The organism is Rhodovastum atsumiense, from assembly GCF_937425535.1.
Lineage (GTDB): Bacteria > Pseudomonadota > Alphaproteobacteria > Acetobacterales > Acetobacteraceae > Rhodovastum > Rhodovastum atsumiense.
In genome coordinates this window covers 1,452,501-1,508,685 of record NZ_OW485601.1, presented here as the reverse complement: position 1 = coordinate 1,508,685, position 56,185 = coordinate 1,452,501, and the positions used below count along the sequence as shown (strand labels likewise).

52 protein-coding genes (2 of these 52 only partly in view) are annotated in these 56,185 nt (G+C 68.9%); 37 read left to right on the top strand and 15 right to left on the bottom strand.

Annotated elements, in window-relative coordinates; translation table 11 throughout:
* Window positions 1-686 carry the 3' portion of a methyltransferase domain-containing protein gene (locus NBY65_RS06695; RefSeq protein ID WP_150040006.1) on the top strand. The gene continues 88 nt to the left of window position 1, outside the view, so 686 of the gene's 774 nt are visible here — the last part of the coding sequence; its start codon lies off the left edge, out of view; the stop codon is at window positions 684-686.
* Between the two features lie 26 nt (window positions 687-712).
* Here NBY65_RS06695 and NBY65_RS06690 read toward each other — a convergent pair whose 3' ends face one another.
* Window positions 713-1,165: an Rrf2 family transcriptional regulator gene (locus tag NBY65_RS06690; protein WP_150040007.1), complete on the bottom strand. Its 453-nt coding sequence runs from the start codon at window positions 1,163-1,165 to the stop codon at window positions 713-715.
* 132 nt (window positions 1,166-1,297) lie between these two features.
* On the opposite strand from NBY65_RS06690, the gene NBY65_RS06685 reads away from it, so the two are divergent.
* The 12 genes from NBY65_RS06685 (at window position 1,298) to NBY65_RS06630 (ending at window position 11,643) form a co-directional block, all read left to right on the top strand.
* Entirely contained in the window at window positions 1,298-1,969 is a 672-nt protein-coding gene (locus tag NBY65_RS06685) for a DUF542 domain-containing protein (protein ID WP_150040008.1), read from the top strand.
* A 508-nt stretch (window positions 1,970-2,477) separates the two neighbouring features.
* Entirely contained in the window at window positions 2,478-3,134 is a 657-nt protein-coding gene (locus NBY65_RS06680; protein ID WP_162530473.1) for a phasin family protein, read from the top strand.
* A 591-nt stretch (window positions 3,135-3,725) separates the two neighbouring features.
* Entirely contained in the window at window positions 3,726-4,202 is a 477-nt protein-coding gene (locus NBY65_RS06675; RefSeq protein WP_150040010.1) for an SUF system Fe-S cluster assembly regulator, read from the top strand.
* Window positions 4,203-4,217: 15 nt separating this feature from the next.
* Window positions 4,218-5,705, top strand: a complete 1,488-nt coding sequence (sufB, locus tag NBY65_RS06670) for a Fe-S cluster assembly protein SufB (RefSeq protein ID WP_150040011.1) — start codon at window positions 4,218-4,220, stop codon at window positions 5,703-5,705.
* Window positions 5,706-5,719: 14 nt separating this feature from the next.
* Window positions 5,720-6,469 (top strand): Fe-S cluster assembly ATPase SufC, encoded by a 750-nt coding sequence (sufC, locus tag NBY65_RS06665; RefSeq protein WP_150040012.1) that lies wholly within the window; start codon window positions 5,720-5,722, stop codon window positions 6,467-6,469.
* Entirely contained in the window at window positions 6,466-7,704 is a 1,239-nt protein-coding gene (gene sufD / locus NBY65_RS06660) for a Fe-S cluster assembly protein SufD (protein WP_150040013.1), read from the top strand. The genes sufC and sufD overlap by 4 nt, the downstream gene beginning before the upstream one ends.
* Window positions 7,701-8,942: an aminotransferase class V-fold PLP-dependent enzyme gene (locus NBY65_RS06655; RefSeq protein ID WP_150040014.1), complete on the top strand. Its 1,242-nt coding sequence runs from the start codon at window positions 7,701-7,703 to the stop codon at window positions 8,940-8,942. Before sufD ends, NBY65_RS06655 begins: the two co-directional genes overlap by 4 nt.
* 10 nt (window positions 8,943-8,952) lie before the next feature.
* Window positions 8,953-9,414 carry a Fe-S cluster assembly sulfur transfer protein SufU gene (sufU, locus tag NBY65_RS06650; RefSeq protein WP_150040015.1) on the top strand — a complete coding sequence of 154 codons (462 nt, stop codon included), beginning with the start codon at window positions 8,953-8,955 and terminating at the stop codon, window positions 9,412-9,414.
* Window positions 9,415-9,427: 13 nt separating this feature from the next.
* Entirely contained in the window at window positions 9,428-9,784 is a 357-nt protein-coding gene (locus NBY65_RS06645) for a DUF59 domain-containing protein (protein ID WP_239002724.1), read from the top strand.
* Window positions 9,785-9,803: 19 nt separating this feature from the next.
* Entirely contained in the window at window positions 9,804-10,172 is a 369-nt protein-coding gene (locus NBY65_RS06640; protein ID WP_150040017.1) for a HesB/IscA family protein, read from the top strand.
* A 1-nt stretch (window position 10,173) separates the two neighbouring features.
* Window positions 10,174-10,983: an SDR family NAD(P)-dependent oxidoreductase gene (locus tag NBY65_RS06635; RefSeq protein WP_150040018.1), complete on the top strand. Its 810-nt coding sequence runs from the start codon at window positions 10,174-10,176 to the stop codon at window positions 10,981-10,983.
* 426 nt (window positions 10,984-11,409) lie between these two features.
* Window positions 11,410-11,643, top strand: a complete 234-nt coding sequence (locus NBY65_RS06630) for a hypothetical protein (RefSeq protein WP_150040019.1) — start codon at window positions 11,410-11,412, stop codon at window positions 11,641-11,643.
* Between the two features lie 59 nt (window positions 11,644-11,702).
* Here NBY65_RS06630 and NBY65_RS06625 read toward each other — a convergent pair whose 3' ends face one another.
* The 3 genes from NBY65_RS06625 to NBY65_RS06615 all read right to left on the bottom strand — a co-directional run bounded on the left by NBY65_RS06625 (window position 11,703) and on the right by NBY65_RS06615 (window position 15,920).
* Complete coding sequence (locus tag NBY65_RS06625) at window positions 11,703-12,941, bottom strand: class I SAM-dependent RNA methyltransferase (protein ID WP_150040020.1); 1,239 nt, start codon at window positions 12,939-12,941, stop codon at window positions 11,703-11,705.
* 73 nt (window positions 12,942-13,014) lie between these two features.
* Entirely contained in the window at window positions 13,015-14,229 is a 1,215-nt protein-coding gene (locus NBY65_RS06620) for an acyl-CoA dehydrogenase (RefSeq protein WP_150040021.1), read from the bottom strand.
* A gap of 2 nt (window positions 14,230-14,231) precedes the next feature.
* Window positions 14,232-15,920, bottom strand: a complete 1,689-nt coding sequence (locus NBY65_RS06615; RefSeq protein WP_150040046.1) for a DEAD/DEAH box helicase — start codon at window positions 15,918-15,920, stop codon at window positions 14,232-14,234.
* 341 nt (window positions 15,921-16,261) lie between these two features.
* Here NBY65_RS06615 and NBY65_RS06610 point away from each other — a divergent pair, with 341 nt between their 5' ends.
* The 3 genes from NBY65_RS06610 to NBY65_RS06600 all read left to right on the top strand — a co-directional run bounded on the left by NBY65_RS06610 (window position 16,262) and on the right by NBY65_RS06600 (window position 19,342).
* Window positions 16,262-16,951: an alpha/beta fold hydrolase gene (locus NBY65_RS06610; protein ID WP_338110401.1), complete on the top strand. Its 690-nt coding sequence runs from the start codon at window positions 16,262-16,264 to the stop codon at window positions 16,949-16,951.
* 169 nt (window positions 16,952-17,120) lie between these two features.
* Window positions 17,121-17,480 (top strand): hypothetical protein, encoded by a 360-nt coding sequence (locus tag NBY65_RS06605; RefSeq protein WP_203330418.1) that lies wholly within the window; start codon window positions 17,121-17,123, stop codon window positions 17,478-17,480.
* Between the two features lie 14 nt (window positions 17,481-17,494).
* Window positions 17,495-19,342, top strand: coding sequence for a glycoside hydrolase family 15 protein (locus tag NBY65_RS06600; protein WP_239002721.1), 1,848 nt, complete (start codon window positions 17,495-17,497; stop codon window positions 19,340-19,342).
* 175 nt (window positions 19,343-19,517) lie between these two features.
* Here NBY65_RS06600 and NBY65_RS06595 read toward each other — a convergent pair whose 3' ends face one another.
* The 4 genes from NBY65_RS06595 to NBY65_RS06580 are packed head-to-tail and all read right to left on the bottom strand — an operon-like array spanning window position 19,518 to window position 28,538.
* Window positions 19,518-22,622, bottom strand: a complete 3,105-nt coding sequence (locus tag NBY65_RS06595) for an efflux RND transporter permease subunit (protein ID WP_250265641.1) — start codon at window positions 22,620-22,622, stop codon at window positions 19,518-19,520.
* A 16-nt stretch (window positions 22,623-22,638) separates the two neighbouring features.
* Window positions 22,639-25,758 (bottom strand): multidrug efflux RND transporter permease subunit, encoded by a 3,120-nt coding sequence (locus tag NBY65_RS06590; protein WP_150040025.1) that lies wholly within the window; start codon window positions 25,756-25,758, stop codon window positions 22,639-22,641.
* A 31-nt stretch (window positions 25,759-25,789) separates the two neighbouring features.
* A complete protein-coding gene (locus NBY65_RS06585) occupies window positions 25,790-27,028 on the bottom strand; it encodes an efflux RND transporter periplasmic adaptor subunit (RefSeq protein ID WP_150040026.1) in 1,239 nt (412 codons plus the stop codon).
* Window positions 27,029-27,056: 28 nt separating this feature from the next.
* A complete protein-coding gene (locus NBY65_RS06580) occupies window positions 27,057-28,538 on the bottom strand; it encodes an efflux transporter outer membrane subunit (protein ID WP_150040027.1) in 1,482 nt (493 codons plus the stop codon).
* A gap of 689 nt (window positions 28,539-29,227) precedes the next feature.
* On the opposite strand from NBY65_RS06580, the gene NBY65_RS06575 reads away from it, so the two are divergent.
* From NBY65_RS06575 to NBY65_RS06550, 6 genes are all read left to right on the top strand, one after another.
* Window positions 29,228-29,980 (top strand): ABC transporter ATP-binding protein, encoded by a 753-nt coding sequence (locus NBY65_RS06575; RefSeq protein ID WP_150040028.1) that lies wholly within the window; start codon window positions 29,228-29,230, stop codon window positions 29,978-29,980.
* Window positions 29,973-30,665, top strand: coding sequence for an ABC transporter ATP-binding protein (locus tag NBY65_RS06570; RefSeq protein WP_150040029.1), 693 nt, complete (start codon window positions 29,973-29,975; stop codon window positions 30,663-30,665). The genes NBY65_RS06575 and NBY65_RS06570 overlap by 8 nt, the downstream gene beginning before the upstream one ends.
* A gap of 67 nt (window positions 30,666-30,732) precedes the next feature.
* Window positions 30,733-31,959, top strand: a complete 1,227-nt coding sequence (locus tag NBY65_RS06565) for an ABC transporter substrate-binding protein (RefSeq protein WP_150040030.1) — start codon at window positions 30,733-30,735, stop codon at window positions 31,957-31,959.
* A gap of 42 nt (window positions 31,960-32,001) precedes the next feature.
* The gene (locus NBY65_RS06560) at window positions 32,002-33,228 is read left to right on the top strand and encodes an ABC transporter substrate-binding protein (protein ID WP_150040031.1); all 1,227 of its coding nucleotides are present in this window, start codon (window positions 32,002-32,004) and stop codon (window positions 33,226-33,228) included.
* A 39-nt stretch (window positions 33,229-33,267) separates the two neighbouring features.
* The gene (locus tag NBY65_RS06555; RefSeq protein WP_150040032.1) at window positions 33,268-34,152 is read left to right on the top strand and encodes a branched-chain amino acid ABC transporter permease; all 885 of its coding nucleotides are present in this window, start codon (window positions 33,268-33,270) and stop codon (window positions 34,150-34,152) included.
* 1 nt (window position 34,153) lies between these two features.
* The gene (locus NBY65_RS06550) at window positions 34,154-35,086 is read left to right on the top strand and encodes a branched-chain amino acid ABC transporter permease (RefSeq protein WP_150040033.1); all 933 of its coding nucleotides are present in this window, start codon (window positions 34,154-34,156) and stop codon (window positions 35,084-35,086) included.
* A gap of 237 nt (window positions 35,087-35,323) precedes the next feature.
* On the opposite strand, the gene NBY65_RS06545 is transcribed toward NBY65_RS06550, so the two are convergent.
* Window positions 35,324-36,025: an SDR family NAD(P)-dependent oxidoreductase gene (locus NBY65_RS06545; RefSeq protein WP_150045274.1), complete on the bottom strand. Its 702-nt coding sequence runs from the start codon at window positions 36,023-36,025 to the stop codon at window positions 35,324-35,326.
* The gene (locus NBY65_RS06540) at window positions 36,022-36,795 is read right to left on the bottom strand and encodes a cyclase family protein (protein ID WP_150045275.1); all 774 of its coding nucleotides are present in this window, start codon (window positions 36,793-36,795) and stop codon (window positions 36,022-36,024) included. The genes NBY65_RS06545 and NBY65_RS06540 overlap by 4 nt, the downstream gene beginning before the upstream one ends.
* A 226-nt stretch (window positions 36,796-37,021) precedes the next feature.
* On the opposite strand from NBY65_RS06540, the gene NBY65_RS06535 reads away from it, so the two are divergent.
* A complete protein-coding gene (locus NBY65_RS06535; protein ID WP_150045276.1) occupies window positions 37,022-38,083 on the top strand; it encodes a D-TA family PLP-dependent enzyme in 1,062 nt (353 codons plus the stop codon).
* Between the two features lie 99 nt (window positions 38,084-38,182).
* Entirely contained in the window at window positions 38,183-38,467 is a 285-nt protein-coding gene (locus NBY65_RS06530) for a hypothetical protein (protein ID WP_150045277.1), read from the top strand.
* Between the two features lie 54 nt (window positions 38,468-38,521).
* On the opposite strand, the gene cysK is transcribed toward NBY65_RS06530, so the two are convergent.
* Window positions 38,522-39,514 (bottom strand): cysteine synthase A, encoded by a 993-nt coding sequence (cysK, locus tag NBY65_RS06525; RefSeq protein WP_150045278.1) that lies wholly within the window; start codon window positions 39,512-39,514, stop codon window positions 38,522-38,524.
* An 81-nt stretch (window positions 39,515-39,595) separates the two neighbouring features.
* On the opposite strand from cysK, the gene NBY65_RS06520 reads away from it, so the two are divergent.
* The 12 genes from NBY65_RS06520 (at window position 39,596) to NBY65_RS06465 (ending at window position 50,969) form a co-directional block, all read left to right on the top strand.
* Window positions 39,596-40,048, top strand: a complete 453-nt coding sequence (locus NBY65_RS06520) for an RrF2 family transcriptional regulator (protein ID WP_150045279.1) — start codon at window positions 39,596-39,598, stop codon at window positions 40,046-40,048.
* 133 nt (window positions 40,049-40,181) lie between these two features.
* Entirely contained in the window at window positions 40,182-41,195 is a 1,014-nt protein-coding gene (locus NBY65_RS06515; protein WP_150045280.1) for a sulfate ABC transporter substrate-binding protein, read from the top strand.
* A 16-nt stretch (window positions 41,196-41,211) separates the two neighbouring features.
* Window positions 41,212-42,036 carry a sulfate ABC transporter permease subunit CysT gene (gene cysT / locus NBY65_RS06510; protein WP_150045296.1) on the top strand — a complete coding sequence of 275 codons (825 nt, stop codon included), beginning with the start codon at window positions 41,212-41,214 and terminating at the stop codon, window positions 42,034-42,036.
* A gap of 38 nt (window positions 42,037-42,074) precedes the next feature.
* Entirely contained in the window at window positions 42,075-42,908 is an 834-nt protein-coding gene (cysW, locus tag NBY65_RS06505; protein ID WP_150045281.1) for a sulfate ABC transporter permease subunit CysW, read from the top strand.
* Window positions 42,905-43,930, top strand: a complete 1,026-nt coding sequence (locus NBY65_RS06500; RefSeq protein WP_150045282.1) for a sulfate/molybdate ABC transporter ATP-binding protein — start codon at window positions 42,905-42,907, stop codon at window positions 43,928-43,930. Before cysW ends, NBY65_RS06500 begins: the two co-directional genes overlap by 4 nt.
* A 181-nt stretch (window positions 43,931-44,111) precedes the next feature.
* Window positions 44,112-45,146, top strand: a complete 1,035-nt coding sequence (gene pstS, locus NBY65_RS06495) for a phosphate ABC transporter substrate-binding protein PstS (RefSeq protein ID WP_150045283.1) — start codon at window positions 44,112-44,114, stop codon at window positions 45,144-45,146.
* An 86-nt stretch (window positions 45,147-45,232) separates the two neighbouring features.
* A complete protein-coding gene (gene pstC / locus NBY65_RS06490; RefSeq protein ID WP_239003191.1) occupies window positions 45,233-46,195 on the top strand; it encodes a phosphate ABC transporter permease subunit PstC in 963 nt (320 codons plus the stop codon).
* Window positions 46,196-46,211: 16 nt separating this feature from the next.
* Window positions 46,212-47,087, top strand: a complete 876-nt coding sequence (gene pstA, locus NBY65_RS06485) for a phosphate ABC transporter permease PstA (RefSeq protein WP_150045285.1) — start codon at window positions 46,212-46,214, stop codon at window positions 47,085-47,087.
* Window positions 47,088-47,154: 67 nt separating this feature from the next.
* Window positions 47,155-47,937, top strand: coding sequence for a phosphate ABC transporter ATP-binding protein PstB (gene pstB, locus NBY65_RS06480; protein WP_150045297.1), 783 nt, complete (start codon window positions 47,155-47,157; stop codon window positions 47,935-47,937).
* A gap of 14 nt (window positions 47,938-47,951) precedes the next feature.
* Window positions 47,952-48,674: a phosphate signaling complex protein PhoU gene (gene phoU / locus NBY65_RS06475; RefSeq protein ID WP_150045286.1), complete on the top strand. Its 723-nt coding sequence runs from the start codon at window positions 47,952-47,954 to the stop codon at window positions 48,672-48,674.
* A gap of 6 nt (window positions 48,675-48,680) precedes the next feature.
* Complete coding sequence (phoB, locus tag NBY65_RS06470) at window positions 48,681-49,397, top strand: phosphate regulon transcriptional regulator PhoB (RefSeq protein ID WP_150045287.1); 717 nt, start codon at window positions 48,681-48,683, stop codon at window positions 49,395-49,397.
* A 126-nt stretch (window positions 49,398-49,523) separates the two neighbouring features.
* Complete coding sequence (locus NBY65_RS06465; RefSeq protein ID WP_150045288.1) at window positions 49,524-50,969, top strand: NAD-dependent succinate-semialdehyde dehydrogenase; 1,446 nt, start codon at window positions 49,524-49,526, stop codon at window positions 50,967-50,969.
* 167 nt (window positions 50,970-51,136) lie between these two features.
* On the opposite strand, the gene nagA is transcribed toward NBY65_RS06465, so the two are convergent.
* Both nagA and NBY65_RS06455 read right to left on the bottom strand, forming a co-directional pair.
* On the bottom strand, window positions 51,137-52,267 hold the full coding sequence (gene nagA / locus NBY65_RS06460) for an N-acetylglucosamine-6-phosphate deacetylase (RefSeq protein WP_150045289.1): 1,131 nt from the start codon (window positions 52,265-52,267) through the stop codon (window positions 51,137-51,139).
* The gene (locus NBY65_RS06455; RefSeq protein ID WP_239003194.1) at window positions 52,264-53,181 is read right to left on the bottom strand and encodes an N-acetylmuramic acid 6-phosphate etherase; all 918 of its coding nucleotides are present in this window, start codon (window positions 53,179-53,181) and stop codon (window positions 52,264-52,266) included. Before NBY65_RS06455 ends, nagA begins: the two co-directional genes overlap by 4 nt.
* 246 nt (window positions 53,182-53,427) lie before the next feature.
* Between NBY65_RS06455 and NBY65_RS06450 the strand changes: the two genes are divergently transcribed.
* The gene (locus NBY65_RS06450) at window positions 53,428-53,697 is read left to right on the top strand and encodes an HU family DNA-binding protein (protein WP_150045291.1); all 270 of its coding nucleotides are present in this window, start codon (window positions 53,428-53,430) and stop codon (window positions 53,695-53,697) included.
* Between the two features lie 96 nt (window positions 53,698-53,793).
* Here the strand turns inward: NBY65_RS06450 and parE are convergent, their stop codons facing one another.
* Window positions 53,794-55,782 (bottom strand): DNA topoisomerase IV subunit B, encoded by a 1,989-nt coding sequence (parE, locus tag NBY65_RS06445; protein ID WP_150045292.1) that lies wholly within the window; start codon window positions 55,780-55,782, stop codon window positions 53,794-53,796.
* Window positions 55,783-55,848: 66 nt separating this feature from the next.
* Window positions 55,849-56,185: the 3' portion of a DNA starvation/stationary phase protection protein Dps gene (gene dps / locus NBY65_RS06440; RefSeq protein ID WP_150045293.1), read on the bottom strand. The gene runs 149 nt beyond the window's last position; the window shows 337 of its 486 coding nt (coding positions 150-486); the start codon falls outside the window, past its right edge — the gene reads right to left on this strand; its stop codon occupies window positions 55,849-55,851.

The window sequence follows — 56,185 nt, the reverse complement described above, 5'->3', positions numbered from 1 at the left end:
TGGCGGCGCCGGCGCGGGTGGTCGATCTGGGCTGCGGCGCCGGCAATGTCAGCGCGATCCTGCGGCAGCGCTTTCCCACGGCCGACATCACCGGCGTGGACGGCTCGGGGCCGATGCTGGCGCGGGCGCGGGCGGCGGCGCCCGATTGCGCCTTCGTGCAGGCCGATATCGCGGCCTGGGAGCCGGCGGTGCCACCGGACCTGATCTATTCCAACGCCGCCCTGCACTGGCTGGATGGGCATGCGGCGCTGTTCCCGCGCCTGCTGGCGACACTGGCGTCGGGCGGGATGCTGGCGGTGCAGATGCCGCTGATGCACGCCGCGCCGCTGCGCGCGCTGCAGCACGAGGTGGCGGCGAACGGCCCCTGGGCGGCGCTGCTGGCCGGGGTCGGGTCGGCCCCGGCGATCCTGGCCCCATCCGACTACTGGGATCTGCTGCGGCCGTGCTGCGCTGCCCTGGATCTTTGGGAAACCACGTACATGCACGCGCTGCAGGGCGAGGACGCGGTGGTGCAGTGGGCGATGGGCACCAGCCTGCGGCCGTTCCTCGATCCGTTGCCGGCGGAACTGCGCGAGGGTTTCCTGGCGGCCTACCGCGCGGCGTTGCGGCCGCATTACCCGCGCCGCCCGGACGGCACCACTTTGCTGCCGTTCCGGCGGTTGTTCCTGGTGGCGACGGCGGCCTGAGCGGGACGGGCGGCGGACGGCCGGTCTCAGGCGTCCGCCGCGTGGACGAGCGGCAGGACCGGCACGCCGCCCTCGCGCACGAGGCAGTCGGCCAGGGTGTGGCGATCGAGCTCGCGCAGGAAGGCGCTCCAGGCGCCGCCGAGGAAGCCCTTCAGCCGGCAGCACGGGGTCAGCACGCAGGCGCCGCCGTCGCTGCGGAAGCATTCCACCAGCGACTGATCGGTTTCCAGGCTGCGCAGCAACTCGCCGAGCCGGATCTCGCTGGCCGGCCGGGCCAGCGCGACCCCGCCGCGGGCGCCACGCACCGTGCGGACCACGCCCAGGGCGGCGAGTTCCTGCACCACCTTGTGCAGATGGTTGCGTGACAATCCGCCGAGTTCACGGGCGAGCGCCTCCACGCTGAGATGCTGGCCGTCGGGTTCGGCGGAGAGCCGCATGAGAATGCGGAGCGCGAAATCGGTGGAGGCAAGCAGGCGCATGATGGTGGGTCCGGAAATTGGTATTGACGATACCACAAACTGGCGCCAGGGTAATTGGTATTGGCGATACCAGTTTTTATCGCCAATACCCGGATCATCCCCCTCGCTCGCCGCGGGTCCAGGAGAAATCGCATGTCCGCCCCCGAAACTGTCGGCTTCGCCCATCGCACCCTTGCCGAGATCGCCTCCCACCTGCCCGGGGCGACCGCGGTGTTCCGGCGTCACAGGCTCGATTTCTGCTGTGGTGGCCAGGTTCCGCTCGGCGAGGCGGCGGCGGCGAAGGGGCTGGATGTCGCCGGGCTGGAAGCGGAGCTCGACACCATGATCGCCCGTGGATCGCCGGGACAGGGGGCGCTGGACACCGAGGCCCTGATCGCGCTGATCGAGACCCGTTTCCATGCCGGCCACCGGCGGGACCTGCCGGAGCTGCTGCGGCTGGCGAAGCGGGTGGAGGCGGTGCATGGCGCGCATCCGCTGGCGCCGCGCGGCATCGCGGCGCTGCTGCAGCGCCTTGCCGATGAGCTGGAGGCGCACATGCAGAAGGAGGAACAGGTGCTGTTCCCGCTCATGCGCGCAGGGGGACATCCGATGATCGGCTCGCCGATCGGGGTGATGCTGCGCGAGCACGGCGAGGCGGAAGAGAGCCTGCGCCGGCTGGAGGGGCTGACGCATGGCTTCGGGCTGCCCGCCGAGGCCTGCCCGACCTGGCGGGCCCTGTATGTCGGGGCGCGGCGGCTGACCGAGGACCTGAAGGAGCATATCGATCTGGAGAACAACGTTCTCTTCTCGCGCTTCAGCGGCTGAGGGCCGCGCCGGATGCATGTTCCCGGCGTGCCTTGGTTGTTGGGGGCGAATGGCTGCTGAACATCGGGGGGAGACGTTCTATAAATAAAAATCGCAACATTTCTCCATAATAATATTTCTATATAAGCATGCTTGAAGTGAACGGCGTATAATTTGTTAACAAAACGTCAATCAAAACGACATTTTTTCTGAAAATGCTAATCTGCATTTGCTCACGTTGTCAGGAGGCGGGGTAGACCTCTCGGGGGCAGATGTTATGATCTTTCGTGCGCCTGGGGGTAGGCGGACATCTTGATTATCGAGGATGTGGCGGCGCTCCCGCGGCGGGTGCGCTCGTGATGTCCGCTGGTTTCCGGAGCGTTTGCATCGCGGAGGTTGGCAGGAGCGTCTCGACTGGCCGGGTCGACCATCCGGGACCGCAGAATCGATTGCCATCGCGGCCGTCGTGACCGGGAGCAAGGCCCCGCTCACGCGGCATGGCCGCGTGTCACAAGGAGGTAATTCCGTAATGGCTCAAACGCATGCTTCACGGCGTGGGCAGGACGCATCCGATCGTCCGGGCACCGAGGAACAGGCGCCGTGGCTGCGCACCGTTACCACCGATGAGGAGCGCGCAATGCAGGATGCGGCGCAAAAGACGGAAACGCAGGCAGCGCAATCGGCCGATAGCATCGCGCAGGCTTCGCAGGCCGCTGCCGGGCGCGTCCGGCAGGTCGGGGAAGACGGCAGCGAGGCGACGGCGGCCAGTCTGCGCGCGATGGCGGGCCTGCAGGAGCCGTTCGCCCAGGCCGGGCTGGAGCAGGGACGGCGCTTCGCCGAGGCCACGATCCGCATGACCGAGGCCTATCGCGAGGCGAGCGAGCGCTCGGCGGGCGACGTGCAGGCCATGGTCGCCTCCTTCGCCAGTCTCAGCCGCGGCGCCCAGCATTGGCAGAATACCTGGTTCGAGCTGATGCAGAATGCTTTCGGGCGGGCGCAGCGCCGGCATCATGACCTGCTGGGCTGCCGGTCCATGGTGGCGCTGGCCGAGGTGCAGCGGGACATGTATCTCGAGGCCGTCGAGGACATGCTGGGCGCCAACACGCGGCTGCTGCGACTGGCCGGGCAGATCGTGGAGGAAGCGGCACGCCCGCTGCAGGAACGGGGGCACCCGATCCGCGGCTGAGGCGACGATACGGGAACGACCGGGTTCGCGGCGTTCCCGTCCACACGGCACGGGGACATGCCCCGGATGCCGGCATTTCACCTGAAATCCCAGGATAACAACCGCCCGCGCGCCCGGCCTTGTCGTACCGGCAGGCCCGCGGCGCGCGGGCGGAAGGAGTCATCCCCGTGGTGGGGCACACACCCCGGGGCCCCGCTCTTCAGGTAGGGGGCGGCGGCGAAAGTGCAAGCTGGCGCCGTGTGTTGTACCCATCCATTCGGCCGGCGGCAGCCGTCGGATGATCCCCGGTTGCGTCTCCCCGGTCCCGTGACGCCGCCTGCGCGCCGGGCCTGGCCGGTGGTCCCGGAGCTACCGTGTCGCCGCGGAGCTGTGCTGCGGCGTGCGCAGGGGACAGCTTCGCCGCCAGCCCGCATATCCTGGCCGCTTCGTCACCCATGCGGCGCGACACCATGCGCGGCGGGATTGCGCAAGCCATGCCGGCCGGATCTTCCAATCCTGCATTCCCTCAGCTTCGCGCCTTGACGGAACAAGCATGATGGGCCATCTGCGGGCAATCAGGACCCACAAGGTCCGATTAGGGTCGTTGCCGCCATGCTCAGGCTCTCCAAGCTGACCGACTATGCCGTGGTGGTGCTGCTGCGCCTTTCGGAGTCCGACTCCGGGGACGCCGTGCAGACCTCCCCCGGCATTGCCACGGCGACCGGCGTGCCTGAACCGACGGTCGCCAAGGTGCTGAAATGCCTGGCCACTGCCCAGATCGTGGCGTCCCAGCGCGGGGCCCGGGGTGGCTACCGGCTGATGCGACCATTGGAAGAGATCGCCATTGCCGACGTGATCACCGCGGTGGACGGGCCGATCGCGCTGGCCGCCTGCGTGGACGGCTCCGCCTCGGCCTGCGAGGTGGGGAAGCTCTGCGCCGTCAAGGGCCGCTGGGACCTGGTGAACGACGCCATCCGGCATGCGCTCGGCCGGATCACGCTGGCCGACATGCGCGAGGCGTCCATCCCGACGGCCTTTCGCATCGGCACGCCCGCCGGCACGCCGGCCCATCTCCCCATTTCTGATTAACGGAAGGGTGACACCATGCCCGCAGTCGCGGAAACCCTCGATACCGTCCAGGCCGTCACCCAGTCCGGCTACAAATGGGGCTTTTCCACCGACATCGAGATGGAACTGGCCCCCAAGGGGCTGAACGAGGACATCATCCGGCTGATCTCGGCGCGCAAGCAGGAGCCGGAATGGCTGCTGGCCTGGCGGCTGAAGGCCTATGCGGCGTGGCTGACGATGGAGGAGCCGCACTGGGCGAAGCTGCATCACGAGAAGATTGATTACCAGGACATCCACTACTACGCTGCGCCCAAGCAGAAGGCCGGCCCGAAGAGCCTCGACGAGGTCGATCCCGAATTGCTGGCGACCTACGAGAAGCTGGGCATCCCGCTGAAGGAGCGGGCGATCCTGGCCGGCGTGGAGGGGGCGGGGGAAGAGGAACGGCCGCAGGTCGCGGTGGACGCGGTGTTCGACAGCGTCTCGGTCGCCACCACCTTCCGCGAGACCCTGGCCAAGGCCGGGGTGATCTTCTGCCCGATCAGCGAGGCGGTGCGCGAGCACCCGGAACTGGTGCGCCAGTACCTGGGCAGCGTGGTGCCGATCAGCGACAATTACTACGCGGCCCTGAATTCGGCGGTCTTCACCGATGGCAGCTTCGTCTACATCCCCAAGGGGGTGCGCTGCCCGATGGAGCTGTCCACCTATTTCCGCATCAATGCGCGCAACACCGGCCAGTTCGAGCGCACGCTGATCATCGCCGACGAGCGCGCCTCGGTGTCCTACCTGGAAGGCTGCACGGCGCCGCAGCGCGACGAGAACCAGTTGCATGCGGCGGTGGTGGAGCTGATCGCGCTGGACGATGCGCAGATCAAGTACAGCACGGTGCAGAACTGGTACCCCGGCGATGCCGAGGGCCGCGGCGGCATCTACAACTTCGTCACCAAGCGCGGCGCCTGTCGCGGCGCGCGCTCGAAGATTTCCTGGACCCAGGTGGAGACCGGCTCGGCGATCACCTGGAAATACCCGAGCTGCATCCTGCAGGGCGACGACAGCGTCGGCGAGTTCTATTCCGTCGCCGTGACCACCAACCGCCAGCAGGCCGATACCGGGACCAAGATGATCCATATCGGCCGCAACACCCGCAGCACCATCGTCAGCAAGGGCATCAGCGCCGGGCGGTCGGACAACACCTATCGCGGGTTGGTGCGGGTGATGCCGCGGGCGCATGGCGCGCGCAACCACACGCAGTGCGACAGCCTGCTGATCGGCGACCAGTGCGGCGCGCATACCGTGCCCTACATCGAGAACCGCAATCCCTCGGCCAAGGTCGAGCACGAGGCGACCACCTCGAAGATCGCCGACGACCAGTTGTTCTACTGCCGCCAGCGCGGGCTTTCGGAAGAAGACGCCGTCAATCTCATCGTCAACGGCTTCTGCAAGGAAGTCCTGAAGGAGCTGCCGATGGAATTCGCCGTCGAGGCACAGAAGCTGCTCGCCGTGAGCCTCGAAGGCTCGGTCGGCTGACAGGGGAAGCGAAGATGCTCGAGATCAAGGGGCTGACCGCCAGGGTCGAGGAAAAGGAGATCCTGAAGGGGATCGACCTGGTGGTGCCGCCGGGCGAGGTGCACGCCATCATGGGGCCGAACGGCTCCGGCAAGTCCACGCTGTCTTACGTGCTGTCCGGGCGCGAGGGCTACGAGGTGACCGGCGGGACGGCCACCTTCGAGGGCCACGACCTGCTGGCGCTGGAGCCGGAGGCGCGGGCGGCGCTCGGCGTGTTCCTGGCCTTCCAGTACCCGGTGGAGCTGCCGGGCGTGAACAACGCCAATTTCCTGCGCACCGCGCTGAACGCGCAGCGCCGCTTGCGTGGCGAAGCGGAGCTGGACGCGGTGCAGTTCCTCAAGCTGGCGCGGCAGGCGACCAAGAAGCTGTCGATGCCCGACGACATGCTCAAGCGCAACGTCAATGTCGGGTTCTCGGGTGGCGAGAAGAAGCGCAACGAGATCCTGCAGATGGCGATCCTGCAGCCCCGGCTCGCCATCCTCGACGAAACCGACAGCGGGCTCGACATCGATGCGCTGAAGATCGTGTCGGAAGGGGTGAACGCGCAGCGCGGGCCGAATTTCTCGGCGCTGGTCATCACCCACTACCAGCGCCTGCTGGATCATATCGTGCCGGATCGCGTGCACGTGCTCGCCCACGGCCGCATCATCCGTTCGGGCGGGCCGGAGCTGGCACATGAGCTGGAGGCTTCCGGCTACGCCTCGGTGATCGCGGAGGCGGCATGAACGCCCCGGCCCCGCGCACCGCGCTGCAGGCGGCGGCCGATGCGTTCGTCTCGCGCTTCGCGGCGCGGGCGCAGCCCCTGCCGGAGCAGGAGCGGGCGGCGGCGCTGTTCCGTGACGCCGGCCTGCCGGCCCCGCGCGAGGAAGCCTGGCGCTACACGCTGCTGCGCCCGCTCACGGATGCCAGCTTCGACGAACCGGCCGGCGATCCGGCCGGGCTCGCGGCGTTGCTGCCGGCGATCGCCGGGCCACGGATCGTGTTCGCCAATGGCCGGTTCCGGCCGGATCTCTCCACCCTGCCCGACGGCATCGATGTGCGCACCGGCGCCCCGGCCTTCGGCGGCATCGCCCGGCCCGAGCGGGAAAAGCTGGTCGCGCTGAACACCATGCTGGCCGAGGACGGCGCCCGCATCGAGGTGCCCGACGGCGTGGATGCCGGCACGCTGCTGCTGGTGCAACTGGCCAATGGCGGCGCCTTCCACCCGCGCCACGAGATCCGGCTTGGCCGCGGCGCCCGGCTCGAGCTGATCGAGGCGAGCGTGGGCGAGGGGAGCTACCTGCACAACCCCGTCTTCACCGCGGTGGTCGCCGAGGACGCGACGCTTGTGCATCTGCGCATCCAGCGCGAGGCCGAGACCGCCTTCCACCTCTCCACGCTTTATGCCGAGGTGGCGGCACGGGGCACTTATGACAGCTTCCTGCTCACGCTCGGCGGGCGGCTCGCGCGCATGGAGGTGCATGCGCGGCTCGCCGGCGAGCGCGCGACGGCGCATCTGAACGCGGCGCAGTTGCTGCGCGGCACGCAGCATGCCGATTTCACCACCGTGGTCACGCATGACGCGCCCTGCACCACCAGCCGGCAGACGGTGAAGAACGTGCTGACCGGGGCGTCGCGCGGCGTGTTCCAGGGCAAGATCGAGGTCGCCCGCGCCGCCCAGAAGACCGATGGCTACCAGATGAACCAGGCGCTGCTGCTCAGCCCCGAGGCCGAGATCGACAGCAAGCCGCAGCTCGAGATCTACGCCGACGACGTGAAGTGCAGCCATGGCGCCACGGTGGGCGAACTCGATCCCGAGCAGCTGTTCTACCTGCGCAGCCGCGGCATTCCCGAGCCGGCGTCGCGCAGCATCCTGGTGCGGGCCTTCCTGAACGAGGCCCTCGATCCGATCGGACATGAGGAGGCACGCGAGGCGATGGAAGGCATGATCGAGACGTTCTGGGAGGGAGCTTCGGCATGAGCGTGGTGGGGACGGCAGGGGTGGATGTCGCCCGCATCCGCGAGGATTTCCCGATCCTGACCCAGACCGTGCGCGGCAAGCCCCTGGTTTTCCTCGACAGCGCCGCCTCCGCCCAGAAGCCGCGCGCGGTGATCAATGCCATGGTCGAGGCCATGGAGACGCAGTACGCGAACATCCATCGCGGCCTGCACTGGATGAGCGAGCGCACCACCGAAGCCTACGAATCCACCCGCGATGCGGTGGCGCGGCTGGTCAACGCCCCCGACCGGGCCGAGATCGTGTTCACCCGCAACAGCACCGAGGCGATCAACCTGGTCGCCCATACCTATGGGCGGGCGATCCTGCGGCCCGGGCAGGCGGTGCTGATCTCCGGCATGGAGCACCATTCCAACATCGTGCCCTGGTACCAGCTCCGCGAGGAACGGGGCGTGGAATTGCGCGTGGCTCCGGTAACCGATGCCGGCGAGCTCGACATGGAGGGGTTCGAGCGGCTGCTGGCCGACGGCAAGGTCGGGCTGGTGGCGATCACGCACATGTCGAACGTGCTGGGCACCTACACCCCGGCGGAGCGCATCGTGCAGGTGGCGCACGCCTACGGGGCCAAGGTGCTGCTGGACGGCAGCCAGGCGGTGGTGCATCGCCGGGTCGACGTGCAGGCGCTCGGCTGCGATTTCTACGCCTTCACCGGGCACAAGCTGTACGGCCCCACCGGCATCGGCGTGCTCTGGGCAAGGCGCGAGCTGCTGGAGGCGATGCCGCCCTTCCTGGGTGGTGGCGACATGATCTCCTCGGTCTCGTACGAGCGCTGCACCTGGGCGGCGGTGCCGCACAAGTTCGAAGCGGGCACGCCGGCGATCCTGGAAGGCATCGGGCTGCGCGCGGCGATCGAGTATGTCGAGGCGATCGGCTACGATGCCATCGCCGCGCACGAGGCGGCGCTGACCGAGCATGCGCTGGCGCGGCTCTCGGCGATCGAGGGGATCACCATCCTCGGCCGGGCCCAGGACCGCGGCGGGGTCGTCAGCTTCATCCTCGACCGTGCGCATGCGCATGACGTGGCCACCCTGCTCGACCGCAGCGGCATCGCCGTGCGCGCGGGGCATCACTGCGCCGAGCCGCTGATGCACCGCTTCGGCCTGGAAAGCACGGCCCGCGCCAGCTTCGGCGTCTACACCACGATCGAGGAGATCGATTTCCTGGCCGACACGCTGGCGCGCGTGCGGGAATTCTTTGCGTGAGGAGGAGGGCATGAGCGGGGCCTTCGGGGACCTGCGCGACCTCTATCAGGAAGTGATCCTGGAGCACGGCCGCCACCCGCGCCATGCGGGGCGGCCGGAGACGTTCGATGCGACCGCGCGGGGCGACAACCCGATGTGCGGCGACCGCGTGCAGGTGTTCCTCCGCTATGGCCCGGATGGAAGCATCGCCCGGACCAGTTTCGAGGCCCGCGGCTGCGCCATCAGCGTCGCCTCGGCCGACCTGATGGCCGAGACGGTGCAGGGCCGCGCCCCCGCCGAGGCCCGCACGCTGGTCTCGCGGTTCACCGAGATGGCCCGGACGGGGCAGTGCCCCGATTGCGACGCGACGATGGAGCGGCTGCGGCCGCTCGCAGGTGTGCACGAGTACCCCAGCCGGGTGAAGTGCGCGACGCTGCCATGGCATGCGCTGATGGCGGCGCTCGATGGGGGAGGTCAGGCAAGCAGTGAATGACGCCAACGCGAAGATGCCGGAACCGGGCGCGGTCGGCAGTTGGACACCCGCCGGCGAGACCCCGCCGCGACCCAGCGAGGATGCCATCATCGGCGCCTGCGCGACGGTGTACGATCCCGAGATTCCGGTGAACATCTACGAGCTCGGCCTGATCTACGCGATCGAGATCGGCGACGATGCCCGGGTGAAGGTGGAGATGACGCTGACCGCGCCCGGCTGCCCGAGCGCGCAGGAACTGCCGGTACAGGTGCGCGAGGCGGTGCTGGCCCTGCCGGGGGTTGCCGATTGCGACGTCGACGTGGTCTGGGATCCGCCCTGGCACCCCGGCCGCATGAGCGACGACGCGCGTCTGTCCTTGAACATGTTCTGATAAGGGCGATATGAATCGCATGTCCGGCACTGTTTCGACCCCCGCCCCGGCCCGGTCCCTGCCGCCGCTCATGCGCGTGAGCGAGGCCGCCGCCGAACGTCTTCGCAGCCTCTATGCCAAGGGAGGCCAGGGTAAGTTGCTGCGCGTCTCCGTCGCCACCAAGGGCTGTTCCGGGATGTCCTACGTGATGGACTTCGTGGACGCGCCCGGCCCGGGGGACGAGGTGGTGACGGACCAGGACGTGACCGTGCTGGTCGATCGCAAGGCGAGCCTGTTCCTGATCGGCACGGTGATGGACTACCAGGTGCAAGCCCTGTCCGCCGGCTTCACCTTCACCAATCCCAATGAAAAAGGCCGCTGCGGCTGCGGCGAGAGCTTCCACGTGTGACATGACCCATCCCCTCGCAGGCCAGGTCGCGATCGTCACGGGTGCCGGGCGCGGGATCGGCCGGGCGATCGCGCGGGGGCTGGTGGGGGCGGGGGCGTCGGTGGTCGCCATCGCCGCGAGGCAGACCGGGGAACTGGAAAGCCTGGCGGCCGAGCTTGGCGAGGAGCACCTGGTGCCGGTGCTCGCCGACGTGACCAAGGAAGAGGACTGCACCCGGGTCGCCGTCGCCGCGGTCGACCGCTTCGGCGGCATCGATATCCTGGTCAACAATGCCGGCCGCGGCATGCGGGCGGTCAACGAGAGCTTCCCGGTCACGCCGGTGCGGTTCTGGGAGATCGAGCCCGACGACTGGCGGCTGGTGGTGGACACCAACGTGAACGGGCCTTTCCTGATGGCGCGCGCGGTGGTGCCGATCATGCTGGCGGCCCGGCACGGGCGGATCGTGAATGTCTCGGTCAATCACGAAACTATGCATCATGCCGGATTTTCGCCCTACGGACCTTCCAAGGCGGCGTTGGAGGCCGAAAGCGCCATCTGGGCCCATGACCTGGCTGGCACGGGCGTAACCGTCAACGTGCTGACGCCGGGCGGGCCCGTCCGGACCGGCATGATCCCGCCCGGGGTGTCCGAGGCGGTGCGGGCACAGATGCTCGATCCCACGATCATGGTGCCGCCATTGCTCTGGCTGACCGGCCCGTCCGCCGGGGACGTGAGCGGGCGGCGTTTCATCGCCTCCCGGTGGCGCAGCGATCTGCCACCGGAGAAGGCCGCGGCCCTCGCGGCCGATAACGGGGAAACCCCGGGCCTCTGAGGCAGAGGCTTCGGGGCGGAGCGCCCGGGCCGTCGCGCCACCCACAATACCATCGTATCGGATCATTTTTCTTCCGGCGGATCACGCAAGGATGATGCGCGGCGAGGATGAAAGTCCTGCCGTGATGCTGTCCTGCCGGATGTAAGGGTTATGTACTATCGTAGTCATTAGCCGGGCAATTGCGTTAACAGCTTGCTTGCGAAGTGACGGGACGACGCAAGGCTGATCGGGCACGAAATCCAGGGCAACAAATCTCGTGGAATTTATGACCGGAAGTTGTGGACATGCTAAATCGCCATATGGTTGAGTATTCCCCGAAGATCATTCCGACTTACCGTCATCTCACGAAACTGTTAAAAGAGTCTCGCGGGGGCGTTATCGGGTGATGGCTGCTGGCCAAACACTCAAGCAAGGGAGTTTTGCGAGATGTCCAGTGTGGTCACGGAATTGCCGGTTCAAATGAGGCCTCCGGTCCGCAAACACCATCTGCGAAACGAGCGCACGGCCCCGCTTTTCATGGATGAGGTTTCCAATACCGAGGCTGACAGCGATATCGATGCGGACGGATTGGCGCCGGCGCGCGGCCTGGCCCGGGGCATGTTGCTGGGGGCTGCCTGTTGGTTGCTGCTCGGGGCCCTGATCTGGACCTGGCTGTCCTGAGGCGCGTTTGACGGACGGCTCCGTCGCCTGGGCGTGACAGGGGGCACGCCGGCAGGCGGTCAGACCCGGGCGAAAGTCACGACGCTCTCCAGCCGGGTTGACCACAGGAACTGGTCGACCGGCACTGCCGACAGCACCTGATAACCGGCCGCCTGCAAGCTTCTGGCGTCTTGCGCCAGGGCCGCCGGATTGCAACTGACATAAATCACCCGCGCCACCCGCGCTGCCGCGATCCGGGCAATCTGGGCCGCCGCGCCCGCATAAGGCGGATCCAGCACCACCGCGGCGAAGCCGCCGAGTTCCGTTTCCAGCAAGGGCCGGCGCACGAGATCCCGGATATCCACGCTGACCCGTCCGGCCAGGCCGTTCGCGTTCACCGCGTTGTGCAGCGCGCCCGCGGCCGCCGCGTCGCCTTCGTAGGCGGCAACCCGGACCTGGCGGGCCAGGGCGAAGGTCAGCGTGCCGCAGCCGGCGTACAGCTCGGCCACCCGCGCGCGGGCCGGCAGCCGGGGTGGCAGGCCCGCGAGCACCGCCTGGACGATCGCCGCCTCGCCGCTTTCGCTCGCCTGCAGGAAGGCGCCCGGCGGCGGCTGCACCGCGACCCCGGCCAGGGTGATGCGCGCCGGGCGCAGCAGGCAGACCGTTTCCGGCACGCCGTTGCCGGCGGCCCAGGAGATGCGGGGCAGCCCATGGGCCTGGGCGAAGGCGGCCAGCTTCGTGCGGTCGGCGGAAGATGGCGGGGCATCGGTGCGCAGCAGCAGGTCCGGACCGTCATCGAGCAGGTTGACGATCGCCGAGCCCTCCCGGCGCAACACTGTCGTGGCGCGCAGCAGTTCGCGCAGTCGGGGGAGCAGTCCGGCGAGCCCGGGATGCAGGACCGCGCATCCCTCCAGGTCGATGACCTCGGTCGAGCGCGGGGCATGCAGGCCGACCACCACCCCGGCGCCGCGGCGGCGCAAGGCCAGGTCCATCCGGCGGCGTGTCCCCGGCGGCGTGACCGCCACCGGGGCGGGGGGGGCGGTGCCACGCAGCGACGTCGCCAGCAGCCCGGCCTTCCAGGCCAGGTAGGCATCCTGCCGCCAGTGCTGCAGCGTGCAGCCGCCGCAGGTGCCGAAATGCGGGCAGGGAGGGGGAACACGGTCGGGGCTCGGCGCCACCACCGCGTCCACGCCGCAGGCCCAGCCCTCGCCGCGCGCCGCGATCGCGTGGGCGTGCACGTGTTCACCGGGCAGGGTGCCGGGAAGATAAAGCGGGGTTCCGTCCGCCAGGGCGGCGATGCCGTCCCCATCCGCGCCCATGCGCGAAATCGCGACCTCGCCGGGCAGCAGGGGAAGAGGAGGCCGGGCGCGCGCGGCGGCGCCCCGGCCAGTCTTATCCGGCGAAGGCGGCAATGCCGGTCTGGGCCCGTCCCAGGATCAGGGCATGCACGTCATGTGTACCCTCGTACGTGTTCACCGTCTCGAGGTTCATGACGTGGCGGATGACGTGATACTCGTCGACGATGCCGTTGCCGCCGTGCATGTCACGCGCAATGCGGGCGATGTCGAGCGCCTTGCCGCAGGAATTGCGCTTCACCAGGCTGATCATCTCGGGCGCCGCGCGGCCCTCGTCGAGCAGGCGGCCGACCCGCAGCACCGCCTGCAGCCCGAGCGTGATCTCGGTCTGCATGTCGGCGAGCTTCTTCTGCACCAGTTGGGTGGCCGCCAGGGGTCGCCCGAACACCTTGCGGTCCAGCACGTAGTCGCGCGCCGCGCGCCAGCAGAACTCGGCCGCCCCGAGCGCGCCCCAGGCGATGCCGTAGCGGGCATTGTTGAGGCAGGAGAATGGACCGCGCAGCCCTTTCACCTTGGGCAGCACCGCATCCTCCGGCACGTGCACGTCCGAGAGCATGATCATGCCCGTCGTCGAGGCGCGCAGGCTGAACTTGCCTTCGATCTTGGGGGCGCTCAGTCCCTGGGTGCCGCGATCGATCAGGAAGCCGCGGATGTCGCCTTCGTCATCCTTGGCCCAGACCAGGAAGACATCGGCGATCGGCGAATTGGAAATCCAGGTCTTCGAGCCGTTCAGCACGTAGCCGTCGGCGGTGCGGCGGGCGCGGGTGCGCATGCTGCCGGGGTCCGATCCGCCGTCGGGCTCGGTCAGCCCGAAGCAGCCGACCCATTCGCCGGTGCGCAGCCGGGGCAGGTACTTATCCTTCTGCGCCTCCGAGCCGAAGGCGTGGATCGGGTACATGACCAGCGAGGACTGCACCGAGAAGGCGCTGCGATAACCGGAATCGACGCGCTCGACCTCGCGGGCGATCAGGCCGTAGGCGACATAGGAGACGTCGGCGCAGCCATGGCTGTCGAGCGTGGCGCCGAGGAAACCCATCGCGCCGAACTCGTTCATGATCTCCCGGTCGAAATGCTCGTGCCGGTTGGCCATGAGGATGCGCGGCGCCAGCTTTTCCTGGCAGTAGGCGTGGGCGGCGTCGCGAATGGCGCGCTCGTCCTCGGTCAACTGGTCTTCGAGCAGCAGGGCGTCGTCCCAGTGAAATCGCCCCAACTTGCCCTTGCTCCCGGAAACCACGGGAGCTTCGCTGGTCATGGTCAGGCCTCCGTTTCCTCCACGGCCGTGAGGTCGGCCGTTGCCGCATGCTGGCGCCTGGGACGTGCCGCGACAAGCATGAAAGCGGGAATATCGGGGCCGAAACCAACAACCGCCGGGCCGAGATCGTCGTCGCGCCGGCGGTCGCGGCCCTCGCGTTCGGGCCGCGTGCCGCGCTCGGGGCGCAGCGGGCGTTCGTACCGGGGTTCGGGAATGCGCTTCGGCTCGGTCCGCCTGGTTTCGGCGCGCCGGGGCTCGGGGGCGACGGCTTCCACCGCCCTGATTTCGGGCTGCGGTTGCTTCGCTTCGGCGGGCTTCGGCTCGGCGGCCTTGCGGCGCCCCCCGGCGCGGGCGGCCTTGGGGGCGGCTTCTTCCTTGGCCCGCTTGGCCGCGGGGGCGGCCTTGCGGCCGCGGCGGCGGCGCCCGTCGGATTCGGCCCATTCGACCACGTCGAGCCCTTCGACCGGGATGCGCGGGATCGGGTGGCCGGTCAGCTTCTCGATTGCCTCGACCACGAAGCGGTCCTCGGGGGAGGCCAGGGTGAAGGCGCGGCCCTCGCGCCCGGCCCGGCCGGTGCGGCCGATGCGGTGGACGTAATCCTCGGCGTGATGCGGCACGTCGAAGTTGAAGACGTGGCTGAGACCGCCGATGTCGATGCCCCGCGCGGCGACGTCGCTGCAGCAGAGCAGGCGGATCTCGCCGGCCTTGAACTTCTCGAGCGTGGCGAAGCGGGTGGACTGGGCCATGTCCCCGTGCAGCGCGCCGACCGAGAACTGGTGCTTGGTCAGCGACTTGTAGAGGATGTCCACGTCACGCTTGCGGTTGCAGAAGATCAGTGCGTTCTGCACGTCTTCCTGGCGGATCAGCCGGCGCAGCGCTTCGCGCTTGTCGTGTTCGGAGACCAGCGCCAGCCTCTCGGTGATCGTGGTCGCCACCGTGGCCGGCTTGGAAACGGTGACTTCCTTGGGGTTCTGCAGGAAGGCATCGGCGAGGCGGCGGATCTCCGGCGCCATGGTGGCGGAGAAGAACAGCGTCTGTCGGTTCTTCGGCAGCAGCGAGACGATGCGCTCGACATCGGGGATGAATCCCATGTCGAGCATGCGGTCGGCCTCGTCGATCACCAGTACGCGCGTGTCGGTCAGCAGCAACCCGCCGCGTTCGAACATGTCGATCAGGCGGCCGGGCGTGGCGATCAACACGTCCACGCCGCGCATCAGCAGGTCCTTCTGGTCGGACATGCTTTCGCCGCCGATGATCAGGGCGTGGGTGAGCTTCAGATACTTGCCGTAGAGGACGAAATTATCCGCCACCTGCAGCGCCAGTTCCCGTGTCGGCTCCAGGATCAGGCTGCGCGGCATGCGCGCCCGGGCGCGGCTGCCCGAGAGGATGTCGAGCATCGGCAGGGTGAAGCCGGCGGTCTTGCCGGTGCCGGTCTGGGCGCAGCCGAGCAGGTCGCGGCCCATCAGCACCCAGGGAATCGCCTGCTGCTGGATCGGGGTGGGGTGGGTGTAGCCCTTCTCGGCCACCGCGCGCAGCAACGGCTCGGACAGGCCGAGGGCACTGAAGGTGGGCTCCGGTTCCGCTTCCTCCGGCGCGGGCGCCTCGTCCGGCGCGGGCTCCGGCTCGGCGTCCGTCACCACCGGGCCGCTGGCCTCCGCTGGCGCCGGGCCGGGCTCATCCGGTTCCGGCACCTCGGGACCGGCGGCTTCCGCGGCGGGGGGGACGGCACAGGCCGGTGCGTCCCCTTCCGCAAGCTGGGCCGGCTGCGGCGCGGGCGTGCCGGTTGGCACGGCCGTGGGATCAGCGTCGCGCGGCTCCGCCTGTGCGGTTGCATCCGCCGGGGTGGGCGCGGTCTCGGAGAACGGAATGGTTTCGGTCAAACTCGATGTGCCTTCAGGGCGGCGCCGGGGGCGGCGCGCAACGGCACGCGCGATGGTCGCACGCGTGACGCTGGCATATCAGGAAAGGGAAGGGGAAAGTCAAGGTTGGCCTGGGCTTGGCTGCTGCCTACAAGGCACGGATGCCTCAAACGTTGCTCCTGCTCCCCGGGTTGCTGTGCGATGCAAGGCTGTGGCGCGATCAGATGAACGCCCTGGCCGGACCGGTGGAGCCGATCGTTGCCGACCTGACACATCACGACAAAATCGACGACATGGCACGCCACGCGCTGGCCGCCGTGCCCGGCCGCTTCGCCCTGTGCGGGCTGTCGATGGGCGGATACGTCGCCCTTGCCGTCATGCGGCTCGCGCCCGAGCGGGTCACGCGGCTGTGCCTGATGGACACCACGGCACGTCCCGACACGCCGGAACAGATGCGGCGGCGCCGCGGCCTGATCGCGCTGACCCGGGGGAACCGTTTCCGCGGCGTGACGCCGCGGCTGCTGCCGCAATTGCTGCATCCTGACCGGCTCGGCGACGCGGCCCTGTGCCAGGAGGTGATGGACATGGCCGACCGGGTCGGCCGCCAGGCCTTCCTGCGCCAGCAGCACGCCATCCTGCACCGGCCGGACAGCCGCCCCGGCCTGCGCGAGATCGGCGTGCGCACGCTGGTGGTGGTCGGCAGCCATGATGCCGTGACGCCCCCCGCGCTGAGCGAGGAGATGGCCGAGGCCATTCCGGGCGCGGCGCTGCGCATGGTGCCCGAGGCCGGCCACCTGCCGCCGATGGAGCAGCCGGACAGCATCATCGAGTTGCTGCGCGCCTGGATGGAGGATGCGCTCTGACGCAGCGGTGCGGCGAAAGCGTTGCCGTCTCCGTGGCGATGGATGTTGCCGGGCCGCAGCAGCAGTTCTGGATTGTGTATGTGGGTACACACGACTCGGCGGACGCATCTGTCGCCAGCGGAACACTGATGGCAACATGTCCGCCCAAACCCGAAAGGGACAAACAGCCATGATCGGGATCCGCACCCTGCGCCGCTGTGCGCTGCTTCTTGCCGTCGCGGTGCTGGCGCTGCCGCCCTCCGCGCACGCCTACTGGCGTGGCGGCGTGTTCGTCGGCGTGGCGCCGCCGCCCGTCTACGTGCCGCCCCCGGTCTACGTCGCGCCCCCGGTCTACGTCGCGCCCCCGGCGTATTACTACCCGCCGCCGGTGGTGTACGCCCCGTCCTCACCCGGTACTGCCGGTCCGCCGCCCGCAGCGTCGGCCTGCTACGCCGGGCCATGGGTGTGCCCGTTGCCGCAGGTCACGCCGATCGGCAATGCCTGCACCTGCAGTGGCAATGGCGAGCAGGCCTGGGGCCGCGCCCGGTAGTGGGACGCCCGATCGTGGGACCCGGGGCACTGACCGGCGCGCCGGTCGAGGCGTGGCGGGCCGCGCCGATCGAGGACTACGCCCTGATCGGCGACTGCACCACCGCGGCCCTGGTCAGCCGCGAGGGGGCCGTGGACTGGCTGTGCTGGCCACGTTTCGACAGCGCCGCCTGTTTCGCTGCCCTGCTCGGCGAGGCCTCGCAGGGCACCTGGCGCATCGCCCCGCTGGCTCCCCGGCCACGGATCCATCGGACGTACCGGAACGGCACCGTCATCCTGGAGACCGTGTTCGCCACGCCGGAGGGCGAGGTCGCGCTGATCGACTTCATGCCGGTGGGCGAGAACCTCTCCCACCTCGTCCGCCTGGTGCAGGGGCGGCGCGGGCGGGTGCCGATGCGCCTGCTGCTGGCGTTGCGCTTCGACTACGGCGCGGCGGTGCCCTGGGTGACGCGGTTGCCGGAGGGCGGCGGCCTTACCGCGGTCGCCGGGCCGGAGCGGGTGGTGCTGCGCACGCCGGTGCCGCTGCATGGCCGCGGCCTGATGACGGTGGCCGAGTTCAGCGTCGCCGCCGGCGAGACTATCCCCTTCGTGATGACCCACGTGGCGAGCCATCTCGACCTGCCGGCTCCGCTCGACCCGTTGGCGGCGCTTGCGCGCACCGAGCGGTTCTGGACCGAATGGGCCGCCGCCGGCACCTACGAAGGCCCGTACCAGCCGGCGGTGCAGCGCTCGCTGATCACGCTGAAGGCACTGACCTATCGGCCGACGGGGGGAATCGTCGCCGCCCCGACCACCTCGCTGCCCGAGCAGCTCGGCGGCAGCCGGAACTGGGACTATCGCTATTGCTGGTTGCGCGATGCCACGCTGACCCTGCTCGCGCTGATGGATGGCGGCTACGTCGAGGAGGCCAGGGCCTGGCGTGACTGGCTGCACCGCAGCGTCGCCGGCCGGCCCGACCAGATCCAGATCATGTACGGCCTCGCCGGCGAGCGTCGCCTGGCCGAGTGGGAGGCCGACTGGCTGCCGGGCTACCAGGGCTCCCGGCCGGTGCGCATCGGCAACGCGGCGCATGGGCAATTGCAGCTCGACGTCTATGGCGAGGTGGCCGACGCGCTGTACCACGCCCGTGCCATGGGCCTGCCCGCCGTGCCGGCAAGCTGGCAGTTGCAGCGCCGGCTGACCGAGCACCTGGCCGAGATCTGGGACCAGCCCGACGAGGGCATCTGGGAAGTCCGGGGCGGGCGGCGGCATTTCACCCATTCCAAGGTCATGGCCTGGGTGGCGCTCGACCGGGCTATCCGCAGCGCCGAGCAGTTCGGGCTGGAGGGGCCGCTCGACCGCTGGCGGGCCCTGCGCCGTACCATGCATGACACCATCTGCGCCCGCGGCTTCGATGCGCAGCGCAACAGCTTCGTGCAGAGCTTTGGCGCGCGCGCCCTGGACGCGAGCCTGCTGCTGATCCCGCTGATCGGGTTCCTGCCGCCGGACGATCCACGGGTGCGGGGGACCCTGGCCGCGATCGAGCGCGAACTGGTGATCGACGGCTTTGTCTACCGCTACGACACCGGGGACGGCGCGGACGGCCTGCCGAGCGGCGAAGGCGCCTTCCTGGCCTGCAGCTTCTGGCTGGCCGAGAATTACACGCTGCAGGGACGGACTACGGAGGCGCGGGCCCTGTTCGAGCGCCTGCTCGGCTTGCGCAACGATGTTGGGTTGCTGGCCGAGGAATATGATCCCGCCGCGGGGCGCCAGGTGGGGAACTTCCCGCAGGCGTTCAGCCATATCGCCCTGGTCAATACGGCGGTCACGCTGGTTCGCAACGGCGCGGCGCAGACACGTCCGACGCGGGCCGGGGCGGCGTAAGGCAAGGGCTTCGCCCTTGACCCACGTCGTGCGCAGGCACGCCTTCGCGTGACGGGCCACAAGGCCCTTGGATCCCATTCGCGCTGCGCGGCACAGAGTATCGGGTTCCAAGGGCTTTGCCCTTGGTGGAGGTCCAGGAGGCGAAGCCTCCTGGCGGGGGCGGGGCAGCGCCCCGCTATTCCGCTGGTGCGGGCACTGCCTTGGACCGCCGCCGCTGCAGGGCCAGGGAGATGATTGGCGTGGTATAGAGCGTCAGGGCCTGGCTGACGATCAGCCCGCCGATGACGGCGATGCCGAGTGGCTGGCGCAATTCCCCGCCGGTGCCGAAGCCGAGCGCCAGCGGCACCGCGCTGAGCAGGGCCGCGAGCGTGGTCATCATGATCGGGCGGAAGCGTTCCAGGCAGGCGGCGTGGATCGCCTGCTGCGGCGAGAGCCCGTGCTGGCGTTCCTGCTCCAGCGCGAAGTCGATCATCATGATGGCGTTTTTCTTCACGATGCCCATCAGCAGCAGGATGCCGATGATGCCCATGATGCCGAGCGGCGTATTGGTGACCAGCATCGCCAGCAGCGCTCCGAGCCCGGCCGAGGGCAGGGTGGAGATGATGGTGATCGGCTGGGTCAGGCTTTCGTACAGCACGCCGAGCACGATGTAGATCGCGAGGAAGGCGGCCCCGATCAGGTAGGGCTGGCTGCTCAGGCTCTGCGCCAGCCAGCGGGCGTTGCCGGCGAAATCGGTGCGCAGCGTGTCGGGCATGCGCAGATCCAGTGCCGCCTGCTGCACGGCGGCGGCGGCGCTGCCTTCGGCGGTGCCGGGCGCGGTGCCGTAGCTGATGGTGGCGGCGGGGAACTGGCCCTGGTGGCGCACCGCGAGCGGGGCCGAGCCGCGCTCCAGCCGGGTCACCGCGCCGATCGGCACCTGGGTGCCGTTGCGGCCGGGCACGAACAGGTGGAACAGGTCGGTGGGATCGTCCTGCAGCCGCGGATCGACCTCGACCACCACGCGGTACTGGTTGCGGGCGGTGTAGATGATCGAGACCTGGCGCTGCGCGAAGGCGTTGTCGAGCGCCGCGTCGATCGCGTTGACCGAGACGCCGAGCCGGGCTGCCGCCTCGCGGTCGATCACCAGGTTGGCCTGCGGCCCGGCACGGTCCTGGTCGCTGGAGACGTCGGTGATGCCGGGGGTGACGCGCAACCGGGCGGTCAGCCGCTCCGACCACTGGCGCACTTCGGCGAGGTCGGGGCCGAGCAGCACGAACTGGTTGTCCGCCCCCTGGCGGCCGCCGCCACGCATGTCCTGCGCCGCCCACAGGAAGGTCTGCATGGCGCCGACCCGGGCGAGCTGCGGCCGCAGCCGTGCGATCACCTGGTCGGCGGTGACGCCGCGTTGGGCGTAAGGCTTGAGTGCGATGGTAAGCTGGCCGCGATTCTGTGACCCCCAGCCGCTGCTGACGCCGATGGTGGATCCCACCGCCTCGATGGCCGGATCGGCAAGCAGCACCTCCACCACGGCGCGCTGGCGCTCGGTCATGGCGGCGAAGGAGATCTCCGGCCCGGCCAGGGTGGAGCCCTGCAGCAGCCCGGTATCCTGTGTCGGCAGGAAGCCCTTGGGCACGGCGGTGTAGAGCCAGATGGTCAGGCCGATGGTGGCGAAGGTCGCCAGCAGCATCAGCCAGCGCCAGCGCAGCGCCCAGGCCAGGCTGTCGGCATAGCCGTGCTGCAGGCGCCGGAAGCCGCGGTCCAGCAGCGCGTCGAGGCGCGTCCACAGGCTGGCCCGCCGGGGCGCCGCGGCGGTCCCCGGCTGGTCCGGCCGCATGAACTGCCCGCACAGCATCGGCGTCAGCGTCAGCGACACCACGGCCGAGATGGCGATGGCGAGGGTGAGGGTGGTGGCGAATTCGTGGAACAGCCGGCCGAGGATGCCGCCCATGAACAGCACGGGGATGAACACCGCCACCAGCGAGAGGCTGATCGACACCACGGTGAAGCCGATCTGCCGCGCGCCCACGATCGCCGCCTGCAGCGGCGGGGTGCCGCGTTCCATGTGGCGGACGATGTTCTCGATCATGACGATGGCGTCGTCGACCACGAAGCCGGTGGCGACAGTCAGCGCCATCAGCGAGAAATTGTTCAGCGAGAAGCCATAGAGCCACATCGCCGCCAGCGTCCCGGCGATCGAGAGCGGCACGGTGACCATGGCGGCGATGGTGGGCACCAGCCGGCGCATGAACAGCGCCACCACCATCAGCACCAGCCCCACCGACATCAGCAGCGTGAGCTGCACGTCGTCGACGCTGGCGCGGATGCTCTGGGTGCGGTCGGAGAGGATGGTGAGGTGGATGTCCGGCGGCATCCAGGATTGCAGCAACGGCAGCACCGCCTTGACCCGGTCCACCGTCTCGATGACGTTGGCGCCGGCGGTCTTGGTGACGTTCAGCAGGATCGCCGGATGCCGGCCGAACCAGGCGGCGAGGCGGGTATTGGCGACGCCATCGATCACGCTGGCGACATCGGACAGGCGCAGCGTGGCGCCGTTGCTGGATTTCAGCACCAGCCCACGGTAATCGGCCGCCTTCATCAGTTGGTTGTTCAGCCCGATGGTCTCGGCGCGGTCCGGGCCCTGAAAGCCGCCGAGCGGCCCGTTGACGTTGGCCGCCCGGATCGCGGTGGTGACGTCCTGGGCGGAGAGCCCCGCCGCGGCCAGTGCCGCCGGATTGAGCCGCACCCGCACCGCCGGCTTCTCGGCGCCGTTCACCTGCACCGCCGCGACCCCCTCCACCTGGGACAGCCGCTGGGCGAGCACGCTGTCGGCGGCGTCGTAGACCTGCGCCGGCGACAGCGTGTCGGAGGTCAGGGCGAGGGTGATGACCGGCATTTCCGCCGGGTTGAACTTGCGGAAATACGGGCGGGTCGGCAGGTCGGAGGGCAGGTCGGGGGTGGCGGCGTTGATGGCGGCCTGCACGTCGTGGGCGGCGCCGTCGATGTCGCGGCTGAGGTCGAACTGCACGACGATGCTGGTCGAGCCGACCGCCGAGGTGGAGGTCAGCTCGGTGACGCCGGCGATCTCGCCAAGGCGGCGTTCCAGCGGGGCGGCGATCGAGGTCGCCATGGTCTCCGGATCGGCGCCGGGGCGGCTGGCGAAGACCACCACGGTGGGGATGTCCACGCTCGGCAGCGCCGCCACCGGCAGGAAGCGATAGGCGACCGCGCCGGCCAGCAGGATGCCGATCGCCAGCAGGACGGTGGCGACCGGACGGAGGATGAAGGGGGTGGAGAAACTCATCGCAGCCCCGCCGCTGTCATTCCGCCGGCGCGGTCCGTGGCGCGCGGAAGAAGCGCAGCCGCAGCTTCTCGAAGGCCAGATAAATCGCCGGCGTGGTGTAGAGCGTCAGCACCTGGCTGAGCAGCAGCCCGCCGACGATGGTGACGCCGAGCGGGAAGCGCAGCTCGCTGCCGGTGCCCTGCTCGATCACCAGCGGCAGCGCGCCGAGCAGGGCGGCCATCGTCGTCATCATGATCGGGCGGAAGCGCAGCAGGCTGGCCTCCTCGATCGCCGCTTCCGGGGCGATGCCGCGCTCGCGCTCGGCCTCGATGGCGAAGTCCACCATCATGATGGCGTTCTTCTTGACGATGCCCATCAGCAACACCAGCCCGACCAGCGCCACCAGTGACAGGTCCTCCCCCACCAGCATCAGCGCCAGCAGCGCGCCGATGCCGGCCGAGGGCAGGGTGGAGAGAATGGTGACGGGGTGGATCAGGCTTTCGTACAGCACGCCGAGCACGATGTAGATCACCACGACCGCGGCCAGGATCAGCCAGGGCTGGCTGGACAGTGATTTCTGGAACTCGGCCGCGTCGCCGGAATAATTGCCCGAGATGGTGGCGGGCAGGCCGATCTCCTGTTCGGCCTCGGCCACCGTCCGCACCGCCTCCCCGAGCGAGGCGTCGGGGGCGAGGTTGAAGCTGAGCGTCACCGAGGGGAACTGCGCCTGTCGGGTGACGGCGAGCGGGGCGGTGACGCGCTCGATGCGGGCGATGGCCGACAGCGGCACCTGGTTGTTGCCCACGGTCGCGGCGGAGCCGGGCACGCGCAGGCGCTGCAGCGCGTTCGGATCGGCCTGCCAGGCCGGATCGGCCTCCAGCACCACGCGGTACTGGTTGGCCTGGGCGAAGATGGTGGAGATCTGGCGCTGGCCGAAGGCGTCGTACAGCGTGTCCTGCACTGCCTGCATCGACACCCCCAGCCGCAGCGCGGCGTCGCGGTCGATGCGCACGAAGGTGCGGAAGCCCTCGTCCTGCTGGTCGCTGGCGACGTCGCGCAGCACCGGGCTCGCGCGCAGCCGCTCCAGCAGGCGCGGCGCCCAGCGGCTGAGTTCCACCGGGTCGGTGTCCATCAGCGTGTACTGGTACTGGGTGCGGCTGACGCGGGTGCCGATCTGGATGTCCTGCACCGGCTGCATGAAGATCGACAGGCCGGGGATCCCGGCGAGGCGCTGCTGCAGCCGGGCGGCAATGGTCGCGGCGTCCGCGTCGCGCTGCCGGCGCGGCTTCAGCGCGATGGTCAGGCGGCCGGTGTTGGGGGTGGGATTGATCGCGCCGGCGCCGACGAAGCTCGCCACCGAGACCACCGCCGGGTCCTCGCGGACGATGTCGGCGGCGCGTTCCTGCAGGGCGCTCATGCGCGGGATGGAGATGCTCTGCGCCGCTTCGGTGACGGCGACGATGACGCCGGTGTCCTGCTGCGGCAGGAAGCCCTTCGGCACCACGACATAGAGCGCGACGGTGCCGGCGAGGGTGGCGGCGGCGAGCACCAGCATCAGCGTCTGATGCCGCAGCGACCAGCGCAGGGTGGTGGCGTAGCCGGCCAGCAGCCGGTGGAATCCGGCATCGAAGGCGCGCGCCACCCAGCCGGGCTTTTCCTCCGCCGACGGGCGCAGCAGCCGCCCGCACATCATCGGCGTCAGCGTGAGCGAGATCACCGCCGAGACCACCACCGCGACCGACAGCGTCACCGCGAATTCGCTGAACAGCCGGCCGACCACGCCGGTCATGAACAGCAGCGGGATGAACACCGCGATCAGCGAGACGGTCAGCGAGACGATGGTGAAGCCGATCTGCCGCGCCCCCTTGTAGGCGGCGGCGAGCGGGCCTTCCCCGGCCTCGATGTAGCGGACCACGTTCTCGATCATGACGATGGCGTCATCGACCACGAAGCCGGTGGCGACGGTCAGGGCCATCAACGAGAGGTTGTCCAGGCCGTAGCCGCACAGCGCCATCACCCCGAAGGTGCCGATCAGCGACAACGGCAGCGCCACCGCCGGGATCGCGGTGGCGCGCCAGGAGCGCAGGAAGACGTAGATCACCAGCACCACCAGCACGATCGCCAGGACCAGGGTGAACTGGACATCGGCGACGCTGGCGCGGATCGTCTCGGTGCGGTCGGTGACCACCACCATGCGGATCGCCGAGGGCATGGCGCGCTGCAACTGGGGCAGGGCCTGCCGGATGCGCTCGACGGTCTGCACGATGTTGGCACCGGGCTGGCGCTGGATGTCCAGCAGCACGGCCTTGCGGGTCTGCCCGTCGGGGCCGTGGTACCAGGCGGCGACGCGGTCGTTCTCCACACCCCCGATCACGCTGCCGACATCGCTCAGCCGCACCGGGGCGGTGCTGCGCCAGGCGATCACCAGGTCCCGATAGGCCTCCGGCGAGACCAGCTGGTCGTTGGCGTCCAGGGCGAAGGCCTGGCGGGGGCCGTCGAAGCCGCCCTTGGCACCGTTCACGTTGGCCGCGGCGACCGCGCTGCGCACGTCCTCGAGCGACAGGCCGTAGGCGGCGAGGCGCGCGGGATCGACCCGCACCCGCACCGCCGGGCGCATGTTGCCCTGCACGGCGACCCGGCCGACGCCGTCGATCTGGCTGAGCTTGGGTTGCAGCAGCGTATCCGCGGCGTCGCTGACCCGGTCGAGCGTGATCGCCTCCGACATCAGCGCCAGGGTCAGGATGGGCGCGTCGGCCGGGTTCACCTTCGCATAGACCGGCGGGTAGGGCAGGTTGACCGGCAGCGTGCCGGCCGAGGCGTTGATGGCGGCCTGCACGTCCTGCGCCGCGCTGTCGATGCTGCGTTCGAGCGAGAATTGCAGGGTGATCTGGCTGGTGCCCTCCGAGCTGGTGGAGGTCATCGTGCTCAGGCCCTGGATCTGGCCGAACTGCCGCTCCAGCGAGGCGGTGATCAGCGTCGCCACCGTGTCCGGGTTGGCGCCCGGCAATTGGGTGGTGACCTGGATGGTGGGGAAATCGACCTGCGGCAGCGCCGAGACCGGCAGCGCCCGGTAGCCGAGCAGCCCGGCCAGCATGACCGCGACCGCCAGCAGCCCGGTCGCGATCGGGCGGGCGATGAACGGGGCGGAGATGTTCATGGCGACCGCGTCCCGGCGGGGGGCGCGCAGGTCATGTCGCGCCGGGGGCGCGCCGGCTCGCGGTTTCCGGCGGCCCGCGGCGTGGCTGCGACGCGGGCGGCTCGGCTCCGGATGGCCGGACGATGCTGATCTTCGCGCCGTCGGTCAGGCGCGAGGCGCCGTCCACCACGACCTGCTCCCCCGGGGCCAGCCCCTCGGTGACGACGGCGAGCAGCATGTCCTCGTGTCCCACCTTCACCAGCCGGCGCGAGGCGGTGTCATTGGCGTTGGCGACATAGACATAAGGCCCCTGCGGCCCGCGCTGCACCGCGACCGGCGGCACCACGGTGGTGTCGCGCAGGGTTTCGACCTTCAGCCGCGCGGTCACGAAGGCGCCCGGCCAGAGCGCGAGGCGCTCGTTGGGGAAGCGGGCGCGCAGGCGGATGGTGCCGGTGGCGGCATCCACCTGGTTGTCGAGCACCGTGAGGACGCCGCGGTCGAGCACCGGGCGGGTCGGCACCGGCGCGGTGTCCTGCGGCACCGCCAGCACCTCGGCCGGACCCTCGGCCATGGCGGCTGCCACCTGGGCCAGTGCCTGCTGCGGCAGGGTGAACTGCACCAGGATCGGCCGCAGCGTGGTGATCACCGCGAGCCCGGTCTGGTCACCGGCGCGGACGATGTTGCCGGCATCGACCTGACGGAAGCCGACGCGGCCTTCGATCGGGGCGGTGATGGTGGTGTAGGAAAGCTGGGTGCGGGCGCTGTCGATCTGTGCCTGATCGGACTGCACCTGAGCCTCCAGTTGCGCCACCTGGGCGCGCGCGGTGTCGGCCTGCTGCGCCGAGATGAAATTGGTGCTCGCCAGCTTGGCGTAGCGGGCGGCGTCCAGCCGCGCATTGGCCAGTTGCGCCTCGTCCTGCTTCTTCTTGGCGATCGCCTGGTCGAGCGCGGCCTGATAGGTGCGCGGGTCGATCCGCGCCAGCACGTCGCCCGCGCGCACGTCCTGGCCCTCGCGGAACCGCACTTCCAGCAGCGGGCCGTCCACCATCGCCCTGACGGTGACGGTGGCGGAAGCCTGCACGGTGCCCAGGCCCTCCAGGTAGATCGGCACGTCCTGCCGGCCGGCCGGGGCGACCAGCACGGGAATGATGTCGGCCGGTCCCCCCATGGGGCGTCCGCTGCGCCCGCCCTGGGCAACGGGCGGCGCCGACGGCACGCGCAGATGCGTCCACCAGTACACGCCTCCCCCGATGGCGCCGAGGACGAGCAGCAGGATCAGCAGACGGCGCATCACAGCTCACGATCGGGTTGGGGGAAGCTCATAGGACGCCCTGGAACAGTTTGGTTTCAGGTGGGGCCGTCGCGTCGCGAGTCCAACCGCCGCCGAGCGCCTTGTACAGGTCCACCAGCGCCTGGAACCGGGTCAGCCGCACCTGCGCCAGCAGGTCGAGGTTGTTGAACAGCGTGGTCTGCGCCTGCAGCACCTGCACGATGTCGCTGGTGCCGGCCAGCAACTGGGCGCGGGCGATGTCGGCGGCACGCTGCGCGGTGGTGACGGCGTCGCGCTCCAGCCGTTCCTGCTCGGTGGTGTAGCGATAGGCGGCGAGGGCGTTCTCGACATCGGTGAAGGCCTGCACCACCGCCTTGCGGTAGGTGGCGACCAGTTCGTCGTAGCGGGCCTTCTGCTGTTCGAGCTGGGCGGAGAGCTGGCCGTTGTTGAAGATCTGCTGGGTGGCGCCGATGGCGGCCTGGGCGAACAGCGAGCCCGGGCCGAACAGGGCGTTGACGCTGTAGACCTGCCAGCCGCCCGACAGGGTCAGCGGCACCTGCGGGAAGAAGGCGGCGCGCGCCACCCGGATATCCGCGTTCGCCGCCATGAGCTGCGCCTCGGCATTGGCGATGTCGGGGCGGCGGGCCAGCAGTTCGGAGGGCAGGCCGGGGGCGACTTCCGGCAGGGCCAGCGTGTTCAGCGTGCCCGGGCGGGCGGTGATCGCCTCGGGCAACTGGCCGGTCAGGATGCCCAGCCCGTTGAGCTGTTGCGTCAGCTGACTGCGCAGCGCCGGCACCTGCGCCCGCAGCCCGGCCACCAGCGCCTGCTGTTGGGAGACGTCGAGCAGGGAGGCGGTGCCGACCGAGGCGCGGCCTTCGATGGCGCGCAGCGTCGTCTCGGCGTCGCGGAGGTTGCGCTCGGCGATGTCCAGCCGGTCCTGCAGCGCCAGCACCTGGAACCAGGCGTTGGCGACCCCGGTGACCGCGGTCAGCGCCACCGTCTGCTGGTCGAAGCGGCTGGCCAGCGCCGTGCCGAGCGCCGCATCACGCGTGGCGCGCAGCCGGCCCCACAGGTCGATCTCGTAGGAGGCCGAGAGGCTGAGCTCGTAGTTGCGGGTTTCGTAATAGGTGCTTTTGGAGATGCCGCCGAGGCTGCTGGAACCGGTGCGGCGGGACAGCGCCACGCGGTTCCAGGTTTCCTGACCGGTGGCGCTGACCGAAGGCAGCAGCGGGGCGCCGGCAATGCGCAGCGCCGCATCGGCCTGGCGGATGCGCGCGGTGGCGGCGGCGATGTCGAAATTGGCCGTCTGCGCCTGGGCGATCAGGGCATCGAGCTCGGCGGAGCGAAAACCCTTCCACCAGTCCGCCGCGGGCCAGACCGGGGCGCCGGCCGGCGCATCTGCCTGCCACGCGACGGGCTGGGCGGCATCGGGCCGCTGATAGGCAGGGCCGAGAGTGCAGGCGGCGAGCAGCGGCACGACGGCCAGCACCGGGAGCACGGCGCGAAGGCCCGGGGGGGAGGGGAGGGTCATCCGGATATGCGATATGCGCGACCGGCTCCGGTCTCAGCCCCGGAGGGCGGCGGCGAAAATCCTCGAGCTGTGGCGGGGCTCATATAGCGACGTGAGGGCACGCAGCCTAGAAATATCAGTGGTTGTAAACACGTTGGGGATCTTCTTCCCAGGCGGAGGGCAACGCGGCGGTTCATGCAGTGGATGCTCCCGCCGCAGTGCCTGAACCGGGCCACCATCTCCGGCGCCCGTGCCACGACTGCGACGGGACTTTCCCGTCCCGGCGCGGCGCGCGTCATGTCGGCCTCCATCACTGGCGGCCAGGGCGCAGCAGCCGGGCCGTATTGCGGACGGCCCGCGCACTGCAACTGTCATGCCATGCTCTGGGCGGCGTGTTTCCCGCCTCCGGCGGGTTTCATCTCGGGTGGGGTGTCGGCTTTGCCGACATGGGGCGTCCGGTTTCCGGACGTGCTGACCAGCCGCCCCGTGGCAGCCGCGTTGGGGATGGAGTCACTGTTCATGAAATGACTCGAAGGGCATCCGCGCCGTCGGGAGGCAACGGGCAGTCATGAATGACGCTTACGCTGCGATGCACAACGCTTTCATGTCATCTGCCCGAGGTTTTACTGTTGGTTGCGCTCAGACAATCTTGCGCTGGGCCCGGCCTTATGCAAATCAGGGTTGACGAAAATAATGGGAGGCGTCCGGGGGTGTCCGACATCATCCTGGCGACGGAGGGGCTGACCAAGGAGTTTCGCGGCTTCATCGCCGTGAACGATGTCACCTTGCGGGTGCGGGCCGGAACGATCCACGCGCTGATCGGCCCGAACGGGGCCGGCAAGACCACCTGCTTCAACCTGCTGACCAAGTTCCTGCAGCCGACGCGCGGGACCATCCACTTCAAGGACCGTGACATCACCGGGATGCGGCCGGCCGAGGTGGCGCGGCTGGGGCTGGTGCGCAGCTTCCAGATCTCGGCGGTGTTCGCCCATCTGAGCGCGCTGGAAAACGTGCGGGTGGCGCTGCAGCGCGCCCGCGGCGGCAGCTTCGATTTCTGGCGCAGCGAAGAGGTGCTGCACCATTACGACCACCGTGCGCGCGAACTGCTCGAGGACGTGGGGCTGGGGGATCATGTCGATACGCCCGCGGTTGCCCTGTCCTATGGCCGCAAGCGGGCGCTGGAAATCGCGACCACGCTCGCCCTCGATCCGGAGATGATGCTGCTCGACGAGCCGACCGCGGGCATGACGCACGAGGACGTGGAACGGATCGTGGCGCTGATCCGGCGGGTCCGCCGCGGCCGCACCATCCTGATGGTGGAGCACAATCTCTCGGTGGTGGAAGGGCTGTGCGACACGCTGACGGTGCTGACCCGTGGCCGCGTCCTGGCGGAAGGCGACTACGCCGCCGTGTCCAACAATCCGGAGGTCATCTCCGCCTATCTGGGAACGGTCGATGCTTGAGGTCCGCAACCTGCACGCCTGGTACGGCGAGAGCCACATCCTGCACGGTGTCGATTTCGACGTGCGCGAAGGCGAGGTGGTGACGCTGCTCGGCCGCAACGGGGCAGGCAAGACCACCACGATGAAGAGCATCATGGGCCTGGTGCCACAGCGCAGCGGCAGCATCCGGCTGCGCGGGCGGGAGACGATCGAGCTGCGCCCCGACCTGATCGCGCATGCGGGCATCGGCTTCTGCCCGGAAGAGCGTGGCATCTTCGCCAGCCTCAGCGTGACCGAGAACCTGATGTTGCCGCGGGTGGTGGCATCGGGCGGGCTCGACCTGGACACCATCTATGCGCTGTTCCCCAACCTCAGGGAACGCGCCAACAGCCCGGGCACCAAGCTGTCGGGCGGCGAGCAGCAGATGCTGGCGATCGCGCGCATCCTGCGCACCGGGGCGAAACTGCTGCTGCTGGACGAGCCGACCGAGGGACTCGCCCCGGTGATCGTGCAGCAGATCGGCCGCACCATCCGCGAGATCAAGCAACGCGGCTTCACCGTGCTGCTGGTCGAGCAGAATTTCCGCTTCGCCCAGACCGTGGCGGACCGGCACTACATCATGGAGCATGGCCGGGTGGTGGACATGGTCGCCAATGCCGAGCTGGCGGCCAGCATGGACAAGCTGCACGACTATCTCGGGGTCTGACCGCCCCGCTTTATCAAGATCAAGAACAGACCGGCCGAAACAGGCCGCTGCAGGGAGAACGGAAAAGATGCGACTGAGCCGACGTGTACTTCTCGGATCGGCGGCGGCGGCCGCGAGCCTGCCGGGCCTGCGTGCGCGCGCGCAGGGAGCGACGCTGAAGATCGGCGTGCTGACCGATCTGTCCGGGCCGTACAAGGACCTGGCGGGACCGGGGGCGATCGAGTCCGCCCGGCTGGCGCTGGCGGATTTCGGCGTTTCCGCCAAAGGCATGAATGTCGAGGTGCTCTCGGCCGACCACCAGAACAAGGCCGATATCGGCACCAACGTCGCCCGGCAATGGTTCGACCGCGACGGTGTCGACATCATCCTCGAATGCGCCAATTCGGCGGTCGGGCTGGCGGTGGCAAATGTCGCGAAGGAGAAGAACAAGGTCTACATCAATTCCGGTGCCGCCACCTCCGACCTCACCGGGGCCCAGTGCAACGCCAACACCATCCACTGGGTGTACGACACCTACATGCTGGCGAAATCCACCGGCGGGGCGATGGTGAAGACCGGCGGCGATTCCTGGTTCATCGTCGCCGCCGACTACGCCTTCGGCCATGCGCTGCAGCGCGACACCACCGCCTTCGTCGAACAGGCCGGCGGCAAGGTGCTGGGGACGGTGCGCTATCCCTTCCCCGGCACCAGCGACTTCTCTTCCTTCCTGCTGCAGGCGCAGGCTTCCGGCGCCAAGGTGCTGGGGCTGGCCAGCGCCGGTGCCGACGTGATCAACAGCATCAAGCAGGCGAAGGAATTCGGCATCTCGCAGCGGATGCGGCTCGCCGGGCTGCTGATCTTCCTCTCCGACGTGCATTCGCTCGGGCTGGAGGTGGCGCAGGGGCTGACCCTGACCGAGAGCTTCTACTGGGACCTGAACGATGGCACCCGCCGCTTCTCCGACAAGTTCATCCGCCGCCTGCCGGGGCGGCGCCCGACCATGGTGCAGGCCGGCGTCTATTCCAGCACGCTGCATTACCTGAAGGTGGCGCAGGCGATGGGGGTGGCCCAGGCCAAGGCCGATGGCGCGGCCACCACCGCGCAACTGCGCGCGACGCCGACCGAGGACGATTGCTTCGGCCGCGGCAGCATCCGCCCCGACGGGCGCAAGCTGCACCCGGCCTATCTGTTCGAGGTGAAGAAGCCTTCCGAGAGCCGGGGAGCCTGGGACTACTACAAATTGCTCGCCACCACCCCGGCCGACCAGGCGTTCCGTCCGCTGGAGGCCGGCGCCTGTCCGCTCGTTCGTGCCTGACGCCGACCGATCATCCGCACCGGGAACGACAGGAGGACATGCATGGCACTCTCCCGCCGCGTTCTGCTCGGCACCGCCGCCGCCGCCACCACCGTGGCGGCATCCGGACGGCGCGCGCGTGCCCAGGCCAACACCATCAAAATCGGCGTGCTGAATGACCAGTCCGGTCCCTATCGCGACGTGACCGGCCAGAGCGGGGTCGCGGCGGTGCGGATGGCGGTGGAGGAGTTCGGCGCCAAGGGCTTCACCGTGGAGGTCATCTCCGCCGACCACCAGAACAAGCCCGATCTCGGCGCCTCGATCGCGGCGCAGTGGTACGACAACGACAATGTCGACCTGATCATCGACGTGCCGACCTCCTCGGTGGCGCTGGCGGTCGCCGGCGTCGCCAAGCAGAAGGACAAGCTGAACATCAACAACGGCGCCGCCACCGCGGCGCTGACCGGCAGCAACTGCGCGCCGAGCGTGATCCATTACACCTACGACACCTACATGCTGGCGAAGTCCACCGGCGGTGCCACGGTCAAGGCCGGCGGCACGAGCTGGTACTTCATCACCGCCGACTATGCCTTCGGCAAGCAGTTGCAGGCCGATACCAGCACCTTCGTCACCGCCGCCGGCGGCAAGGTGCTGGGCAGCTCCACCTATCCATTTCCGGGCACCAGCGATTTCTCGTCCTTCCTGCTGCAGGCCCAGGCTTCCGGGGCGAAGGTGCTGGGCCTGTGCAACGCCGGCGCCGATACGGTGAACAGCATCAAGCAGGCCAACGAGTTCGGCCTGACCGGCAGCATGACGCTGGCGGCGATGCTGATGTACATCACCGACGTGCATGCGCTCGGGCTGCCGGTCGCCAAGGGGCTGCGGCTGACTGAGAGCTTCTACTGGGACCTGAACGACCGCACCCGTGCCTTCACCAAGCGCTTCCTGCCGCGCTCGCCCAACAACTGGCCGAACATGAGCCATGCCGGCAATTACTCGGCCACGCTGCATTTCCTGAAGGCGGTTTCCGCCATGGGGGTGGCCGAGGCGAAGAAAAGCGGCAGCGCGATCGCCACGAAGATGAAGTCCATCCCGGTCGATGACGACGCCTTCGGCAAGGGATCGATCCGCCAGGACGGGCGCGGCCTGTTCAACGCCTATCTCTTCGAGGTGAAGTCGCCCGCCCAGAGCAAGGGGCCCTGGGATTACTACAAGCTGATCCAGACCACCCCGCCCGACCAGGCCTGGCGCCCGCTCGCCGATGGCCATTGCTATTACGTGAAAGCCTGAAGGAGCCGTGATCCCGATGCCCGGAGTGGTTCAGCGTCCATGATCATGATCTTCGGAAAGCCGCTGGTCCTGCTGTACGGCCAGCTCCTGCTCGGCCTGATCAACGGCGCGTTCTACGCGCTGCTGTCGCTGGGGCTCGCCGTCATCTTCGGCATGCTGAACATCATCAACTTCGCCCATGGCGCCCTGTTCATGCTCGGCGCCTTCGTGGCGTGGGGATTGCTGAACTACCTTGGCATCGGCTACTGGGCGGCGCTGGTTTTGGCACCGCTGATCGTCGGCGCCTTCGGGGTGGTGCTGGAACGCACGCTGATCAACAAGCTCTACAAGCTGGATCATATCTACGGCCTGCTGCTGACCTTCGGCGTGGCGCTGATCATCGAGGGGTTGGCCCGCAACGAGTTCGGCTCCTCCGGCATGCCCTATGCCATCCCGGCGGCCCTGCAGGGGGCGACCGATCTCGGCTTCATGATCCTGCCGAACTATCGTGGCTGGGTGGTGATCGCGGCGGCGACGATGTGCCTGCTGACCTGGCTGGTGATCGAGAAGACCCCGATCGGCTCGACGCTGCGCGCCGCCACCGAGAACGCGCCACTGGTGCAGGCCTTCGGCGTCAACGTGCCGCGCCTGGTCACGCTGACCTACGGCGCGGGCGTGGCGCTGGCGGCCTTCGCCGGCGTGCTGGCCGCGCCGATCTATTCGGTCAATCCCAACATGGGATCGTCCTTCATCATCGCGGTGTTCGCGGTGGTGGTGATCGGCGGGATGGGGTCGATCCTGGGCTCCATCGTCACCGGCTTCGGCCTGGGCATCCTCGAGGGGCTGACCAAGGTCTATTACCCGCAAGCCTCGGCGACGGTGATCTTCGTGGTGATGGTGATCGTGCTGCTGGCCCGTCCGGCTGGCCTGTTCGGAAGGGCTTGAGATGTCCGGCTTCACCCGCGCCCAGGCCGTCGCCTTCCTGGTGATGGTCGCCCTGATCGCCGTGGCACCCTTCCTGCTGTATCCCGTGTTCCTGATGAAGGTGCTGTGCTTCGCGCTGTTCGCCTGCGCCTTCAACCTGCTGGTCGGCTATGTCGGGCTGCTGTCCTTCGGCCATGCCGCGTATTTCGGCATGGGCAGCTACATCGCTGCCTGGACCGCCAAGAACTGGGGCGTGTCGGCCGAACTCGCCATCCTGTTCGGGGGGCTGACCGGCGCGGCCCTGGGCACGGTGTTCGGCTGGCTCGCCATCCGGCGCTCGGGCATCTACTTCTCGATGATCACGCTCGCGCTGGCGCAGATGGTCTATTTCTTCTGCCTGCAGGCGCCTTTCACCGGCGGTGAGGACGGCATCCAGCAGGTGCCCCGCGCCCCGCTCTTCGGCCTGATCCCGCTGCAGAACGACATGGCGCTGTACTGGCTGGTCGCCGTCATCTTCCTGATCGGCTTCCTGCTGATCCACCGCATCGTCCATTCGCCGTTCGGCCAGGTGATGAAGGCGATCCGCGAGAACGAGCCACGCGCGACCTCGCTCGGCTATCGCACCGATGACTACAAGTGGCTGGCCTTCGTGCTGTCCACCTTCCTCGCCGGGATCGCCGGCGGCACCAAGGCCCTGGTGTTCGGCATCGCCACGCTGACCGACGTGCACTGGTCGATGCACGGCGAGGTGGTGCTGATGAGCCTGGTGGGCGGACTCGGCACCGTGTTCGGACCGGTCATGGGCGCCCTGATCCTGACCGGCATGGAAAACTACCTCGCCCAGTTCGGCTCCTGGGTGACGGTGACACAGGGGGTCATCTTCGTCGTCTGCGTGATCGCGTTCCGCCGCGGCGTGATCGGCGAACTGGCCGCCGCGCTGCGGCTGAAACTGTAGCCCGGGGCGCTGCCCCGGCCCCGCCAGAGGCTCCGCCTCTGGACTCCGGCAGGGGTCGAAGACCCCTGCACCCCGGGTGTTTGGTTCCTGGGAGGGGGGCGAACCGGCACGGACCCGTCACCGGCGAGGATGCCCCCCCCTCCCAGGAACCAAACATGGGATCCAAGGGCCTTTGGCCCTTGGTGGAGGTCCAGGAGGCAAAGCCTCCTGGCGGGGGCGGGGCAGCGCCCCGCGCGTTCAGATCGGCGCGCTGCCCACGGAGGTGCCGCCGCACACGAACAGGGTTTGGCCGGTGACGAAGCCGTTCTCGGCGGCGGCGAAGAACAGCACGGCGCGGGCCACGTCCGCGGCCGTGCCGGGCCGGCCGACCGGGATGCCGGAAGGTGCCGTTTCCTGGAAGGGCGAGGCGCCGGCGATCGGTCCGGGGGCGACCACGTTGACGGTGATGCCGTGCGGGGCGAGTTCCAGGGCCCAGGTGCGGGCCATCCCGATCAGGCCGGCCCGGGTGGCCGAATCGGCGCTGCGGGTCGGCTGCCCCAGCGCCGCGCGGGAGGACAGCAATACGATCCGGCCGAACTTGGCGCCTTTCATGGCGGGCAGCGCGGCCTGCACCAGCAACACGGGGGCGGCGAGGTGAAGCTGCACCAGCGCGCCGAGGTCCTGCAGTTTCATCTCCTCCAGCGGGTCGGGCCGGAGGGCGCTGGCATTGTGGATGACATGGGTGATCTGGAAGCGGCTGGCCAGCTCGGCCGCCACCTGGCGGGTCGCGGTGGTATCCATCAGGTCGGCGGTGACGGCGTGCAGCCGCGGATGCTGCCAGGACGGGGCGCGACGGGCCAGCGACACCACCTCGGTGCCGGCCTGCAGCAATTGCCGGCAGATCTCGGCGCCGATGCCGGAGGAGCCTCCGGTGACCAGGGCGACGTGAGGCGTGGTCATGCCGCGACCAGGGCGAGCACGCGCAGCGGGCTGCCGGATCCGCCGCGGATCTTGAGCGGCGGGCTGACGATCAGGGCGCCGGTGGGGGGCAGCCGGTCGAGGTTGCACAGGCATTGCAGGCCGTAGCGGCCACGGCCGTGCATGGTGGAATGCGCCGGGTAGGGAGGCGTGAAGCGATGGGCCTGGCCGGCATCCGTGCTCATTGTTTCCACACCCAGGCCCAGGATGTCACGTTGCTCGAAGAGGAAGCGGATGGCGTCGGCATCGGGGCCGGGAGTATGGGCGCCGTCCTGGTGCAGGTTGACGAAGACGGCGCCGCGCCGCTTCGACCATTCCGTGCGCAGCAGCACCCAGGCACGGGCGGGGATCGTGCCGTGGCTTGCCTCCCAGGCCTGCAGGGTGTCGACGGTCAGGAGGAAGTCGGGATCCGCCCGGGCCTCGGCCGAGCAGTCGATGACGCAGGCGGGGGCGATGAAGTGCTCGGGGGGGATCGTGTCGGTGGTGTTCTGCGGCAGGTCCTTGCCCGAGATCCAATGGACGGGGGCGTCGAAATGCGTGCCGGTGTGCTCGCCGCAGGTGAAGTTGTTCCAGTACCAGTCGGGGCCGCGGCTGTCGTAGCGGGAAATCTCTTCCAGGCGGAACGGGGCGCATTGTCCGAACTCGGCCGGCAGGCTGACCACGGGGATGTCGGGAGAGAGGGTCTGGGTGAGGTCGATCACCTTGATCCGCCCGGCCAGCAGGTCGGCGGCAAACGCGGCAAGACTGCTCATCAGTGATGTTCCCCTCCGGTTTCGGTGCGGATTAGAGACCGGCGGCGCTTGCCCGCTCCAGCATTTTCACGGCATCCGGCTATGTCGGGAAAGCCCCTTGCGCATGCTGCAGATGGCGGAAGCCGACGGAAAACGGGAGTGGCGCCGTGTGGTTTCCCCTGCCCGGTGACAGCACCGTCGTCACCGGGCATCCTGGCCGGCCCCAGCGTCCGGACCCGCCAGCCCCATGCACATCAACGACCTCGACACGCCCGCCGTCCTCATCGACCTCGACATCATGGAGCGCAACCTGCGGCGCTGGCAGGCGCATTGCGACGCGCTCGGGCTGGCCAACCGGCCGCACATCAAGACCCACAAGATTCCCGAACTCGCCCGGCTGCAGGTCGGGCTCGGGGCGAAGGGCATCACCTGCCAGAAGCTCGGCGAGGCCGAGGTGATGGCGGATGCGGGGCTCGACGACATCCTGATCACCTTCAACCTGATCGGCGCGGCGAAGCTGGCGCGGGCCGTTGCCCTGGCGCGGCGGGTCAGGCTGTCGGTGGTGTGCGACAACGACGTGGTAGCGGAGGGGCTGTCCGCGGCCTTCGCAGCGGCGGGGCTGCGCCTGGACGTGTTGGTCGAGGTCGATACCGGCGCTGGCCGCAATGGCGTGCAGACCCCGGCCGAGGCGGTCGCCCTGGCCGAGCGCCTGTCCAACCGTTCCGGCATCCGCTTCGCCGGATTCATGACCTATCCCCCAAAGGGAGACGTGGAACGGCCGCGCGCCTTTCTCGCCGAGGCGCTGGCGTTGTGCCGGGCGAAGGGGCTGGAGGCGGCGGTGGTCAGCAGCGGCGGCACCCCGGATCTGTGGCAGGCCTCGCGGGAAGGGGGCGTCACCGAGCACCGCGCCGGTACCTATATCTTCAATGATCGCATGCAGATGCAGGCGGGATCGGCCTCGCTGGACGACTGCGCCATGACCGTGCTGGCGACGGTGGTCAGCCGTCCCACCCATGACCGGGCGATCCTCGACTGCGGCTCGAAATCGCTGGCCGCCGACCCACTCGGCCCGGGGCTGGGCCACGGCCATATCCTGACCTATCCCGAGGCGGTGATCCTGCGGCTGAACGAGGAGCATGGCACCGTCGATCTGTCGCGCTGCATCGGCCGGCCCGAAATCGGCGAGCGCGTGCGGGTGGTGCCGAACCATGCCTGTGTGGTGACGAACCTGCACGACCGGCTCTGGGGGGTGCGGGGCGAGCGGGTCGAGGCGCAATGGCCGGTGGCGGCGCGGGGGCTGACCGGCTGATCGCAGCGGCGGGAGCCGTCCCGGCAGGACACTGGCGCGACGCCGCCCGGATGGCTAGCATGCCGGGCGTGACGCAGCCAACGACGCCAGCGATTGCCAATGAATGAGGTGATTCGCCTCGTCCGCGCCCAGGATGACACGATCTGGGCGGTCGTTGCGTCGGTGGGCAAGACCACGCGCGTCGCCGAGGTTTTTCCCACCCGCGGGGCGGCCCTGGCCGATCGCGCCTGGCGCGAATCGCAGGTGCGGGCCTACGCCGCCTTCCTGGAAAGCTGCCGGCAGGCGGTGCCGCGCTACAGCGTCACGCCCATCCGCCGCACCGATCTCCCGCGCAAATGGAAGCCCTTGCCCGCGCTGGGCTTCCTGCGCGGGCAATTTCTTTAGGGCGGTCCCGGCCAGGCGGGGGAGGCGCTGACCGGAACGGTCAGCGCGCCCGGGTCAGAGGCCGGCGAACAGCGGCGTCGAGAGATAGCGTTCGGCAAAGCTGGGGGCGATGCTGACGATCAGCTTGCCGGTGTTGGCCGGGTCGCGTGCCAGCGCCAGGGCCGCGTGCAGCGAGGCCCCGGAGGAAATGCCGACCGGCAGCCCGTCCAGCCGGGCCACGCGCCGCGCCGTGGCGATCGCGTCGCGTTCCGAGACGCGGGCGATCTCGTCCACCAGCTTCGTGTCCAGCACCGAGGGGATGAAGCCGGGACCGATGCCCTGGATGCCGTGCGGGCCGGGCTCGTCACCGGACAGCACCGCGCTTTCCGAAGGTTCGACCAGCACGACGCGCAATTCGGGGCGGCGCTGCTTGAGCGCGCGGGCGATGCCGGTCAGCGTGCCGCCGGTGCCCGCCCCGCTCACCAGGATGTCGATGGCGCCGTCGGTATCCGCCCAGATCTCCTGGGCCGTGGTAGTGGCATGGATATCGGGATTGGCCGGGTTGTCGAACTGGCGCGGCATCCAGGCGCCCGGAGTCGCCGCCACGATCGCCTCGGCACGGGAAATGGCGCCGGCCATGCCCTGGCGCGCCGGCGTGAGCTGCACTTCGGCCCCGAGCAGGCGCAGCATCTTGCGCCGCTCGACCGAGGCTCCTTCCGGCATGGTCACGATCAGCCGGTAGCCACGCGCGGCGGCGACGAAGGCCAGCGCGATCCCGGTATTGCCGGAGGTCGGCTCGACCAGCACGGAACGATCCGGGGCGATGGTGCCCTCGGCTTCGGCACGCTCCACCATGGCCAGTCCGATGCGATCCTTCACCGAACCGAGCGGGTTGAAGAACTCCAGCTTCAGGGCGACATCGGCCAGCAGCTTTTCCTCGGCGGCCAGACGGGGAATGCGCACGAGAGGGGTGGCGCCGATGGTTTCGAGGATGCTGCCGTGAATCCGGCCCCGGGCCGGAGGAAGCGAAACGGACGCGCTACGCGCGCGGGATGCGGATTTTGACATGACGACAGGCTTAACACATACAGGCTGTATCACGAAGGGCGCACGTGGTTTCATGGCGCCGCGGCGAAAGGGTGGGGCCTCATGTTGATACGGCGTGACCGCGGGATGGTAGCGGTGACCGTACTATTGGATGTCGCGTTCCATGGCGGGCGGACCGCCACGGTGAGCGCGGCCGAGATTGCCGAGCGGCTGGGACTGGCGCGGCGCGGCATGGAGCCGCTGCTGCAGTCGCTCTCCCGTGCCGGGCTGCTCGAGAGCGTGCGCGGACCGCGCGGTGGCTACCGACTCGGCCGGCCGCGCCGGGATATCCGCATCTCCGATATCATCACCGTCGCCATGGCCAATGACGAGGCCGAGCCGACGGACGGGCCGGTCGGGCGGCTGCAGGAGGTCGTGGTCGACGGGCTGTGGAACGAGCTGGAGACGGCGATGCAGGAAAAGCTGTCGGCGTTGACGCTCGATGACCTGCTGCGCCGGGCCGCGGCCGCCGGGTTGCGGCGGCCCACCACGGAACCGATCAACTTCGCCATCTAGCGCTTCGGTCGCGACAGATGTCTCCGCCCCGTCGCGTGAGCCCGAGAGCCCTGTCCAGGGCACCGGGCCGGGCGGGGGGCGTGGCCACGAGGTTTGTTCCCCCATGGCCGCCTGCCTGCTAGAGTCCGGTCCCATGAACAAGAGGCTTGGCCTGACGATCGCGCTGGCGGCGGTTCTGCTCATCGCGCCATTCCTCATGGGACCGGTGGCGGCCCAGGACTCGCTGCTGAACGCGTCCTATGACCCGACGCGCGAGCTTTATCGCGACATCAATCGTGGCTTCGCCGCCGCCTGGCAACGCGACACCGGCCGGACCGTCCAGGTGAAGGCGTCGCATGGCGGATCGGGAGCCCAGGCGCGGGCGGTGCTGGACGGCCTGCCAGCCGACGTGGTGACGCTGGCCCTGGCGTCCGACATCGACGCGCTCGCCGCGCGGGGGCTGGTCGCCGGCGACTGGCAGACACGTCTGCCGGAGCGGGCCACCCCGTATACAAGTACGATCGTCCTGCTGGTGCGGGCGGGCAATCCCAAGGGAATTCACGACTGGCCGGACCTGGTGCGGCCGGGCGTGCAGGTGATCACGCCGAATCCGAAGACCTCCGGCGGGGCGCGGTGGAACTACCTGGCGGCGCTGGGCTGGGCATTGCGCCAGCCGGGCGCCACGGAAGCCTCGGGCGAGGCGTTCCTGCGCGAACTGTTCGCGCGCGTGCCGGTGCTGGACACCGGCGCGCGCGGCGCCACCGCCACCTTCGTGCAGCGCGGCCTGGGCGATGTGCTGCTGGCCTGGGAAAACGAGGCCCTGCTGGCGCTCGCCGAGTTCGGGGCCGGCCGGTTCGAGATCGTCTATCCGTCAGTTTCCATCCTGGCCGAGCCGCCCGTCGCCGTGGTGGACGCGGTGGTGGACCGGCGCGGCAGCCGGGCCGTGGCGGATGCCTATCTGCGCTTCCTGTACACGCCCGAGGGCCAGGAGATCTGCGCCAGGCACCATTTCCGGCCGCGCGATCCCGCCGTGGCGGCCCGTTACGTCACCAAGTTCCCGCCGGTGCCGACCTTCGGGATCGACATGTTCGGCGGCTGGGCCGAGGCGCAGGCACGCCACTTCGCCGATGGCGGCGTGTTCGACCGCGTGGCGGCACAGGTCCGGTAGCGGGCTCATGGGATCGATGCGGCTGGCCAGCCCGAGTCCGCTTCCCGGGTTCGGCACGGCCTTCGGCCTGACCTTGACCTGGGTCTCGCTGATCGTGCTGATCCCGCTGGCCGCCCTGGTGCTGCGGCCCTGGGAGCTCGGGATCGCGGGGGTGGTCGACTCGCTGTCGGGGACGCGGGTGATGGCGGCGCTGCGCCTGAGTTTCGGGGCGGCGCTGGCGGCGGCGGCGATCGATGTGCCGCTCGGGTTGCTGATCGCCTGGGTGCTGGTGCGCGGCCGCTTTCCCGGCCGCAGGCTGCTCGATTCCCTCGTCGACCTGCCGTTTGCGTTGCCGACCGCGGTGGCGGGCATCGCCCTGACCGCCATTTACGCCTCCAACGGGTGGGTTGGTTCCTGGCTTGCACCGATCGGCGTGAATGTGGCCTATGCACTTCCGGGCATCATGATAGCATTGATGTTCGTCGGCCTTCCCTATGTCGTGCGGACGGTGCAGCCGGTCCTGATGGATCTTGCGGCCGATGTGGAAGAGGCGGCGGCGACGCTGGGGGCCCGGCCGGCGCAGGTCTTCTGGCGCATCGTGCTGCCGGCAATCGCACCGGCGGCGATGACCGGCTTTGCCATGGCCTTCGCCCGGGCGGTTGGGGAGTATGGCTCGGTGATCTTCATCGCCGGCAACATGCCGGGCCAGACCGAAATCGCGCCGCTGCTGATCGTGATCCGGCTGGAGCAGTTCGACTATGCCGGTGCGGCGGCGCTCGCCCTGGCGATGCTGGTGCTGGCCTTCCTGATCCTGGGGACGGTCAATTTGCTGCAGCAGAAACTGTTCCGCGCGGCCCGGTGAAACGCCGACCATGACATTCCTGCGGTGATCCTGAGCCGATGACGGTACGACTGGGCGCCCCCCTTCCCACGGTGTTGCTGGCGCTGGCGGCATTGCTGGTGCTGGTGGTGCTGCCGTTGCTGGCGGTGTTCGCCGAGGTGGTGGCCCAGGGGATCGACCGTGGCCTGGCTACCTTCCACGATCCCGAATCGGTCGCCGCGATCCGGCTGACGCTGCTGATCGCGGCGATCACCGTGCCGGTGAACACGATCGGCGGGCTGGCGGCATCATGGTGCATCGCCCGGTTCTCGTTTCCGGGCCGCGGCGTGCTGCTGACCTTCATCGAACTGCCCCTGAGCGTCTCGCCGGTGATCTCCGGCCTGGTCTGGGTGCTGCTGTTCGGTGCCCGCGGCTGGTTCGGGCCGGCGCTGGAGGGAACCGGCTTCAGCATCGTCTTCGCCACCCCCGGCCTGGTGCTGGCGACGCTGTTCGTGACCTTCCCCTTCGTGGTGCGCCAGGTGGTGCCGCTGATGCAGGCGCAGGGCAGCGGCGAGGAAGAGGCGGCGCTGACCCTCGGGGCCGGTCCCTGGCGGATGTTCTGGCATGTCACGCTGCCGAATGTCCGCTGGGCGTTGCTGCAGGGGGTATTGCTGACCAATGCCCGGGCGATGGGCGAGTTCGGCGCGGTCGCCGTCGTCTCCGGGCGCATCCGCGGGCAGACGCTCACCATGCCGCTGCAGATCGAGGCCTTGTACAACGACTTCCAGGGGGCCGCGGCCTTCGCCATGGCGGCGCTGCTGGCCTTGCTTGCCCTGGTCACGCTCGCGGCCAAGACCGTGCTGGAATGGCGCACGGGACGAGGCGCGTCCCGGGCCGTGGAGACTGCGGCATGAGCGTCGCCCTGCACGGGGTTTCCAAGCGGTTCGGGCCGGCCGCGGCGCTGAGCGGCATCGAGCTGGAAGCGGCGGAGGGCGAGTTCCTGGCCCTGCTGGGCCCATCCGGGTCGGGCAAGACGACGCTGCTGCGCATCCTGGCCGGGCTCGACGAAGCGGATGGCGGGCAGGTGCTGATCGGCGGCCAGGACATGGAGGGCGTGCCGGCGCGCGCGCGGGGGGTCGGGTTCGTCTTCCAGCATTACGCCCTGTTCCGGCACATGACCGTCGCCGAGAACATCGCCTTCGGCCTGCGCGTGCGCCCGCGTGCGCGCCGGCCCGGCCGCGCGGCGATCCAGACGCGGGTCGCCGAGTTGCTCGCGCTGGTGCAGATGCCCGAGCTCGCCGGCCGCTATCCCGACCAGCTCTCGGGCGGGCAGCGGCAGCGCGTGGCGCTGGCCCGGGCGCTGGCGATCGAGCCGCGGGTGCTGCTGCTCGACGAGCCGTTCGGGGCGCTTGACCCGGCGGTGCGGCGCGACCTGCGGCGCTGGCTGCGCGAACTGCACGACCGCACCGGACTGACCACGGTGATGGTGACGCATGACCGGGCGGAGGCGATGGAGGTGGCCGACCGGGTGGCGATCCTGCGGGCCGGGCGGCTGGAGCAGGTGGACACGCCGGCCGGGCTGTGGACGACCCCGGGCAACCCCTTCGTCTACCGTTTTGTGGGGGAGACGGTCGAATTGCCCTGCATCATCCGAGGCCAGATCGCCCGCTTCGAGACGCCCGGCCTGCCGACGTTGCCGGCGCCGCTCGCCGATGGCCCGGCGCTGGCCATGCTGCGCCCGCACCAGGTCGGGTTGGTGGAAGGGGCGGGGGCGCGGGTGCGGGCGGTGTTCGCCGCCGGGCCGGCGGCCATGGTGGAACTGGAGGTCGGCGGGCGGGTGGTGGAAGTGGTCCTGCCGGTCGGCGAGGCCCCGCCACGGGTCGGCAGCACCTGGGGGCTGGATCTGCGCGCGGCGTCGTTCTTCCCCGCCGGTTGACGCCGGCCTGCCGGTTTCGATGCCAATCGGCAAGAGTGTGTCATCGAAGTTTCATCGAACTGCAATCTGGCGGTCGCCGACGCTGCATACGGTGCCGGCACGCACACACCGGGGGGTGGGGAGCTGCCCGCCAGCCCATGCCCGCCCCTGCGGGTGCGACTGAAGCTCCCAAGGAGGGATCATGAAGCTGGTTTCCACGACGCTGGCCATTGCCATGGCCGGCTTCACCTTTGCCGCGCAGGCGCAGCAGATCACCGGCGCGGGGGCGACCTTCCCGGCTCCCGTCTATGCCAAGTGGGGTGAGGCCGCGAAGCAGGCGACCGGACTCGAACTGAATTACCAGGCCATCGGCTCCGGCGGCGGGCAGAACCAGATCATCAATCGGACTGTCGATTTCGGGGCTTCCGACGCGCCGGTGGACACCGCCCGGCTGGAATCGAACCGCCTGCTGCAGTTCCCGACGGTGATGGGCGCCGTGGTTCCGATCGTGAACCTGCCGGGCATCGAGCCGAACAAGCTGAAGCTGACCGGTGAGCTGCTGACCGAGATCTACCTCGGCAAGATCACCAAGTGGAACGATCCGAAGCTGGCCGAGCTGAACCGGGACCTGAAGCTGCCGAACCTCGCCATCGCCCCGGTCTATCGGGCCGACGGCTCCGGCACCACCTTCGTGTTCACCTCCTACCTGTCCGCGGTGTCGCCGGACTGGAAGTCGCAGGTGGGCGCGAGCACGAGCGTGAAGTGGGTGGTCGGCAACGGCGCCAAGGGCAATGACGGCGTGGCGGCGACGGTCAAGCAGGTGCGCGGCGGCATCGGCTATGTCGAGAACGCCTATGCGACGCAGAACAAGCTGACCACCACGCAGCTGCGCAACAAGGCCGGCCAGTTCGTCGAGCCGACCCTGCCGGCCTTCACCGCGGCGGCCGAGGCGGGCGACTGGCGGGCGGCGCCGAACTACGCCGTGAACCTGATCGACACCGCCGGCGCCAAGGCCTGGCCGATCGTGTCGGCCACCTTCATCCTGCTGCCGAAGGATCCGAAGGACGCGACCCGCAGCGCCAACGTCATCAAGTTCTTCGACTACGCCTATCGCAACGGCGACCAGATCGCGCAGGGCCTGGAATACATTCCGCTGCCGGGCGCGGTGAAGGATTCGGTGCGGGCCTCCTGGCGCACGGAGATCCGCGGGGCAGACGGCGCCCCCGTCTACAAGTAAGTAACGTGCTCCTCCGCCGGGCCGGGCGCCGCAGGGTGCCCGGCCCGGTTTCGGCTGACCGAATGACTAGCCAGGGAACGTTCGTCTTGTCCCAAGCCGCAACCATTGCCGCTCCTCCTGCCCGCCGCCATGGGGCTTCCTCGGCCGCCGACAAGGTGTTCGGCGCCGCTACCATCGCCGCCGGCGTGTTCGTGCTGGTTCTGCTGGGGGCGATCATCGTCTCGCTGTTCATGGGCGGGCTGCCGAGCTTCCGCGCCTTCGGGATCGGTTTCGTATTCGATACCGAATGGGACCCGGTGCAGCAGGTCTTCGGCGCCGGCGTGCCGATCTTCGGCACCCTGGTCACGGCCTTCCTGGCCCTGCTGATCGCGGTGCCGCTCGCGTTCGGCATCGCCGTCTACCTCACCGAGATCGCCCCGGTCTGGTTCCGTCGTCCGGTCGGCACGGCCATCGAGCTGCTCGCCGCGGTGCCCTCCATCATCTATGGCATGTGGGGCTTCTTCGTAATCGTTCCGGTCATGTCGGAATACGTCCAGCCCTTCCTCTCCGACACCCTGGGCGAGACGCCGCTGATCGGCATCCTGTTCCAGGGGCCGCCCTTCGGCACCGGCATCCTGACGGCATCCCTGGTGCTGGCGGTGATGGTCATCCCCTTCATCGCCGCCACCATGCGCGACGTGTTCATGACAGTGCCGGCCGTCTACAAGGAATCCGCCTACGGCGTCGGCTGCACCACCTGGGAGGTGATACGCAGCATCGTGCTGCCGTACACCCGCGCCTCGGTGGTCGGCGGCATCATGCTCGGGCTCGGGCGGGCGCTGGGCGAGACCATGGCGGTGACCTTCGTGATCGGCAACACCAACCGCATCGCGACCTCGCTGTTCGATCCCGGCAACACCATCGCCTCGATCGTGGCGCTCGAATTCCCGGAAAGCCCGGCCGGCAGCCTGAAGCTGTCCTCGCTGCTGGCACTGGGCTTCATCCTGTTCGTGATCTCGTTCATCGTGCTCGCGATCTCGCGTACGCTGCTGCGGCCGCGTTCGGCGTGAGCGGGGGGATCCATCGATGAGCATCGCCCTGAAGACCACCCGCAATCCCACGGTCGCCGCGCGGCTGTCGCGCCGGCGGCGGCGGACGAACGGGGTGGTGAAGCTGCTCTGCACCGTCGCCACCATCATCGGCCTGGCTTTCCTGGCCTCGATCCTGGCCACCTTGCTGTGGCGCGGCTTTGCCGGCCTGGATCTGCACGTGTTCACCGACATCACGCGCCCCCCCGGGTCGAATGGCGGGTTGCTGAACGCGATCATCGGCAGCCTGATCCAGACCCTGATCGGCACCCTGATCGGCATGCCGATCGGCCTGCTGGTCGGCACCTACCTCGCCGAATACGCCCGCAACTCCGCGCTTGGGAACGCGGTGCGCTTCGTCTCCGACGTGCTGCTCTCGGCGCCGTCGATCCTGGTTGGCCTGTTCGTCTACACTATCATGGTGGGGCCGTTCGGCGGGTTCTCCGGCATCGCCGGCTGCGTGGCGCTGGCGGTGATCGTGATCCCGATCGTGGTGCGCACCACCGAGGACATGCTGCGGCTGATCCCCGTCCCGCTGCGGGAAGCGGCCTTCGCCCTGGGGGCGCCGAAATGGCGGGTGGTGATCCTGGTCTGCTACCGGGCCGCCCTGGACGGCATCGCCACCGGCGTGCTGCTGGCGGTGGCGCGGGTCGCCGGAGAGACCGCGCCGCTGCTGTTCACCTCATTGGGCAACCTGAACTGGTCGCTGAGCCTGACCGCACCGATGTCCAGCCTGCCGGTGACCATCTACCAGTATGCCGGCTCGGCCTTCGATGACTGGGTATCGCTGGCCTGGACCGGCGCCTTGCTGATCACCCTGGGCGTGCTGGCCCTGAACATCGTCGCGCGCTTCGCCCTGCGCCCGCGCACCTGACGCAACGAGGCCCCTGCTGATGAGCAACATCATGAACGAGACGCAGCAGCCCCCCGCGATTAGCACGATGACGGCGCGCGCCGAGGTCGTGCTCAATCAACCAAGGATTGCCATCCGCAACCTTGACTTCTTCTACGGCAGCAACCGTGCCCTGAAGGCCATCGACCTCGACCTGCCGGAGCGGCAGGTGACCGGCATGATCGGTCCCTCCGGGTGCGGCAAATCGACGTTGCTGCGCGTCCTCAACCGGATGTACGATTTGTACCCTGGGCAACGCGCAGTCGGTGAGGTGCTGCTGGATGGGCAGAATATTCTTGATGCCGGCGTCGACCTGAACCAGCTGCGCAGCCGCGTCGGCATGGTGTTCCAGAAGCCTACCCCCTTCCCGATGACGATCTACGAGAACATCACCTTCGGGGTGAAGCTGCACGAGCGTCTGAACAAGGCCGACCTGGACGAGCGGGTGGAATGGGCGCTGTCGCGCGCCGCGCTGTGGGACGAGGTCAAGGACCGCGTGCACAGTTCCGCCATGGGGCTGTCGGGCGGCCAGCAGCAGCGCCTGTGCATCGCCCGGACGATCGCCACCCGGCCGGAAGTGATCCTGTTCGACGAGCCGACCAGCGCGCTCGACCCGATCAGCACGCTGAAGATCGAGGAACTGATCGACGAGCTGAAGCAGGACTTCACCATCGCCATCGTCACCCACAACATGCAGCAGGCGGCGCGTTGCGCCGATCAGGTCGCGTTCTTCTACCTCGGCGAACTGATCGAGGTGGGCACCGCGACGCAGATGTTCACGGCACCGCGGCAACGGCGGACCCAGGAATACATTACCGGTCGCTTCGGTTGAAGAAAGGGGGCGTCATGTCTGACATGGCGGAGCACATCGTGAAAAGCTTCGAGCAGGAACTGGTTCGCCTGCGGACGCAGATCACGGATATGGGCGGCATGGTGGAGCGCCAGGTGGCGCTGGCCTGCGACGCGGTGCTGGAGCGCGATTCCGACGCCGCCGCCCAGGCGGTCGAGGCCGATCCCAAGGTCGATGCGCTGGAACGCGAGGTGGAGCAGTTCGTCATCCGCCTGCTGGCCCTGCGCCAGCCGATGGCGCAGGATCTCCGCCACATCGTCGCGGCGCTGAAGATCAGTGGCGAGCTGGAGCGTGTTGGCGACTATGCCAAGAACGTCGCCAAGCGGAGCATCGTGCTGGACCAGTTCAGCATGCCCTATCCGCTCACCGGGCTCGCGCACATGTCGCAGCTGGTGCAGCAGAACCTGAAATCCATCATCGACGCGCTGGGCGAGAACGACGCCGATCGCGCGATGGAGGTGTGGCGCTCCGACGAGGCGGTGGACGCCATCTACAACGCGCTGTTCCGCGAGCTGATCACCTACATGATGGAGGATCCGCGCAACATCACCCCCTGCGCGCATCTTCTGTTCATCGCCAAGAACCTCGAACGGATCGGCGATCACGCCACCAACATCGCCGAGATGGTGTACTATGCGGTGAAGGGGGAGCCGATCCCGGAAGTGCGGCCCAAGGGGGACAGCTCGGCCTATGCCGTGGTCCGCAGCCCACGGGAGTAAGTGCACATGGCGGAGCTGATCTCGTCGCTGGCCAGGCCATTGGTGCTCGTGGTGGAGGACGAAGCGGCGTTGGCGACGATGCTTCGCTACAACCTGGAAAAGCAGGGTTTCCGGGTGGACGAGGCGGCCGACGGACAGGAGGCGCTGACCCGCATTTCCGAGGCGCCGCCCGATCTGGTGCTGCTGGACTGGATGCTGCCGGTGATGTCGGGGATCGAGGTGTGCCGGCAGATCCGTCGCCGCTCGGAAACGCGCAACCTGCCGGTGATCATGGTGACCGCGCGCACCGAGGACCAGGATGCGGTGCGCGGCCTGAACACCGGGGCGGACGACTACATCACCAAGCCCTTCAACATGGATGCGCTGCTGGCGCGGATGCGCGCCCTGCTGCGCCGGGCCGGTGCGGTGCCGGCGAAGGGCACGCTGAGCTTCCATGACATCACCATGGACCAGGCGGCGCACCGTGTGCAGCGCGGTGGCCGTGCGGTGCACCTGGGGCCGACCGAGTACCGCCTGCTGGAATTCTTCCTGCGGCATCCGCGCCGGGTGTTCTCCCGCGAGGAGGTGCTGGACGCGGTGTGGGGCGCCGACATCCATGTCGAGCCGCGCACGGTGGACGTGCATATCCGCCGGCTGCGCAAGGCGCTGAACGCCGAAGGGGAGCTGGACGTGGTGCGCACGGTGCGCGCGGCGGGATACGCGCTGGATACGGAGCCTGTCTGATCCGTCGCCGGCGCGGGCCCGCCGAACCATCCAACCTGCAGGATAATCTGCGCCGCCGGCTCGACCGCCGGGCATGGTATGACGCATCATGGCTGTTGCTTGCTCATGCGTGGGGAGATGCCATCGATGTCGTCCGCAGATTATCCTGCCGTCCCGTTGTTCATTGACGGCGCCTGGACGCCAGCCCGGTCGGGCAAGACCCTGACGGTGGTCAACCCTGCGACCGGCGAGGCGCTGGGCACGCTGGCCCATGCCGGTACGGAGGACCTGGACCAGGCCCTGGCGGCCGCGGAGCGCGGCTTCGCCGTCTGGCGGAAAGTGTCGGCCCATGACCGCGCCAAGGTGATGCGCAAGGCGGCCACCCTGATTCGCGAGCGGGCCGACAGCATCGCCCGGCTGATGACCCTGGAGCAGGGCAAGCCGCTGGCGGAGGCAAAGGGCGAGCTGCTGTTTGCCGGCGACATCATCGAATGGTTCGCCGAGGAGGCCCGTCGCACCTATGGACGGGTGATTCCGGCGCGCGCCGAAGGGGTCACCCAGCTCGTCGTCAAGGAGCCGGTCGGCGTGGTCGCCGCCTTCACCCCGTGGAACTTCCCGGTCAACCAGGCCGTGCGCAAGATCTCGGCGGGGGTGGCGGCCGGATGCGCGGTGATCCTGAAGGGACCCGAGGAAACCCCGGCTTCCTGCGCGGAGCTTGTCCGGGTCTACCAGGACGCAGGGCTGCCGCCGGGGGTGGTGCAACTGGTCTTCGGCGTGCCGGCCGAGATTTCCGAGTACCTGATCCCGCATCCGACGGTGAAGAAGATTTCCTTTACCGGCTCGACCGTCGTGGGCAAACACCTCACCGCCCTGGCCGGGGCGCACATGAAGCGGGTGACGATGGAACTGGGCGGGCACGCGCCGGTCATCGTGTTCGAGGATGCCGACATCGCCGCTGCCGCCCGCATCCTCGCCGCCAACAAGTTCCGCAACGCCGGACAGGTCTGCATCTCGCCGACACGCTTCCTGGTGCAGGAGAGCGTGTACGAGGATTTCGTCGGCCGCTTTGTCGATTTTGCCAGGGCGGTGAAGGTGGGCGATGGCCTGCAGCCGGGCACGACGATGGGCCCGTTGGCCAACCCCCGCCGCGTGACGGCGATGGAAGGCTTCGTGCAGGACGCCGTTCAGAAGGGCGCCGAACTGCGCACGGGCGGCAAGCGCATTGGCAACAAAGGCAATTTCTTCGAGCCAACGGTGCTGACCGGGGTGACGCGCGAGATGCGGGTGATGAACGAGGAGCCGTTCGGCCCGCTTGCCCTGATGATGCCGTTCCACGGCTTCGACGATGCCGTGGCGGAGGCGAACCGTCTTCCCTTTGGGTTGGCTTCCTACGCGTACACCCGTTCGGTGAAGACCGCTTCGGCCATCGCCGCAGCCGTTGAAAGCGGGATGATGTCGATCAATCACCACGGTCTGGCCCTGCCGGAAGTGCCCTTTGGCGGGATCAAGGATTCCGGCTATGGCTCGGAAGGCGGCAGCGAGGCGATCGAGGCCTATCTGAACACGAAGTTCATTACCCAGGCAGAAGCTTAAGCCAAGGCAAGGGCTTTGCCCTTGACCCACCAAGGGCCACAAGGCCCTTGGATCCCATTCTCGCTGCGCGGCACAGAGTCATGGGTTCCAAGGGCGTAGCCCTTGGTGGAGGTCCAGGAGGCGAAGCCTCCTGGTAGGGTGCGGGGCAACGCCCCGCCAACGCCGCTTCAGCGCAGGCGCATCCCGCTCTGCCACACGGCAGTGACCGCAAGGCCCGTGTCGAGTGCCACCAGATCGGCGACATGGCCAGCGCCGATGCGGCCACGGTCGGCCAGCCGGGCGACGCGTGCGGGCGTCGCCGTGGCCATGCGCAGTGCCGCTTCCAGAGGCAGGCCGGCGTCCCGGACGACGACGCGCACGGCTTCCGCCAAGGTCAGGTGCGCCCCCGCGAGCGTGCCGGCGTCATTGACCAGGCGGCCTTCGTGCAAGTGGATCCGTTCGCCGCCAAGGCTGAAACCGGTGCAGTCCGAGCCGGCTGTCGGCATGGCATCAGAGACCAGGAACAGCGCATCCGGCCCCTTCGCCGCGAAGGCGATGCGCAGGCTGGCCAGATGCACGTGCAGCCCGTCGGCGATGATGCCGGCCGGGACCGTGGCCCGGTCCAGGGCGGCGCCCACCGTCCCGGGCGCGCGCGAGGTGAAGGCTGACATGGCATTGTACAAGTGTGTAAAGCCGCTGATGCCGGCTTCCAGCCCTGCCAGCACCTGCTCGTAGGTGGCTTCGGTATGTCCGGCGAAGACGATGATTCCGGCCTGCGCCAGGCGGTGGATCCGCGCGGGCGTGGTGGTTTCCGGTGCGAGCGTGACCAGCAGCGGGGCAGGGAAGGGGCGGCAGAGCATCTCGACATCGGCATCGGTCAGGGAGGTGACCGCGTCGGCCGGATGGATGCCGCGGCGGGTGCCGGCGATGAACGGGCCTTCGAGATGCAGGCCGACGATGCCGGGCACCTGTTGTGCCATGGCATCGTCGGCGGCCTGCAGGGCGGCCTGGAGCTGCGGCCGCGTGCCGCTGATCAGCGTGGGCAGGATGGCGGTGCTGCCAGCGTGGGCATGGGCGGCGGCGATGCGGCCCAGGGCCCTGGCATCGATCTGGTCGTTGAACAGCACGCCGCCGCCACCGTTCACCTGCAGGTCGATGAATCCCGGCGCGAGCAGCAGGGAGGCGGGCAATCGCTCGGCGTTGGTCGGGGCCTCGGTGCCCGGTCGCACCGCGACGATGCGAGCGTCCTCCAGCCAGACGGCGCAATCCTCGTGCAGGGACTGGCCGTCGAACAGGCGGGCGGCCCGGATCACGGTCATGGCGCCAGCTCCGTCAGGGCCGCATGCAGATGGCCGCCGTGGCGGGCCAGCAAGGCGTCGGCGGCGGCACGATCCAGGCCGCGCAGCAGCAGGATGGCGGTTTTCACGCGCCCGCCGGCCGCTTCCAGCGCCGCCGCGATCGCGGTGTCGTCGCGACCGGTCAGCTCGCGCAGCATGCGCACGGCGCGGGTCCGCAACTTGGCGTTGCGGGCGTTCATGTCCACCATCAGTCCACGATGGACCCGCCCGAGGCGCAGCATCACCAGCGTCGAGAACAGGTTGAGGACGACCTTCTGTGCCGTCCCTGCCTTCATCCTGGTCGATCCGGCGATCGCCTCGGCGCCGGTCGACACCAGGATCGGATGCGCGGCGGCGGCCAGCAAGCTGCCGCCCGGACTGTTGGCGATGCCGATGGTCAGGGCCCCGCGTTCGGCGGCAGCCTCGATCACGGTGGTGGTGTAGGGGGTCGAGCCGCTCGCGGCGATGCCGATGACCACGTCCTGCGCCGAGATGGCGTGTGCGGCAACGTCGCTTCGGGCGGCGTCGCGGTCATCCTCGGCGTTTTCCACGGCCTGCGTGAAAGCCCGCGTGCCGCCGGCCATCAGCAGGACGAGACGGTCTTCCGGCCAGTCGAAGGTGGGCGGCAGTTCCGCGCCGTCCTGGACGCCGATGCGCCCGGAGGTCCCGGCGCCGGCGTAGACGAGTCGCCCGCCCTGCGCGAGTCGGGGCAGGGCTGCCTCGGCCGCCTCGGCGATCGCCGGCAGGGCCGGCTGCACCGCCGCAACGGCGCTGAGCTGGCCTTCCCACATGGCGAGCAGCGCATCCGTTGCCGGCCAGCGATCAAGATCCTGGTAGCGCCGGCTGACCGTCTCGGTGGCGGGAAGGTCTCCCCGCCCGGTTGTGGGAGTCTGCACGGGTGAGCTTAACCTTTCATAACCGGTGCGCTGGCGCATTGACCCTTCGGGGCAGTCGGAAAATGACCATATCCCCACGAACAGGACCGGTGTGGCTTCCGTTTCCGCCGTGCAGGACGAAGAATTCCGCCCTGCTGCGGAAAACCCCTGTTGCTGCTTGTCGTCTTTGTCAGAGTATCATACGCCGCATCCGATTCGCCGAAAGCGAGTCGGCCGTCACCACACAGCGGAAGGAAACCAAACCGCATGTCGAAAGCCTTCATCGCACAGGTCATCCAGGAGTCCACCAACCTGACCGGCACGGCCTCGAACCGCGCCGCGGGCGACCTGATGGCTGCCATCGTCAAGGAACTGAAGAAGAACGGCCGCTTCACGCTGCCCAGCTTTGGCACTTTCATTGTCCGCAAGACCAAGGCGCGCAAGGGCCTGAACCCGCGCACCGGCGAGGCGATCAAGGTGAAGGCGGGAAAAACCGTTCGCTTCAAGGCCTCGCCTACGCTGAAGAAGGCGGTCTGACGGAAGGGCCAGGGGCACCGCCCCTGGATCCCGTCGTTCTGCTTTCGCGCGGCGAAAGCAGATCGGCTGGCGAGGAAAAGCGGCGTCGGCCTCGCGTCAGATGTCCACGTCCTGGACCGTCCGGGCATGTTCCTGGATGAAGGCGAAGCGCAGCTCCGGCTTGCGCCCCATCAGGCTTTCGACCAGTTCGCTGGTGCGCGCCCGATCTTCCTGCGGGGCGACCACCTTCAGCAGCGTCCGCCGCATCGGATCCATTGTGGTTTCCTTGAGCTGCGCCGGCGGCATTTCGCCTAAGCCCTTGAAGCGGCTGACCTCAACCTTGGCATTGGCCTTGAAATGCTGCCGAAGTTTGCGGTCGCGATCGGCGTCGTCCATGGCGTAGACCGATTTCGCGCCCTGCGTCAGCCGGTACAGCGGCGGCTGCGCCAGGAAGACGTGACCGTTTCGCATAAGTTCCGGCAGCTCACGGTAGAAGAACGTCATCAACAAAGAAGCGATGTGGGCGCCGTCGACGTCAGCATCGGTCATGATGACGATGCGTCCATAGCGCAGCTTGCTGCGGTCGAAGCGATCACCGACGCCACAGCCCAGCGCCTCGATCAGATCCTTCAGTTCCTGGTTCTGGCGAAGCTTGTCGGCCGAAGCGCTTGCGACATTCAGGATTTTTCCACGCAGCGGCAGCACCGCCTGGGTCGCGCGGTCACGCGCCTGCTTGGCCGAGCCGCCGGCGCTGTCGCCCTCCACCAGGAAGATCTCGGTGCGTTCGGCGTCTTCCACACTGCAATCGGCGAGCTTGCCCGGCAGGCGCAGCCGGCGGGTGGCCGATTTACGTGGCGTATCCTTCAACTCCCGCCGGCGCAGCCGTTCCTCGGCGCGCTCGATGACGTAGGCGAGGAGGTTGTCGGCGGTGGTCGGGTCCCCGGCAAGGAAATGGTCGAAGCGGTCACGCAGGGCCGATTCCACCAGGCGCGCGGCTTCAGGGCTGGTGAGCTTTTCCTTGGTCTGGCCCTGGAATTGCGGCTCGCGCACGAAGGCCGAAAGCTTCGCGGCCATGCCGCCTGTCAGGTCTTCGGCGACGATGGCGGCGGCACGGCGGTTGTTGCGCTGCTCGCCCCAGGCTCGCAGGCCCTTCAGCAGGGCCGCGCGGAATCCGGCCTCATGCGTGCCGCCCTGTGATGTCGGGATGGTGTTGCAATAGGAATCGAGCGCGCCTTCCCCCGAATCGAGCCAGACCACCGCCCATTCGACGCGGCCGGCTTTCTGCCCGTCCGGTCCAAGGGGGAATTCGGCCTCGCCCGCCCAGATCGGGGCAACCCGGGATGCGCCGTTGATGTCGGCTTCCAGGCTGTCGCGCAGGCCGCCGGGGAAGTGCAGCACCGCCTCGGCCGGGGTGTCGTCCTTCTTGATCAGGGCGGGATCGCAGGCCCAGCGTATCTCGACGCCGCGGAACAGGTACGCCTTGGAGCGGCACAGGCGATAGAGCCGCGCCGGCTGGAACTGCAGGTCGCCGAAGATCTGCGGGTCGGGATGGAAGCGGATGGAGGTGCCGCGGCGGTTCTGGACGCTGCCGGCATTGGTCAGCTTGGTCTTCGGCTTGCCGCGGGTATAATCCTGCTTCCACAATGTACGGTCGCGCGCGACTTCCACCTGCAGCAGGTCCGACAGGGCGTTCACCACCGAGGAGCCGACGCCGTGCAGACCGCCCGAGGTGTTGTAGATCTTGCCGCTGAACTTCCCGCCGGAATGGAGGGTGGTGAGAATCACCTCCAGAGCGGAGAGATGCTTGAACTTGGGATGCGGATCCACCGGGATGCCGCGGCCATTGTCCCGGACGGTGAGGAAATTGCCGCTCTCCAGCCGCACCTCGATCCGGTCGGCATGGCCGGCCACGGCCTCGTCCATGGCGTTGTCGAGCATCTCGGCGGCGAGGTGGTGCAGGGCGGCCTCGTCGGTGCCGCCGATATACATGCCGGGACGGCGCCGGACGGGCTCGAGCCCTTCAAGGACCTCGATATCCTTGGCGGAATACTCCGCCGAATCGCGCCCCCCCTTCTTGGAAGACGCACCGAACAGATCGTCGTTCATGCTGTGTTCCCGTGCCGCGGCCGCACTCTAACCAGGGCGGCCGCGTCGGAGCAAGCACGGGCGGTGTCAGCCCTGCCGCTGATGTGCTTCCAGGAACCACAGCCACTTGTCGAGGCCGCGCGAGACTTCGGTGAAGATATCGGCGGAATTGGCGTCGCCGGCCTCGGCCACCTCGTCGATGTTGCGACGGACCTGGTTGGCCAGCACGGCGGTGCGTTCGAGCAGGGCCTGCAGATGTGCTTCAACGGCAATGATGTCGGTGGGGTAGGGGGCGAGCTGGCTGGTCTGCGCGACGGCCTGCGAGGTGCCGAGCGCGATGGCGCCGAGCTGGCTGACGCGCTCTGCGATCGTGTCGACATATTCGTCGACGTCGGTGCGGAACTCGTCGAGCATCTTGTGGACG

Coding starts and splice junctions, on each gene's coding strand:
- NBY65_RS06690 (WP_150040007.1), bottom strand. CDS start 1,165: ATGCGCCTGCTTGCCTCCACCGATTTCGCGCTCCGCATTCTCATGCGG.
- NBY65_RS06685 (WP_150040008.1), top strand. CDS start 1,298: ATGTCCGCCCCCGAAACTGTCGGCTTCGCCCATCGCACCCTTGCCGAG.
- NBY65_RS06680 (WP_162530473.1), top strand. CDS start 2,478: ATGGCTCAAACGCATGCTTCACGGCGTGGGCAGGACGCATCCGATCGT.
- NBY65_RS06675 (WP_150040010.1), top strand. CDS start 3,726: ATGCTCAGGCTCTCCAAGCTGACCGACTATGCCGTGGTGGTGCTGCTG.
- sufB (WP_150040011.1), top strand. CDS start 4,218: ATGCCCGCAGTCGCGGAAACCCTCGATACCGTCCAGGCCGTCACCCAG.
- sufC (WP_150040012.1), top strand. CDS start 5,720: ATGCTCGAGATCAAGGGGCTGACCGCCAGGGTCGAGGAAAAGGAGATC.
- sufD (WP_150040013.1), top strand. CDS start 6,466: ATGAACGCCCCGGCCCCGCGCACCGCGCTGCAGGCGGCGGCCGATGCG.
- NBY65_RS06655 (WP_150040014.1), top strand. CDS start 7,701: ATGAGCGTGGTGGGGACGGCAGGGGTGGATGTCGCCCGCATCCGCGAG.
- sufU (WP_150040015.1), top strand. CDS start 8,953: ATGAGCGGGGCCTTCGGGGACCTGCGCGACCTCTATCAGGAAGTGATC.
- NBY65_RS06645 (WP_239002724.1), top strand. CDS start 9,428: ATGCCGGAACCGGGCGCGGTCGGCAGTTGGACACCCGCCGGCGAGACC.
- NBY65_RS06640 (WP_150040017.1), top strand. CDS start 9,804: ATGTCCGGCACTGTTTCGACCCCCGCCCCGGCCCGGTCCCTGCCGCCG.
- NBY65_RS06635 (WP_150040018.1), top strand. CDS start 10,174: ATGACCCATCCCCTCGCAGGCCAGGTCGCGATCGTCACGGGTGCCGGG.
- NBY65_RS06630 (WP_150040019.1), top strand. CDS start 11,410: ATGTCCAGTGTGGTCACGGAATTGCCGGTTCAAATGAGGCCTCCGGTC.
- NBY65_RS06625 (WP_150040020.1), bottom strand. CDS start 12,941: ATGGGCGCGGATGGGGACGGCATCGCCGCCCTGGCGGACGGAACCCCG.
- NBY65_RS06620 (WP_150040021.1), bottom strand. CDS start 14,229: ATGACCAGCGAAGCTCCCGTGGTTTCCGGGAGCAAGGGCAAGTTGGGG.
- NBY65_RS06605 (WP_203330418.1), top strand. CDS start 17,121: ATGATCGGGATCCGCACCCTGCGCCGCTGTGCGCTGCTTCTTGCCGTC.
- NBY65_RS06595 (WP_250265641.1), bottom strand. CDS start 22,622: ATGAGTTTCTCCACCCCCTTCATCCTCCGTCCGGTCGCCACCGTCCTG.
- NBY65_RS06590 (WP_150040025.1), bottom strand. CDS start 25,758: ATGAACATCTCCGCCCCGTTCATCGCCCGCCCGATCGCGACCGGGCTG.
- NBY65_RS06585 (WP_150040026.1), bottom strand. CDS start 27,028: ATGCGCCGTCTGCTGATCCTGCTGCTCGTCCTCGGCGCCATCGGGGGA.
- NBY65_RS06580 (WP_150040027.1), bottom strand. CDS start 28,538: ATGACCCTCCCCTCCCCCCCGGGCCTTCGCGCCGTGCTCCCGGTGCTG.
- NBY65_RS06570 (WP_150040029.1), top strand. CDS start 29,973: ATGCTTGAGGTCCGCAACCTGCACGCCTGGTACGGCGAGAGCCACATC.
- NBY65_RS06565 (WP_150040030.1), top strand. CDS start 30,733: ATGCGACTGAGCCGACGTGTACTTCTCGGATCGGCGGCGGCGGCCGCG.
- NBY65_RS06560 (WP_150040031.1), top strand. CDS start 32,002: ATGGCACTCTCCCGCCGCGTTCTGCTCGGCACCGCCGCCGCCGCCACC.
- NBY65_RS06555 (WP_150040032.1), top strand. CDS start 33,268: ATGATCATGATCTTCGGAAAGCCGCTGGTCCTGCTGTACGGCCAGCTC.
- NBY65_RS06550 (WP_150040033.1), top strand. CDS start 34,154: ATGTCCGGCTTCACCCGCGCCCAGGCCGTCGCCTTCCTGGTGATGGTC.
- NBY65_RS06545 (WP_150045274.1), bottom strand. CDS start 36,025: ATGACCACGCCTCACGTCGCCCTGGTCACCGGAGGCTCCTCCGGCATC.
- NBY65_RS06540 (WP_150045275.1), bottom strand. CDS start 36,795: ATGAGCAGTCTTGCCGCGTTTGCCGCCGACCTGCTGGCCGGGCGGATC.
- NBY65_RS06535 (WP_150045276.1), top strand. CDS start 37,022: ATGCACATCAACGACCTCGACACGCCCGCCGTCCTCATCGACCTCGAC.
- NBY65_RS06530 (WP_150045277.1), top strand. CDS start 38,183: ATGAATGAGGTGATTCGCCTCGTCCGCGCCCAGGATGACACGATCTGG.
- cysK (WP_150045278.1), bottom strand. CDS start 39,514: ATGTCAAAATCCGCATCCCGCGCGCGTAGCGCGTCCGTTTCGCTTCCT.
- NBY65_RS06520 (WP_150045279.1), top strand. CDS start 39,596: ATGTTGATACGGCGTGACCGCGGGATGGTAGCGGTGACCGTACTATTG.
- NBY65_RS06515 (WP_150045280.1), top strand. CDS start 40,182: ATGAACAAGAGGCTTGGCCTGACGATCGCGCTGGCGGCGGTTCTGCTC.
- cysT (WP_150045296.1), top strand. CDS start 41,212: ATGCGGCTGGCCAGCCCGAGTCCGCTTCCCGGGTTCGGCACGGCCTTC.
- cysW (WP_150045281.1), top strand. CDS start 42,075: ATGACGGTACGACTGGGCGCCCCCCTTCCCACGGTGTTGCTGGCGCTG.
- NBY65_RS06500 (WP_150045282.1), top strand. CDS start 42,905: ATGAGCGTCGCCCTGCACGGGGTTTCCAAGCGGTTCGGGCCGGCCGCG.
- pstS (WP_150045283.1), top strand. CDS start 44,112: ATGAAGCTGGTTTCCACGACGCTGGCCATTGCCATGGCCGGCTTCACC.
- pstA (WP_150045285.1), top strand. CDS start 46,212: ATGAGCATCGCCCTGAAGACCACCCGCAATCCCACGGTCGCCGCGCGG.
- pstB (WP_150045297.1), top strand. CDS start 47,155: ATGACGGCGCGCGCCGAGGTCGTGCTCAATCAACCAAGGATTGCCATC.
- phoU (WP_150045286.1), top strand. CDS start 47,952: ATGTCTGACATGGCGGAGCACATCGTGAAAAGCTTCGAGCAGGAACTG.
- phoB (WP_150045287.1), top strand. CDS start 48,681: ATGGCGGAGCTGATCTCGTCGCTGGCCAGGCCATTGGTGCTCGTGGTG.
- NBY65_RS06465 (WP_150045288.1), top strand. CDS start 49,524: ATGTCGTCCGCAGATTATCCTGCCGTCCCGTTGTTCATTGACGGCGCC.
- nagA (WP_150045289.1), bottom strand. CDS start 52,267: ATGACCGTGATCCGGGCCGCCCGCCTGTTCGACGGCCAGTCCCTGCAC.
- NBY65_RS06450 (WP_150045291.1), top strand. CDS start 53,428: ATGTCGAAAGCCTTCATCGCACAGGTCATCCAGGAGTCCACCAACCTG.
- parE (WP_150045292.1), bottom strand. CDS start 55,782: ATGAACGACGATCTGTTCGGTGCGTCTTCCAAGAAGGGGGGGCGCGAT.